The following is a 57,671-nucleotide window of genomic DNA, read 5'->3' as shown; positions in this document are numbered from 1 at the left end:
CGTGATTACATCGCCGACTGGTGCGCGCAGACTTTTGCGGAACTGGGCGCGGAGGGGCGCTGATGGCCGAATTCTCCTTCCATCACGGCGGCGTCTCGGTGCCGAGCCTCGACGAGGCCATCGACTGGTATGGCCGCGTTCTGGGCTTCGAAGTGGAGAAACGCTTCTACATCGCCCCGGCCAGGGCGCATACCGCGATGGTGCGCAAGGGGCCGCTGCGTTTCGAGCTGTTCGAAGTGGAGGGCGCCGCGCCCCTGCCGGAGGAACGCCGCTTTCCGCCCAGCGACCTCAAGACCCACGGCAACAAGCACGTGGCCTTCCGGGTGGAGGATCTGGAAGAATTCCTCGCCGAGATGGAGGGCAAGGCGGTGGACGCCGCGTTGGTCGTGCGTGAGGCTTTTGGCAAGGGCTGCTTCATCCGCGACTGCGCGGGCAACCTGATCGAGTTCGTCGAGGAGCCCGACGCATGATCCACGAGATCGCGACGATCACTATCGATCCCGCCCGTGCCGCAGGCTTCGAGGCGGCGGTAGCGGCGGCGAGGCCGCATTTCGAGGCGGCGCGGGGCTTCGTTTCGTTCGCACTGGAACGCTCGATCGAGAGCCCGGAACGCTACCGGCTCGTCGTCGGCTGGCAAAGCGTGGAGGCGCACATGGTCGACTTTCGCGGCTCCGACGGCTTCCAGGCGTGGCGTGAACTGGCCTCGCCGTTCTTCGTGGGCGCCGTGGCCGTGGAGCACACCATCAGGGTGAGCTGACCAAACGAGGGGAAAGGGATCGCGGGCGGGAGGCATTGTACTCCCACCCGCAAACTGCATCAGATCGCGTGCTCGTCGTCCTGCGTGATCTCGGCGAGCCTGCCGTTCACCGGCTGCTTGCCCGCCTTGGTCTTGCGGAACGGTTCGAAGCTGCTGCGGTCGGCGTCGAAGGTCATGTCCCAGGGAATGTCGTCGCCCCGGAAGATCGGCGGCGCATTGTTCGACCACAGCAGAGAGCCGAAGCGGAAGTCCCACGCACGCGGAATCCAGTTGTCGTCGAGGTAGTCGGTATCGGCATGATACTCGGCCTCGCCGGCATGGCCGGGCATGTCGCAGTAATAGTAGATGGCGCTGGAGATACGGTGGCGGGAGATGCCGCCCGAACTGTTCATCGTCTCGTTCTTCCAGCCCTTCTTATCCATGATGTTGGCGCCGAGCATGACTTCGTCGATGTCGTCCATGCCGAAGGCGATGTGCATGAACTTGAAGTGATCGGGCGCGATCGGCAGGTCGCAGTTCACCCAGAAGATCGAGTGATGCTCGTACGTCCCGCCCGCGCGTGAGAAGATGCCCACGCCCTTCGAATGATCGACGTAGCGGAAGCCGAAGTGCCGCTCGTAGAACTCGAAGCTGCCGACGTAGTCGGGCGAGAAGAACACGACATGGTTGATCGTCTTGGGGATCGCCTTGTGGCGCCAGATGCGGTGCTGGTTGAAGCGCGGATGGCTGGCGGGGGTGTTGACCGGGCTCGCCTCGCTGGTGAAGGTCTTCTTGGCCCAGACCCGCAGCGCGATCGGCTGGCCGTCGGGGCAGACGGCATGGACGGTGCCGTCCGCATCGCGCGTCACCGCGACTTCGCCGGCGAGGCTGGCGGCGATCCGCTCAAGGTTCTCCGCCGTATCGACGCCCCAGACGGTTTCCTTGAGGCCGTCGCCGGGGAACGGGTCGGGGGAGGGCAGGCGCGCGTCGCCGTGGCGCAGCAGCACCAGCGTGCTGCCGGACGCGAGGCGAAACACCGTTTCGTCGTCTCCGGCGGACTCCAGGGGCAGGCCGAAGTCGGTCCAGAAGCGGGTATGTTCGGCAATGTCCGCGACGCCGAAGACGACGCTTTCAACTCCCAAGATGCTCATCTTTTCATGATCCTGTGGCTGGCAATGTTCCCGTTGTGGGGCCGTTGGCGCCACGGGAAAATCGCAAGTTCTGGGATCGCACCTATCGAGCGCGCCGATGGTGCGGCGGGGTGGCCGGGACAGGAGCCACCCCGCCCGGGTGCCTCATCCGCCTTTGCGGAACAGCAGGGTCAGGAGCAACCAGATGGTCTTCGCATCGAGCAGCTTCAGCGCGGCACGGGCTTCGGCGGGGGTCACCTTGGCGACCATCGGCATGGCGCCGAAGATCTTGCCGCGAATGACGAGGTTGTCGCCGTCGCGCTCGAGCTTGCGCACCGCCATCAGTTCCTTGTCCTGAGCGTCGAGGATCTTCATCACCGGCGCCTTCTTCTTCGCGTCGCTCATCACACTGCTCATCACACTGGCCTCCCGCAGACCTTGTCGTATTCGATGTCGAGATCGTCCATCATCTGGATCGCGGTGGCCCGCCCGGCGCCGAAGACGCCGCCGCCCGGATGCATGAACGGCCCGACGAGGTAGAGCCCCTCGATCCCCGGTACCCGCAGCGAGCCGAGGTCCGGTGTCGGCCGGTGCGCGACCGACTGATAGAAGAACGGCGCGCAGCCGTGAATGTCACCCTTGAGGAAGCTTGTCGGGCTGTCGCGCTCGTGGTCGACCGGAGAGCGGATCAGGCGCCCGGTGATGTTGTCGTCGGTGAGGTTCGAGTAGAACTTGCGGTACTGGTTCAGCGCCTTGTCGGCGATCTCCTCCTTGCGCGCGTCCCACGATCCGGGGCCGTCCGGGTAGAGGTCGTAAGGCGCGAAGTTGACGCCATAGAACACGCCCGCGCCCTCGGGGGCGCGGCTGGGGTCGAAGATGGTGTTGTCGCCGCCCGCGATCAGCCGTTCGGACACTTCGCCGCGCCGCAGCTTGTCATACTCCAGGCACATGTCGCGCACGGTGTAGAAGTCCATCAGCTCGGTCATCATCGCATTGGTCTCGTTGCCGACCTTGAGCCTGAGCCGCTCCTTGAGGGTGAGATGCGTGAGGTTGATCGAGAAGGTGGACTGCGTCACCCGCTCGGCGCGCTGCAGCACCGGTTCGGGGGTCTCTGAGACGAACTTGCGCAGGACATGCGGGTGGATCGCGCCGATCACGCCATCGCGGGCGGTGAAGGTCTCGCCGTCGATCAGTTCGAGCCCGGTGGCCTTGCCGCCGGAGACGATCACCCGGCGCACTTCGGCGTTGCAGCGCACTTCGCCGCCGAAATGCTCGATCGCGCGGACGAGTGCATGGCTCAACTGGCCCGAGCCGCCCTTGGGCATCGAGCAGCCGTAGGCGTGGATGATCCCCGGCATCAGGAATGCGCCCATGCCGGTGCCCAGTTCGTCGGGCATCTGCAGGTTCTCGGTCACCATGCGCACGATGTGGATGCGCAGCAGGTCGCTTTCGAAGTACTGGTTCACCACGTCGAGCGCCGAACGCTGCATCACGTCGAGCAGGAAGCGGCCCTCGTCCGACTGGTCCATCATCGCCATGAAGGCGCCCATCGGGAACGGCGGGGCATAGAGCCCGGACATGAACATGGGCAGGGCCGCCATGCTCGCCTGCGCGAACTTGCGATAGGCTTCCGCATCCTTCGGAGAGAATGCGGCGATCTCCTCGCAGGTGCGGTCGAGGTCGCGCCACGAACGCACTATCGTGCCGTCTTCGAAGATCGAGGCGTGGGGCAGTTCGGGGTAGAAGTATTCCAGCCCGAACTTGCCGAGCAGGCCCAGTTCGTCCTCGCGCAGCATCGGATTGCCCTGGATCATGATATGCACGTTGGAGTGCTCGTCATGCCAGAAGCCGGGCTGGATCAGCTCGCGCGTGGAAACGCCGCCGCCGTAGTGTGGCTTGCGTTCGAGGACGAGCACCTTCTTGCCCGCCTTCGCCATGTAGGCCGCCGCGACGAGCCCGTTGTGGCCGGCGCCCATGACGACGATGTCGTAAGTGCTCATCAATGTTCTCCCGAGAAGAAGGCCCGGAACTGCGCGATTCCGGGAACGTGGCTGGCGCAGCCGCCATCGGCGACGAGCACCTGGCCGGTGATGTTGCGGGCGGCGTCCGAGGCGAGGAAGGCGGCGGCTTCGGCGATGTCCTCGGGCGCGCCGAGGGTGTCGCGCAGGGTCTCGCTCTCGACCGCGACGCGTAAAGGCGGCGGGAAGGCTTCGCGCAGCGCCCGGGTCATCGTCATGCCGGGCGCGATGGCGTTCGCGCGGATGCCGTGGATGCCGTGGCTCGCGGCGATGGCGCGGGTCATCTGGATCACAGCCGCCTTCGAGGAGGAGTAGGCCGCCTGGATCATGTGCCCCTGCAGCGCGAGGTTGCTGACGGTGTTGACGATGTTGCCGCGTGTCTCGCGCAAGTGCGGCAGGGCGGCGCGGCAGGCGATCATGGTGCCGCGCACGTTCACCGCATAGGTGCGATCCCATAGTGCGGTCTGCATGGTCTCGACGTCGTTGTCGGCGCGCGCGATGTCCGGCCCCAGCAGCGCGGCGTTGTTGTGCAGCACGTCGAGCCGGCCGAAGTGCGCGACCGTGTCGGCGATCATCGCCTCGATCGAGGCCTCGTCCTCGAGATCGAGCCGGACGGCGATGGCGTCCGGCAGTTCGTCGGCAAGGGCCTGCGCGGCCTCGAAGGCGATGTCCGCCACCGCGATCCGGGCACCGCGCGCGGCCATCAGGCGTGCCGTGGCGGAGCCTATGCCGCCTGCGCCGCCGGTGATGATGATGACTTTCCCGTCCAGTCGGGTGGCGTCGACAGCCATGCAATTCTCCCATCTCGAAGCCATTGGTTGACCTCGTCGTCGCCGGTCATAAAGTGCGGTGCGATGGTGAGAAGACGGCACTTTTTTGTACCCTTGGAAGGGGCGGCGCGATGAAGGACGGCGATGCGGACAGCGCTCGGGATCGTCCGCAGGAGCGGCCGGAGATCGTCGCGCTGGCGGCGGATATGGCGGTGCACGGCACCGATCGGGACGCGCCGGTGCGCAGCGTCATGGGATTGCTAGGCGACCGCTGGTCGACGCTCGTGCTGCTGGTGCTGGCGAGCGGCCCGTGCAGGCACGCGGCGCTGCGGCGGCTGCTGTCCGAGCTGTCGAGCGAGGGTGCGGTGTCGCAGCGCGTCCTGACGCTCAAGCTGCGCGCGCTGGAGCGTGATGGCTTCGTGGAGCGCACCGCGACTTGCGATGTGCCGCCGCGCGTCAGCTATGCCCTGAGCCCGCTGGGGCAAGACCTGGCGGGCAGGGCGCGCGGCATGATCGACTGGGTCAACGCCCACGAAACCGTGATCCTTGCCTCCCGCGCCGGTTTCGACGCGAGGGAGGCGGACTGACGTTCGCGCTTACTGGGCGTGGTTCATCCGGTACTCGGCTTCCAGCGTGTCACGCTCCAGCTGCGGCACGGCGAGGGGCACGACGTTGGCGGGCTTCTCGACCTTGCTGGATGCGATCGTCTGGAGCCGCTCGACCACCCAGCGCAAGGGGCGGTCGTTGGCGTTGGAGATGTGCCACTGCAGTGCCTCGCGGATCGGCGGGAAGTCGAACGGCACTTCGCGGATGACCAGCGGCATCGTCCTGACCACCTGCTCGGCAAGCCGCCGATGGATCGTCGCGATACGATTGGTGTTGATGACGAGGCCGGGCAGCGAAAGGAACGTCGGTGCGACGACTTCCACCCGGCGCTGCTGCTTCTGCCGCCGCACGAACCAGTCGTCGAAGGACGGGACGCGGGCCTTGCCGAAGCGGGCGGTGACGTGGCCGAGATCGAAATAGGCCTCGCGCGTCATCGTGCCCTGCATCGCCGGGTTCTGCTCCCAGCCGACGACGACGTAGTCGTCCTCGAAGAGGATCAGGCTCGGGTGGTCGGCTGAGATGGCGTAGTCGATCGTCAGCAGCAGATCGACGTAGCCGCGCTCCAGCGTGTCGATCGGGTGATCGTTCATCGGCTGGATCTCGAAGCGCATGTTCGGCGCCTCGCGCCCGATTTCCGCGAGCGCTTCGGCGAGCAGGACTTGCGTGGAGTAGTCGGAGGCCATGATCCGCACCTGCCGGTCGGAGGAGGCGGGATCGAAATCGGGGGCGATGGCGATCGTCGTGCGGATCTGTTCGAGCACCACGCGGACCGGCTCGATCAGTTCCTCGGCGCGGGCGGTGAGGATCATGTTGCGCCCCTTCACCACGAGGAGATCGTCGGCGAAGTATTCGCGCAGCCGCCCCAGCGCGCTCGAAGTCGCCGACTGCGACAGGCACAGCCGATCGGCTGCGAGCGAGACGCTCTTTTCGGTCAGCAGCGCGTCGAGCGCCACGAGCAGGTTGAGGTCAAGTCTCCCGAAACGCATCGCCATCTCCCGCGCCCTTCATGTTGCTTCGGCTATTCCAAAGTCGAGAGGGCGCTGGCGACGAGCGTAGCAGCGTCGCCGTCATGCGCAAAGCCCGCGCGTTCCGCCGCCGGGGTCGAAAGCGGCGGCTGGGCGGCAAAGGCGGCCTCCAGCGCGGCATCGGGCGCGTAGGTCACAAGTTGCGCGGACACGCCGCTCTGGCGCGCGAGTTCCTGCGCCAACGCGCCCATCGTCACGCATTGCGCCGGCAGCGTCACCGCGCGCGTGGGCGGCAGCAGCGCGGTATCCAGAGTGAGGGCATGGACGAAGTTGTCGGCGCAGCGCGCGACCGATTGCGCCCAGATGGTGCCTTCGGCGGACACCGGACAAGTAAAGGGCTCGCCCGCGCGCAGGACATGAAACAGGTCGGACATGAACGCGGACTTCATACCCGAAGGCCCCTTCGGCCGGGCCAGGATACCGGGCAGGCGCACAGTCACCCCGTCGATCAGGCCGCGATTGGAGAACATGGTGACGGCATGCTCCATCATCGCCTTGTGCCCGCCGTAGATCATCCGGGGCGACAACGGCGTCAGGTCGTCGACATGGTCCGGCAGCGGATCGCCGAACACCGCGATCGAACTGGCGTAGACGACGCGCAGTCCCGGAGACAACGCTGCGGCTTCCTCCAGCAGATCGTACATCGCATCGATATTGATACGGCGGGAGGCGGCTGGATCGGCCTCCGCCGCGCCGCCGGGGACGGTCGCCAGATGGACCAGCGCGTCGCAGCCGTCACCCAGCGCTTCGGCGCGGACGGCGGCGTCGCCGAAGTCCCCGCCGACCGCGCGGGCGCCCTCGGGAATGCCGCCCGCATGGCTATCGATGCCGACGACCTCGTGCCCGGCTTTGAGGAGGCGGCCCACGAGTTGACGGCCGACGAACCCGCCTGCTCCGGTGACGAGGACTTTCACGTAATCGATCCTTTCAGGATGAGAGAGTTCAGAAGCTGGCCGAGATACGCAGCCCGTAAGTGCGCGGCGCAGTGTAGCGGGCGATCGCGAAGCCGATCGGCGAGGACTGCGGCGTCGCCACCCGGCGCTTATTCTCGATGTTCTGGACGTAGACGCCGACCGACAGCCCGCCGTCCGACTGGCGCAGCGCCAGCCCGGCATCGGTCAGCCAGTAGGCACGGATCTTCTCGAAATCGAGATATTCGAAGGCGCCGTACTGCGAGGACCGCCATGAAGTGTTGACGTTGCCGACGAGTTCGAAGCTGTCGCTGACCGGCACGATCTGCTCGACGCCGAGGTTGATCGTCCACTTCGGCGAGAACAGCAGCGGACGGCCCGAGCAGTCGAACGCGAGGATCGGCGTCGTGCCGTCGCTCAGGGTGTCACCGGTCTGGCTGGAGGAGCAGTTGATGTTGTCGCGCGGGCTGGCGGTGACGAGGGTGAGCTGCTTGTACTCGGTGTCGAGATACTGGACCTTCGCCGACAGTGTCGTGTGGTGCAGGGGCTTTGCCATCAGGTCGATGTCGAAGCCCTTGATGTCCGCGCGCCCGGCGTTGTCGATCGTATTGATCAGCACGCTGTCGGGCGACACGGTGAAGTAGTTGATCTGCTGATCCTTGTACTTCCAGTAGAACGCTTCGAGGTTGAGCTGGATCTTGTTGTTGAGGAAGCGGTTCTTGGAGCCCACGGTGTAGGCGGTGATGAATTCGGGCTTGTAGCTCGGGTTGCCCTCCGAAAGCTGGAAGCCGCCGGCGCGGTATCCGGTCTCGATCGAGGCATAGAGCAGTGACTGCGGGGCGACGTCGAATTCGGCGCCGGCCTTCCAGGTGACCCGGCTGTAGCTGCCCGAATCGACGACCGGGTAGTAGGTCTTGAGCACCAGCCCGGTGCCGCTCAGCAAAGGGTAGACCTGATCGCTGGCTCCATCGGTGCTGCCGCTGGCGATGTAGCCGTTGGAGATCAGCCAGTTCACCGTATCGCCGGTCGAAGTGAAGTTCGGGAAGTTTGGAATGTTGCCCGGCGTCGCGCATCCGGCCGCGAAGGAGGCCGGGGGCGTCGTCGGCGGAATGCCGCCACAGAAGGCGATGAAGTTGTTGATCAGCCCGTCGATCGATTTCTTGTCGCGCGTGTAGCGCAGGCCGCCGGTGAGGCGGAACGTGTCGCTGAGGTTCGCGGTCAGCTGTCCGAACCCGGCCCAGCTATGCGTCTTGTGCGTGTAGTGCTGGATCGGCAGCACGAATTCCTGATTGTAGACGCCGACATTGCGAATCTTCTCGTCGAAGAAGAACCCGCCGATCACGTAGTCGAACATGCCCGCGGTGCCGGAGAGGCGGGTTTCGAGGCTGACCTGGCGGTCCTGCTCGTTGGTGTATGCGGTGTTGAAGGCGGGGCCGTAGAACAGGCTCTCGGCGTCCGACTTGCGATAGGCGGGCAGGATCGTCAGCGTGCCGATGCCGGTGTCGAGCGTGACCTCGGCATTGACGCCCCAATATGTGTTGTCGCTGTACTGCTGCTCGTTCATCGCGGTCAGGAACCCGAAGCCCGGCGCGCCGAGCTGGGTCTGGCGATAGGCGTTGGCGGCATCGGTGTTCATGCCCTCCGACGAATCGAGACCCGATGACGCGAAGGTGTAGCCATCCGCTCCCGGCGTGAACGCGCCGATGTAGCTGGCACCCGAGCCTACCCCGCCGACATGGGTATAGTCGCCGCCGAGGCGAATGCTCAGTTTGTCGGTCGGTTCGAACAGGAACTGCGCGCGAAGACCCGTGCGGTTGAGGTCGTCGCTGCCGTCGCGGTTGTAGCCGTCATGGTACTGGCGCGTGGCGGCGACGCGCAGGGCGGCGTTGTCGCCGATCGCGAGGTTGGCGAAGCCTTCCGCGCTGACCGCATCGTAATTGCCGGCTGACAGCGTGAAACCGCCATGGTTGGCGCCCAGTTCGGGCCGGTTGGGCAGGATGTTGACCGCGCCGCCCGTCGCGTTGCGCCCGTAAAGGATGCCTTGCGGTCCCTTGAGTACCTCCACGCGGGCGAGATCATAGAATGCTGCACCGAAGGCGCCCGCTGCACGGCCAAGGACGACGCCATCGTAGCTGGGGGTGACCGCCGGGTCGTTGTAGCTGGAATTGGTGACGTTGCCGACGCCGCGCAGGAAGATCGAGGTATTGGAGCCGCCGCCATTGGTCACGGTCAGCGCCGGTACTGCCTTGTTGAGCGCATCCGCCTCGGTGATGCCCTTCTGGATCAGATTGGCGCCGCCCACGGCGTCGATCGCGATCCCGGCGTTTTGCAGCGTCTCGGTGCGACGTTGCGCGGTGACAATGATGTCACCAAGGCCCGCATTGTCGGTTGCCTGCGTATCGGCGGCCTCTTGCGCCAAAGCGGGTGCGCCACAGGCCAGGCCAGAAAAGGCGAGGACGACGAGACTCGAGGATGTGATGAATTGTTTGCGCATGGCGCTGCCTCCCAAATTGCGTCTGTTCTTGGGGCCGGGCTAGCCAAGCGTGCAGGTTTGGTCACACCGATTGTATGGATGCTGAGCCATCCACACTTCGGATTTGTGCGGCAGCGCGGTCTCGTTAGGTCTTGCGGCATGACCAGGGAGAGCATCAGCAGCATCGCCACGGCGCTTGTCGTGGGCGGAGGGATCGGCGGCATGGCGACGGCCATCAGCCTTGCGGAGCGCGGCGTCAGGGTGGACCTGATCGACCTCGATCCGGAATGGCGGGTCTACGGCGCCGGCATAACCATCACCGGGCCGACCTTGCGCGCCTATCGGCGCCTTGGCCTGCTCGACGAGATCAAGCAGGCCGGGGCGATTACCAACAAGACCCGGCTGTTCCGCTTCGATGGCACGCACCTCCACGATCTGGAGGAGCCGGTCATCGAGGAAGGGCTTCCCGCGACCGGCGGCATCATGCGCCCGGTGCTGCACCGGATCATGCAGAACCGCGTCCGCGCGCTGGAAATTCCCGTCGGGCTCGGCCTGACGGTGACGGCGCTGGACGAGGTCGAGGGCGGCGTCGATGCGACGCTGTCGGATGGCAGCACGGGGCGCTACGACCTTGTCGTCGGCGCAGACAGCGTGGCCTCCGGCATCCGCGATCTGGCATTTCCGCACATGGGGCCGCCGCAACCGACGGGGCAGGGGTGCTGGCGCATCTCGATCCGCAAGCCGCCGGGGCTCGATGCGGGCGAATTCTTCCTCGGCCACGACAATCCCTCCGGTATCACGCCGTGCAGTCCCGACAACGTCTACATGTGGATGCTGACCCGGCATGAAGAGCGTGAAAGCTTCATGGACGATGAGGAACTTTTCACGACGCTGAAGGGCCTGCTCGCCGAATTCGGTGGGAGCGCCGGCTGGATTCGCGACAACATGACGCGAGATAACTGGATCAACTACCGTCCGCTCGCCGCGGCCCTGCAGCCTCGGCCCTGGAGCAATGGGCGGGTGGTGCTGGTGGGCGACGCGGTTCACGCGACGACCCCGCATCTCGCATCCGGCGCTGGCATGGCGGTGGAGAGTGGGCTGGTGCTGGCGGAGGAACTGGCCAGGGCGGATACCGTCGATGCTGCGCTGTCTGCCTATGAGAATCGCCGGTTCGAGCGTTGCCGCGACGTCATCGAAAGTAGCGTCGGGATTGGCCGTCTGCAACTGGAGCATCGCCCGCCCGAAGAGCACAAGGCCCTGCTCGAAGGCGCGCTGATGCGGCTCAACGAACCGTTCTGAAGGGAGCAACTACGCAGCCACCGTCCTTCCGGGCGGTGGCGTCTTGCAGGCTTAGCCTCGCCAAACCCGCTCGCCGCTCTCGAGCGTCAGGATACCGGGTGCGATGCGGGCGCTGCCGCGCACGATGAGTTCGCCGGGAAAGGTCTGTGTCCCTTCGAGCGCGGGCCGACCGGCGATGGCCTGCAGCAGCGCGGAGCAACCCGCGTCGACCATGTGATCGACAGGCTGCGCCAGCGTCGTCAGGGAAAACACCGGCCAGCGCGCGATCGCAACGTTGTCGAACCCGACCAGCGATATATCATGCCCGGGAACCATGCCGCGATCGCGCAGCGCATGAAGCGCGCCGAGTGTCATGTGATCGTTGACGCAAAACAGCGCATCGGGCGCAGCCGACTCGTCCAGCAGGGCGTGAGTTGCGGCGATGGCCCCCTCGAACGTGTATTTGCCAGAACGGACCTTTGGCGGCGGCAATCCGGCGGCGTACAACGCCTGGCGGAAGCTGGCGAGCCGGGTGATGCTGGCCGAACTCTGGGTGACACCCGTGATCACACCGAAACGTTCGTGCCCGGCTGCGACAAGATAGCGCGCGACGAGCGCGGCACCCGCGCTTTCGTCAGCTGAAATGCCCGGTGTCGCCCCGCTGGGGTCGATGTTGTTGAACATCAGGACAGGAACGTTCGCTTCCCGGCACTCGGCCGCGACCCGGCTGGCGAGGCTGGAAGACGCTAGAATCACGCCGTCGAGACCGTAGCCAAGCAGCTCGTCCAGCATCGGGTCGAGGTCCGCCTCGCCATGGGTGACGAACAGCAGCAGCCGGTAGCCGGACTGCGCGAAACGGTCGGAAAACTTCTCGATCACCTCAGGATAATACTGGTTGTCGAGGTGGGTGACGGCGATGCCGATCATGCGCGAACGCTGCGTTGTCAGCGAACGGGCGGTGTTGCTCGGCCGGTACTTGAGCCGCTGCGCTGCATCGAGAATGCGCAGGCGCGCCTCCTCCGACACCAGCCCGCCGGTGAAGGCACGGGACACGGCCGATTTCGAGACACCTGCCAACCGTGCAACGTCCGATCCAGTAGCGCGCGCCTTCAAAGTCCTGTCCCCCTTTGGCACCTCCATCGCATGCCTCGGCGCTCGCGATGCAACCGAAAAATGGATAGGAAGAGTTCTAGCGTTTCAATTGGACGAATGCCTCCGGCTCGCCCACGTTCCGCGCCAATATAAATGTGGGGAGAATGATCTGATGGCGCGCAGCACTTTTTTTGGCGTGTCGGTGGGAGCGGTTGCAGTGATGCTGGCAACGCTGCCCGGCGCAGCGTTCGGTCAGGCAACGGACGAGGAAGGCAACGGACGGATCAACGAGATCATCGTCACCGCCCAGAAACGCGAACAGACGATCCAGGATACGCCGCTGTCGGTCTCGGCGGTGAGCGGTGACGAAATCCAGCGCAAGGCCCAGGGCTCGCTCGATGCCGTGCTCAAGAATGTCGCCGGTGTCGAGGTGCAGGGGCTGGCGCAGGGCGCGCAGATCTACATTCGCGGCGTCGGCTCCTCGATCGATCCGACTTTCGCCGACCCGGCTATCGCGCTGATGGTGGACGGTGCCTACAACGGTCGCACGGAATCGGTGCAGAGCGCATCCTATGACATCTCGCGCGTCGAGGTGCTGCGCGGGCCGCAAGGCACGCTCTATGGTCGCAATGCCTCTGGCGGCATCGTCAACGTGATCACCCGCGATCCCTCGCTGACGGAAAGCCTGAGCGGATACTGGACGGCGCAGTTCGGCAACTACGATCACGTGCGGGGCGAAGGCGCGATCAACGTGCCGGTAAGCGACGCGGTCGCATTGCGCGTCGCCGGCTACCGGGAAAAGCGCGATGGCTTCGTGGACGACGGGTCGTACGATTCCGACAGCTGGGGCCTGCGTGGCAAGTTGCTGCTGGAGCCCACCGACTGGCTGCGCATAGTGCTCAAGGGCGACGTCTATCGCGCTCGCGGCAAGGGGGCCAACACGGTTCCGGTCGCAGGTTCCGCCGGCAACCTGACATTCCCGCCGCCGTACTTCTTCACCAACTTCGACCCGTCGATCACCGATGGTCCGCCGTTCACCGGCGGGGTGCCGATCCAGCGCTTCCCCAACGGCTGGGTGCAGGCCGATCCGGGCAATGCCTGGTCGAACGACGCAGAGCACGTACCCGGCTACATCCGGCGCAAGGCGGAGACGTTCTCCGCCCAGATCGACGCCGATCTCGGACCGGCCACGCTGACCCTGCTGCCAAGCTACTCGCGTTCGGCCAACACGCTGGTCAGCAGCTTCCTGTTCGGGTCGGTGCTGCCCTTCGTCGGCCCGACTTATACGATCGAAGGCAACGACAACTATTCCGACCAGACCACGGGTGCGACCTACAAGTCGATCGAAGTGCGGCTGGCTTCCAACGGCAAGGGGCCGCTGCAGTACGTTCTGGGCTTCTACTACCTGAAGTCCGATCCCAACGACTATGTGCTGGAAACCACCGGCGCGACCAATGACGGGCAGGCCTATACCCTCTCGAATACCTTCCAGCCGGGGGATACGATCGCGGGCTTCGGGCAGGTCACTTATGCACTGACCGATGCACTGCGGGTCACGGGTGGGCTGCGCGTCAGCCAGGACAAGATCGCACAGGGCTATTCCATCGCGATCGGCGGGACGGATGCGGGCACTTACGATTTCGCGCAGAAGCAAAGCTCGACGCAGTACAAGCTGGGCGTGGAATACGATCTGGCCGAGAAGTCGCTGCTCTATGCGCACTATTCGACCGGCTTCAAGCAGGGCGGCATCTCGCCGACATTTCCCCCGATCGCTTTCAAGCCGGAAACGCTCAAGGCGATCGAGATCGGCGTGAAGAACACGTTGTTCGACGATCACCTGCTCTTCAACGCGGCGGTTTTCCATTATGACTACAAGAATTACCAGTTCGGCGTCTTCCAGGAGCTGAACATCGCCGACCGTGCGGAGACGGCTAACTTCTCGGTCATTCGCAACGCCGGGCCGACCACGATCAAGGGCGCGGAAGCATCCGTTGAACTGGCGCCCTGGAAGAACGGTCGCTTCACCGCCTCAGTCACCTACCTCGACGCGAAGTACGGGGATGCGCTGCTGCCGAACAATCCGTTCGTGAACCAGGGCGAGGTGAACCTCAAGGGCGCGCAGATCCAGAATTCGCCGGACTGGTCGGGCAACATCGGGCTCGAGCAAGGCATCGAGATCGGCGGGGGGATGCTCACGCTGGGCGTCAATTCGCATCTGTCCACCGGCTACTACGTCACGCCGGAGCAGTATCTGCCGGGAGCCTATCAGAAGGGCTACACCCGCACCGATGCCAGCGTGCGCTACGAGATCGACGGCTTCACCATCAGCGCGAACGTCAAGAACATCGAGGACAAGGCTCAGACCACTTACGTCTTCCCGGCTTACCGGCGCTTCATCACCGCGCCGCGAACGGCGGTGCTGTCGGTCGGGTACAGGTTCTGAGACCGGCGAAGCAGCCGGATAGTCTGCAAGGGAGAAGATTACCGTGAACAGCACTCGTCTCTTCATCATGATCGGCATGGTCGCGCTGGCAGCCTGCGGGCAGCAGCACTCGATGGCGGAAGCCTCCACATCTGCGGATGACAGCGAAGCGCCCCCGCCGATGCAGGGCGATGCTGCGAAGAACCCCGACATGACCGAACTCGCCCGGCAGGTCGATGCCGACCACGATGGCCGAATGACGGAAGCGGAGTGGAAGGCGCAGGGCTTGCCCGAAACCTCGTTCAAGGGTTTCGAGAAGGGGCGCGGCTACGTCACGCTGGAAGATTACCAGAAGAACCCCGCACCTCCGGGGATCGATCTGAACGGTGATGGCAAGCTGACGATCGCTGAGTTCAAGGAATTCGACCGCCAGATGGCCGAGAAGATCAAGACCGCCGGCAAGACTGCGGGTGGCAACTGAACCATGACTTCAGGGACGAACGCCCTGCGACGCTTGTGGCACGTCACGGCATGCGGGCTGGCCTTTGCGCTGAGCGTACCGGCGGAGGCGCAATTCTTTCCGCCGGACGATCCGCCGCCGCGCCGGGATTGCCCGGACAGTCTTGCGGCCGATACGCTTGCCGATTGCCTGCTCGCCCAGATGACGCTGGCCGAAAAGGCCCGCTACGTTTCGGGCACCGGGTTTGAATCGAACGGTGTCGCGCGGCTGGGCATCGCGCCGTTCCGGATGAGTGATGGCCCCAAGGGCGTGCGCACCGATGGCTATCCCGCCACCACGGCATTTCCGGGCGGTGTGTCGCTGGCGGCGACCTGGAACCCCGCACTCGTCGCGCGGGCTTCGGCGGCGATGGGTGAGGAGGCGCGCGCACTGGGCGTGTCGGTGCTGCTCGGCCCGGGAATCAACATCCAGCGTTTTCCGCTGGGGGGGCGCAACTTCGAATACTATTCGGAGAATCCGCGCCTTTCGGGGGAAATCGGCACGGCCTGGGTGCGCGGTATCCAGGCGAAGCGCGTGGCGGCGACGCCCAAGCACTTCGCGGTCAACAATCAGGAGACAAATCGCTTCTGGAACAACTCGGTCGTGGACGAGCGCACCATGCGGGAGATCTATTTTCCGCAGTTCGAGCAGGTCGTCCGCGAGGCGCAGCCCTGGACCATCATGTCGTCCTACAACCGCATCAACGGCACTTTCGCGTCGCATGACCGCTGGCTGCTGACGGACGTTCTGCGCCGGGAATGGGGCTTCGACGGGGCCGTCATATCCGACTGGACGGCGCTGCACGACACGGCGGCGGGCATGAATGCGGGCATGGACCTCGAAATGCCCAATACCAAGTATTACGGCCCGTTGCTGGCCGACGCGGTGCAGGTCAAGGAAGTGGACCTCGCGACGCTCGACGAAAGCGTGCGCCGGCTGCTCCGTCTCCAGATGCGGACCGGGACGCTGCGCAAGGCGTTGGTGGCCGATCCTGCATCGCCGCTGCTCGGCAGCCAGGCCCATCTGGACCTCGCGCGTGCGGTTGCTGCGGAAAGCCTGGTGCTGCTGCGCAATGAGGGCGGATTGCTGCCGCTGCGCAAGGATGCGAAGATCGCGTTCATCGGCCCCAATGTCGATCCCACGACCTATCAGGGCGCCGGCAGCTCCGAGGTAACGGCGACCCGGCGCATCTCCGTGCGCGACGGCGTGGTTGCGCTGAGGGGAGAGCAGGGATCGACCTTCACTATCGGATCGGCCAACGACACCGATATTCCGGCTGCCAGCCCTTCGCAATTCGTCACGGCGGGTGGCGAGAGCGGACTGGTGCGGCGCTACTGGTCGAACGCGGCTTTCACAGGCGATCCGCTGGAAACCCGGCGCGACACGGTGCTGTTCGCGATCGGGCCCGAGAACCACGATCCCGCCAACGCGCTCAATCCCCGCGCGGTGAGCTGGGACGGCCGGTTCAGGGCGGTGCAGGCTGGCGAATACCGATTCAACTCGGTCGGATACGGCGCCGTCCGGTTGCTGATCAACGCGAAGGTGGTGCTCGACGGCAGCGAACGGTTCAAGTCCGCCCCGACGACGTTCTTCGGCAATGCCATGCCCGTCTTCGAAGGGCGCGTTGTGCTGGCTCCCGGCCTGCATGATTTCCGCTTCGAGCGCGTCCTTCCGGAAGCGGGAGGAACTGCGCCGGTCAATCTCTTCCGCTTCGGTGTGGAGCCGCCGGTCGGCACGATCGCGGCGGCTGCTCAGGCGGCACGCGAGGCCGATGTCGCGGTGGTCGTCGTCGGCCTGTCGCCGACCGCCGAGACCGAGGGTTCCGACCGCAAGGGGATCGCCCTTCCGGGCGAACAGGATGCTCTGGTCGAAGCCGTCGTCGCCGCCAACCCGCGCACGGTCGTCGTCGTCAATGCCGGCGGGCCGGTGCTGATGCCGTGGGCGGACAAGGTGCCTGCGATCATCGAGGCATGGTATCCGGGGCAGGAAGGCGGCTTCGCTGTTGCCGACGCTCTGTTCGGGCGGGTCAATCCGTCAGGAAAGCTGCCGGTCACGTTCCCGCTGCGGCTGGAGGACAGCCCCGCGTTCCCTTACGCTGCGAACGCCAGGACTGCGTTCTACGGGGACGGCGTCTTCGTCGGCTACCGAGGTTTCGACAAGCGGGCGATGCTGGTGCTGTTCCCGTTCGGTCACGGCCTGTCCTACACGACATTCGCCTTCGCTGACCTTGATGTTCCCGCCACCGCGCCGGTCGGCAATCCGGTTTCGGTTTCGTTCAAGGTCACGAACACGGGTGCGGTGCAGGGGGCTGAGGTGGCGCAGGTCTATGTGCGTCAGATCGCGCCGTCCGAACCGCGTCCGATCCGCGAACTCAAGGGCTTTCGCAGGTCCTGCTCGATCCGGGCAGGAGCACGAACGCGCGTCTCGAACTTACGCCGCGCGATTTCGCCTTCTGGGACGCCGTTGCACATGGCTGGCGGATCGAGCCGGGAGACTACGAGATCGAGGTGGGGAGTTCCTCTCGCGACGTCCGCCTCAAGGCGCGGCTCCGGCTGGAGGGCAACGTGGCTTTGCTTGGGTCTGACGACGCGGCCCTCTGGCGTAAGGAGGCGATGAAGTGATGCTCATGCGGCGCTGGCATCGCTGGCTTGCCTTGCCGGCGGGCGTCTTTCTCTTTCTCGTCGCGCTGACCGGTGTGTTGCTGCATCTCGACATGATGCGGCTGGGGCAGCACCCGCCGGGGCACGAGCCGAGCCGTCCAGTGCCGGTGCAGCCGATGCCCTCGGATGCGGAGCTGGGAAGGATGATTACGCGCATCGCCGATGCGGCGCGGCATCAACCGGGGCTGGGCACCAGGAACCTGCAGGTCGATCTGTCCGGTGATCGGATCACTCTGGTCGCCGGGACCGGGGGGCCTCCGGGGAGTCCGCAGATCAAGCTCGATGCCCGGACTGGCAGGGTGGTCATCGATCCTCCCCGTCCCGCGGATTTCCATTACATTCTGCAGGATCTGCACGCCGGGTACTTCTTCGGCTGGACCGGGCGGATCCTGAGTGTGCTGTGCGGGCTGTCGCTGATCGTCCTGTCCGTCACCGGACTGCAGATGTGGTGGGACATGCGCCGACGTCGCAGGAAACCTGCTCTTTTCTGGAAATGAGTCACAACCCCGATCACCCATGCGCGCAGGGGACGCGCCGAGAACAACTGAAAGGATTGGATATGAAGGCCCGTTATCTGCTGGCGGTCGGAACTGCCGCCGCTTTGTCGCTGACCACCGCCGCGCTTTCCGCCGAGACCGAGCCGCGCATGGACTTCGCGCCGCTCAAGTCCGATGCCGAAGTCGCTAAGGGCCGCCCCGAGCTGTCGCCCGGGCAGCGGGCCGCGGACACGATCGCCATCCAGAACCTGATGAGCCGTCACGAGTTCATGCATGCCGCAGGCCGCAACCTCGAGGAACTGGACAACTACTGGGTGCGCCGCGACGGCAAGTTCGCCGCCACCGCGACGTTCGGCAGCCCGGCCTGGGTCATGTACGGCCTCGATACGATCCGCAACGCCTATGGCCTCAACAGCCAGAAGGATGCGCAGACGGCCCAGGACAAGCTGGCCGCCATCGATCCCAAGGTGACTCCCGATCCCAAGTTCTTCGGAGCCGGCGCGGAATGGGTCATGCACACTTCGACGACGCCGGTGATCGAGATCTCCGGTGACGGCAAGACGGCGCAGGGCGCATGGTATTCGCCGGGCACGGGCGTGATGCCGGTCTATGAGAACGGCAAGATCCACCTCCAGGCGATGCTGTTCTTCGAGAAGTACGGCGGTGATTTCGTGAAGGAGAACGGCGTCTGGAAGATCTGGCACCTGCAGATGGCCTATGACTTCGTGCCCAACCTGCCGGAATCGATGCTGGAGCAGGCCAATGCGCAGTTGGGCGATCTGGCGCTGGGTCGTCCGCTGAAGGCGCTTGGCGGTGAGGCGGGTGAGCGGGCCGGCTTCCCTGAAGGCTTCCGCAAGCCGCTCTACAGCTATCCGGCGTATAGCCCGCAGCGCGCCGCGGTCATCTGGCCTAACCTGCCGCGTCCCTACTACACCTTCAGCGAGACCTTCAACAACTGCAACTGCGAGCAGCAGGTACCGCAGTTCTGAACTGGTGGGGCGCAGGGGTCCCGCCCGGTCGATAGCTGCCTTGCGGCAATATCGATTGGACTTGTTCCCGCCGCGCCCCTCCATTTCCAGTGCGGACCCGCGCGGGTCCGATGAGTATCAGCGCGGGCTATGACCGGCGAAAGGGAGAAGAATGTCTCGACACCATGAGGCCGGGTTCATGACCGGCATATCGCTGCTGCTGCCGATCACGCTCACGACGATGGCGGTGGTGCTGCTCACCCCGATCATCCCGAACCTGATGGCGCAGTTCGAAGGCGTGCCCAATCATGAATACTGGGTGCCGATGATCCTCACGTTCCCCTCGCTGTGCGTGGCGCTGCTGTGCCCGTTCGCGGGGATGCTGGGGGACTACTTCGGCCGTCGTCGCCTGCTGCTGGCCTCGTTCCTGCTCTATGCGGTGGTTGGCGTGGCGCCGGTGTTCCTGAGCGACCTGACCCACATCCTCATCTCGCGCGTCGGCGTGGGCATTGCCGAGGCGCTGATCTACGTCCTCTCGACGACGATGATCGCCGACTATTACAAGGGCGCTTCGCGCGACAAGTGGCTGGCGGCGCAGACCGCGTTCGCCTCGATGTCGGCGCTGCTGTTCTTCAACCTTGGCGGGATCATGGGCGAAAGCGGCTGGCGTACGCCGTTCTGGGCCTATGCCTCGGCGCTGGTAATGTTCGCGCTGGTCTGGAAGTTCACCTGGGAGCCGGCCGGCGAAACCCGTCCTGACGACGAGGCGAACCATGCGCCGCACAACAGTTCGTGGGCGGGTTTTCCCTGGGCGACGATGGCGATGATCGTGGCGATCACTGTCTACGGTTCGGTGTTCTTCTACACCGTGCAGATCCAGGCACCCAGCGGCCTTGCCGAACTGGGCCTGACGAGCCCGGCCGAGCGCGGCTTCCTCACCTCGATCGCTTCGATCGGCGTGCCGCTGGGGACGTTCATTTACTCGCGCATCGGTTCGAAGTGGCCGGTCGGTCGCCTGCTACTGGTCGAATTCGCGCTGCTGTCATTCGGCTTCATGCTGATGGCCAAGGCGGGCACGGTCGTGGGCTTCCTGGCCGGATGCTTCGTCAACCAGATCGGTGCGGGCCTGCTGCTGCCGACGCTGCTGGTGTGGTCGATGTCGATCCTGTCGTTCGAGATCCGCGGGCGCGGCACCGGCTTCTGGCAGTCGGCCTTCGCCTTTGGCCAGTTCCTCTCGCCGGTCGTCGTCACGTTCGCGGGGCAGAAGACGGGCGGATTGCTGGGCGCCTTCATGGTGCTGTCCATAGCTGCACTGGGCGGTGTGGTCATTGCCCTGATCGCCTCGCGCCGCAACGGTGCAGGGCCGGACCGGCGGGCGGTGGCTCATGGGTGATCGCCTCCAGGGGCGCGTCGCCGTCGTGACCGGCGCGGCCAACGGCATCGGCGCGGGCTGCGCGCGCATCTTCCGGCAGGAAGGCGCCACTGTCATCGGCATCGACCGCGAAGGGGCAGACTACGCCTGCGATCTCACCGACGAGGCGGCGACGCAGGCGCTGTTCCGCTGCATCGGCGAGGAACATGGCCGCATCGACGTCCTGCTCAATGCCGCCGCCTTCGCGGTCTTCGCATGGATCGAGGACCTGAGCTACGCCGACTGGAGGCGTACGCTGACGGGTGAACTCGACATCGTGTTCCTTCCCACGCGCGCGGCCTGGCCCTGGCTGAAGGCGAGCGGATCGGCGAGCATCGTCAATTTCGCCTCGGCCAATGCCCGTCATGCGCTGGAGGGGTCGCCGGCCCTGGCGCATTGCGCCGGCAAGGGCGGGGTGCAGGCGATGACCCGGCAGCTGGCGATGGAGGGCGCGCCGCACGGCATTCGTGCGAACACGATCGCGCCCGGCTTCATCCTCACCGCCGCGACCCGTCGGCATATCGAATCCGATCCGGGTTTCGAGCGTCAGGTGCTCGCCAAGAACATGCTCAAGCGGCTCGGCGAGCCGGAGGACATCGCCTGGTGCGCCACATGGCTCGCCAGCGGCGAGGCGCGCTACGTGACCGGAGCGGACATAGCGGTGGATGCCGGCGCCACCGCCTGGTGAAGTGAATGCACAGGTTCCCCGCAGCGGGAACGGCAGGGGCCGGGCGGCCCTGGTGGGGCGTCTGTTCTTGGCCTCCACCGCCAGCGTCGCCCGATCCCTGTTCGGCTGTTCCGGGCAGGCGCGCAGCGGCTTTCTGATCCGGCTGGCTCGATAGGTTCGCTCCCGATTATTCGATTTGTTCTGCGCCGTGCTCCCGTCCTAGCCTCCAGGGTAACGAAGCCGCCACAAGGCGGTAAACATGGAGGGGAAGATGAGGAGCAGGCGCATTGCGCTTATGCTGACGACGGTTCTTTGCGCGCATCCGGCCTATGCCCAGGATGCGACGGATGACCGGAAGGCGCCGTCAGCGAACATACCGGAAATCATCGTCACGGCAGACAAGTTCGCCAAATCGATTCAGGATACACCGATCGCCGTCAGCGTCGTCCAAGGCGACCGGATCGCGGAGAACGGATCGACGAAGATCGACGATGTGCTCAAGAACGAGGCGGCGGTGACGGTGCAGGGCGCGGCGCGCGGCTTCATCGTATCCATCCGTGGCCTTGGCCTGTCGTTGCCGCCACAGATGGGGCAGGGCGCGGTATCCACCAACTATGACGGTGCCTATTCGAGCCGCGCCGAGAACGGCTCGGTCGGCTTTTACGACCTTGCCCGCGTCGAAGTGCTGCGTGGTCCGCAAAGTACGCTTTACGGCCGCAACTCGGTGGGCGGCGTCGTGAACGTCATCTCCAAGGATCCGCAGATCGGCGTGACCGAGGGATACCTGTCGGGTGAGGTCGGCAATTACTCGCTGTTCCACGGCGAAGGTGCGATCAACGTGCCGCTCGGCAAGACGCTGGCGCTGCGCGTTGCCGGGGCGGGCATCACCCGCGACGGCTACATGTCGAACGGGCATGACGACAACAAGTCCTATGCCGGCCGTGCGAAGCTGCTGTGGGAGCCTGGTGACGCGGTGCGCGTCATGCTCGGTATCGAGCATACCGCATTGCGCGGACAGGGGCCGGGGGCGGTGCCGATCGCCAACATCCTTGCCGGCAATCGCGACACGACGGACGTGTCGGTTGGCTTCCAGCGCATAAACTACTGGAAATACTGGGCCGACATCTCAGCGGACATCGGACCGGGCACCCTGCGCCTGATCCCCTCGTATCAGCGGACGTCCGGGGTATCGCTCGGCGCATTCGGCGGCTCGCTCGGCTATGCCTTCGATCCCAAGCTGACCCGGCAGGAACAGGTCGAGGTCCGCTATTCCTCACAGGCCGGATCGCCGGTGGAATGGAACCTTGGGTTCTATCACTACAAGAACCACAATGTGCAGCAGACGATCTCTGGCGCCTGTCAGGATACCGAGGGGAATTACGTGATCCCTGCGCCCGGCTACAATTCGGTGCCCGATGGCCTTCCGCCCGGCCCTGCCCCGGCGGGAGGCTGCATCGCGGCCGATCTTGCACCAGCGGAATCCTACGAGGCCGAAATCCGCAATTCGCAGACCGACGGCATCTTCGGGCAAGTCACCATACCGTTTGGCAGCCGTCTGCGCGCGATCGCGGGCCTGCGCTATACCTGGGAGAAGATCACCGGGGCCAACGACGACAGCACCAACTACACCGGCCCGATCGCGACCATCAAGGACAAGCACTTCGACTACCGCCTCGGTCTGGAAGCGGACATTGCCAGCACGACCAAGGCCTACGCAACCGTTGCCAGCGGCTATCGCCAGGGCGGCTACGGCTTCGGCCTCGTACCGTTCGAACCGGAGAAGATGACCTCCTACGAAGTAGGTCTGAAGAACCGCTTCGAGGGTGGCAACATGCAACTGAACCTCACCGGATTCTATTATGACTACAAGAGCTTCCAGCTGACCATCGCCAACTTCGCGGTAAGTCCCGCGCAGCTCTATGTGCCGACTATGCCGGCGCGGGAGTATGGCGTGGAGGCGGAAACGCAGATCGCCGTGGGTTCTCGTGGGCGCTTCAACGGCTCGGTTACGTGGCTGGACTCCCGGCTCGATGGCATCGACGGCTTCTATGTCGGCCTGCCGTTCCCGAACAGCCCGACCTGGTCGGTCAAGCTGGGCTACGAGCAGGGCTTCGACCTTGGCGGTGTTGTGCTCACCCCGCGCGGCGACCTGCGCTTCGCGTCTAGTTCGATCGTCTACCCCGAAGACCACGCGATCAACGACCGCGATCCATCGGCGCAGAACGACTGGGTCTCGGGCGACATTTCGATCAGGGCCGAGTTCGGCGGGGCCTTCTCGCTCGTCGCCTACGTCAAGAACGTCAACGATGCGATGATCAAGCAGTCGCACTTCTTCGGCTACGCCCAGCTTGCCGCTCCGCGCACTTACGGAATGACTGCCACGTATCGCTTCTGATCCCGGCGCGCACGGGCCGCGCGTCCAGCGCCGAGCCGTGCGCTGCCCTGTCATGTTCGGGAGAAGTCCATGTCCTCGAAGTACCTCAAGTATGCGGCTTGTCTTGCCGTCTCGATCCCGGCGATCGCTGCCGCCCAGCCTGCCCCGCCTCCGGGCGGCCCGCCCGGTGGAATGCCCGCGATGCCGTCGATGGCGGAGACAAAGTATGATGCGACCGTCGAGATCGTCGACGGGCGCCTCGTCCCGTCCACCGTAGCGGTTCAGGCGGCCTCCCTTTCCGGATCCGCCGCGAAGGGCCTGCGGATCCTTTCCAGCAAGGAAGGCGTCAATGCGCTGATCGTGCGCGGCCCGGCCAGCGACTTCACGCTGACCGATCCCGCGATCGTGCTTTCCGGAGCCGGGACCAACGATTTCCTTGGCACCGGAGCGGGTATCCTCGTGCGAGACAAGGCCAGGTTCACGCTTCGCGGCGGCAGCGTCGAGACGTCCGCGCGGATTTCTCCCGCACTCGTCGCGGCCGAGGGGGCGACGGTAAAGGTTCACGATGCCCGCCTTGTCGCGAACGGTGGTCCGCTGCCGCCGGGCTACGTGCCGCGCATCGGGCCGGGGATGATGCAGCCGCCCGCGCCACTCGGCCTCGAGGGCACGGCGCGCGCGGTGCTGGCGATGAGCAATTCGCGCACATACCTCTACAATACGCGGATCGAGGCGCAGGGCTGGGGTGCGCTTTCCACCGATGCCACCGGCGGCGATCTCTACCTCGAGGCGAACGACTGCACGGTGCTGGTCACCGGCAAGGGTTATGGTGCCTATGCCGATTTCGGGGCCCATGTCGTCCTCAATCGCACCAGCGTGGACGTGGGGAGCGATCTCGGGATTATCGCGGGCAAGGCCCGGATCGATCTCAACACGGTCAGGGGCAAGGCCGGACGCAGCGGCGTGATGATCCATTCGGTCATGGCCTTCGATCCGGCCGAGACAGCTGACCTTACCGTCACCGACAGCACGATCGAGACACAGGGGCCGGTCCTGCTGGTCAAGAGCGCCAATGCGAACATCACCGTCACCGGAGGCGCGCTGAAGAGCGCATCGGGCGTGCTCATGGACGTGCGACGCAACGACGATCCCAATGCGACGAAGACCGGCGGCAAGCCTGTCCCCGGTGTGACCCTGACGCTGAAGAGCGCGAAGCTCACCGGCGATGTTCTCGACAGCGATCCCGATCGCGCGACGACGCTGGTCCTCGACGGTGCGAGCCTGGAGGGCTCCTTGCGAGACGTGGTGCTGAAGGCGGATGCGACCGGACATTGGCGTGCGCGGAGCGACAGCACTGTCTTCCTCGCGCCCGGGACACCGCTTTCGGTCATCGACGCGCCCGCCGGGGTGACCGTCACCGTCACCGGCGGCACAAACGGTCGCGGCACGGTGCTGCCGAGCGGCGGCAAGCTGACTTTCTCCCGATGATCCCTTCCACTGAGGAGCGAATCCGATGAAATTTCCCGCCTTGCTGTTGCTCGCCTGCACCGCGCTTTCCGCGCCTGCGTGGGCGCAGGATGCCTCCGGCATCATCTCTGGCACACAGACGTCCAGCACTCTCGATATTGCTTCGGGCGCATTGCCGAAGGCACCCGACGGCAAGCTGCTCACGCTTACGGTCGATGGCGTGGAGACCCCGCTTGCACCCGGTCGCTATCGTGGCGACGTCGCGCTGACCGTGACGGATGACATTCCGGTGCAGTATCACGAATTGCCCCTGCATCACTTCCGCACGGCCCTTTACGTCGAGCACGGCGCGCCGGTCTGGTCGAAATCGGTCAGGGCGGCGCTCGGGGGCGGTACGGTCGCGGCAGGGCGCGCGGAGAACCTCCTGATCCGTTCGATGGGCGAAAGGTTCAACGGTGTGCTGGTCACGGGCACCGGAGACTATGTGCTCGACCGTCCGGTGATCGACATGGTCGGCAATGGCGGCAACGATTTCGCAGGGTTCGGTGCGGCTATCATGGCCACGGGCAAGGCCCAGCTCACGCTCGATCGGCCGGTCATCCGCACGCGCGGTGCGATCCGCACCGCGCTGTTCGTCGGCGGCGACGCGGTGGTCCACGTCAACGGCGCCGAGATCGAGACGTTCAACGGCACCCTTCCGGCCGATTACAAGTTTACCGTCGATGTCGGCCGCATGATGGAAGTGCCCTGGATGCTCGGGCTGGCGGGCAACGTTCGGTCCAGCAATCTTGTCGATCGCGGTACGCTCTACATCACGGATTCGCACATACGCTCCGAAGGCTGGGGCGCTCTGTCGACAGACGACAACCAGCATGTGCGCATGTTCGTGAAGAACTCGCTGATCGAGCTGACCGAAGGTGGGTACGGCACCTATTCCATCGGCGATTCCGTCAACGTGTTCGAGAATTCGATCATCCGCTCGCCCGACATCGGCGGCATCATGGCGGCGCAGGGATCGCTGACACTGACCGACCGCACGCTGGTAGAGGCCGGTACATACGGAGTGATGATGCACTCAGGTGCCGGTGGCGGCACGCTGACCATCGACAAGGGCACGCAACTACGGGCGGGGCGTGCGGCGATCGAGGTCAAGGGTATCGGCACGACCATCAAGGTCGATGGCGCCACCATCACCAGCGGCAATCGCGTAATTCTTCAGGCCATGGAGAATGACGATCCCTTCCTCCAGGCCCTGATGCGCGGCGAGATTCCGGAGGGGATGGGAGCGCCTCCTCCGGGCATGGGTGCAGACGGCGGCGCCGCTGACAAGAAGGGGCCGACACCGAACCCTGCCGTTGTCGCGACATTCAGCAACGTCGATCTCGAAGGCGACTTCTGGAACGGCCGAATGGCGCAGGGCGGCATGGAACTGACGTTCGATAATGCGCGGGTAAGCGGCAGGATCTCTACCTCGACCACCGCCCCTGCCACGGGCAAGGCCCCCGTCCGCGCAACCTATCGCGAGATCGGTGACGTCACCAACACCGCAGTTCCGGCAAGCAAGCCGAACGCCATGGTCGTCCGGCTGGGAGGGGCAACGCGATGGACGGTTACGGGGACCAGCTGTCTCAGCAGTCTGACGATTGCGCCCGGCGCAAGCATCGAAGGGAGCGCCGGGGCGGTCGTAATGACCGTCAACGGCAGGCAGCGTCCGATCCGGCCCGGCACTTACACCGGGCGCGTGACGCTGTCCGTGCAATAGTCCCGAACTCCGCTTCGCGTGGCGATCCGGCGAGCAATCGCGGGCCGGTCGCCGCGCGTTGCATGCTTACCCGACTTTGACTGGCCGCGTGCTGCCGCGCACCACGAGGGCGCCCTCCGCGATGATCTGTTCGTGGCTGTCGGGCTCGGCCCTGAGCGCCTGGATCAGGCGCAGCGTTTCGGCGACCATGAACGGCGCGGGCTGGGAGTAGCTCGTCAGCGCGAAACCCGGCCACGCGGCCATGGGCACGTCGTCGAAGCCGGCGATGGAGATGTCCCGCCCCACGTCGAGCCCGAATTCGTGGCGTGCGACGGTGATCGCGGCAAGAGCCATCGTATCGTTGGCGCAGAAGATCGCGTCGGGCGGGTCGACCCGATGGAGCAGCCGCCGCGTGGCCGCCATGCTTTCCTCGGCAGTGTAGTGACCGCATTCGAACAGCGGCGTGTCGGCACCGCGCTCGGCAAGGAGGTCGAAGAAGCCCGCCTGCCGCTCGGCGCTGGTCGAGGATTCCGGTGTCCCGGCAATGAAGGCCAGCCGCTGGTGGCCTCCTGCCAGCAAGTGCGCCGCGATTGTGCGAGCGCCGCGCAGGTTGTCTCCCACCACGAAGGAGGCATCGCTCGCAGTGGTTCGCCGGTTGTAGTGGATTACCGGAACCTGCGCGCGGCGGCATTGTTCGGCCAGTCGCGACGACGGGCTCACCGATAGCAGCACGAGTGCATCGAGGCGGTAATGAAGGACGTCGTGGATCGATGGCTCAGGCGGTTCGGCTTGCCGTGCCGGAAACAGCATCATCTGCAGCCCGGCGCCATCAAGCGCGGCGGACAGCAGTTGCAGCGTCTGGACGAAGAACGGGTTGGCCAGGTCGCCGACACCGATGCCGATGATGTTCGAGCGTCCGTGCATCAGCGAACGTGCGAGTGGATTGGGCCGGTAGCCCAGCTTCTCGGCAGCGGCGACGATCCGCTGGCGCGTCGGTGCCGCGATGCTGGCCCCCGGCGTGAACGCGCGGGAGACCGCCGACTGCGATACGCCCGCTTCTCGAGCGACGTCGAAGGCGGTCACGGCTTCCTTGGGGCTGGGCATGGCACCTGCTTAGGCGTGGGGCATGGCCTTGGTCAACGTCGCTTCATTGTCCGGTTGATGCGGACAGGGATCGATATTGTGCATATATATGCATCTTTTAAATTCAGATATACAGGAGATGAAATCGTTCATTGATAAATTGAAATGCAAACTATGACTATGTATGCAATCAGTTCCGGGGCTTGATGAGTCCTATGGTTAGGGGGTGAAGAGACCCTCGGACGGGAGTTGAACGAATGGCGATCTATCTTAAGCGTGGTGCGACTGCACAGGCCAAGGCCGATGCCGACCGGAAGGTCCGTGACATTGTCGAGGCGGCGCTGGCCGACATCGAGGCCCGCGGCGACGTGGCCGTGCGCGAGATGAGCAACAAGTTCGATGGTTGGGATCGTGAAGACTACCGCCTGAGTCAGGCAGAGATCGATGCCTGCGTCGAATCGCTCGCTCCGCAAGAACGCAAGGACATCGAGTTCGCGCAGGCCCAGGTCCGCAATTTCGCGCAAATCCAGCGCGACAGCATGAAGGACGTCGAGGTCGAGACCCTGCCCGGTGTCGTGCTCGGTCACAAGAACCTGCCACTCAATTCCGCAGGCTGCTACGTGCCGGGCGGCAAGTACCCGCTGCTGGCCAGTGCGCACATGTCGGTCATCACCGCGAAAGTCGCCGGCGTGAAGCGTGTCATCACTTGCGCGCCGCCGTTCCAGGGCAAGCCTGCACGCGCGATCGTGGCCGCGCAGGCGATGGCAGGCGCTGACGCGATCTATGCGCTGGGTGGAATCCAGGCGGTTGGCGCGATGGCGCTGGGTACAGGGACGATCGACCCAGTCGATATCCTCGTCGGCCCGGGCAACGCCTTCGTGGCCGAAGCCAAGCGCCAGCTCTACGGCCGCGTCGGCATCGATCTCTTCGCCGGCCCCACCGAGACCCTCGTGATCGCCGACGAGATCGGGTGCGATGGTGAAATGGCGGCGACCGACCTGCTCGGCCAGGCCGAACATGGCCCCGACAGCCCGGCGGTGCTCATCACCAATTCCGAGAAGCTGGCGCGCGAAACGATGCAATGGGTCGAGCGGCTTCTGGAAATCCTGCCCACCGCCGATTACGCGCGCAAGGCCTGGGAGACTTTCGGCGAAGTTATCGTCTGCGAAAGCTACGAGGAAATGGTGCGCGTCGCCGACGAGATCGCATCGGAGCACGTCCAGGTCATGACCGCCGATCCGGACTACTTCCTCGACAACATGACCAACTACGGAGCGCTGTTCCTGGGCAATCGTACCAATGTCAGCTTCGGGGACAAGGTGATCGGCACCAATCACACGCTGCCGACGAAGAAGGCGGCGCGCTATACTGGTGGTCTGTGGGTGGGCAAGTTCATCAAGACCTGCACGTATCAACGAGTAACCACCGACGAGGCGTCAGCACTTATCGGCGAGTACTGCAGCCGCCTTTGCGCACTTGAGGGCTTCGCCGGGCATGGTGAGCAGGCTAACATCCGCGTACGCCGCTTTGGCGGGCGCAACGTGCCGTATGCCGGGCAGGCCGAGCCGACGCCTGAAACGGCAGCCTGAACAGGCAAGAACGGGGTGGACAGGGCGGCGTGGGCCGTCTCTGTTCGCCTTGCGTGCTGTAAACGTGCTGATTTCAAGATAAAAGGACGATGCGATGACCCTGCCCAAGACTCCCAGCCTGCGCCTTGATGGGCGCCGTGCCGTCGTCACCGGGGCGGGCAGGGGTATCGGCCTCGCCGCCGCGGCGGCGCTGGCGGAGGCCGGGGCGGAAGTCACCCTCGTTGCTCGTACCGGGGCTGAGATCGAGGCGGCAGCGGCCGAGATCGTGGAGCAGGGAGGCAAGGCGTTTGCCGCTACGCTCGATGTCTCCGACCTCGATGCCGTGGCAGCCTTCTTCGAAGCGCGCGAAGCATTCCACATACTCGTCAACAATGCCGGCACCAATCGCCCCATGCCGCTCTGGGATGTTACCGAGGATGATTACGACGCGGTGCTCGACCTCAATGTGAAGAGTGCCTTCTTCGTGGCTCAGGCCTGTGCCAAGCGCCTTATCACGACGGGCGAGGGCGGAAGCCTGATACACATGGGCTCGCAGATGGGCCACGTCGGCGGGCCGAACCGCTCGCTCTACTGCGCCAGCAAGTGGGCAATGGAAGGCATGAGCAAGGCTATGGCGCTGGACCTTGCTGGCCACGGGATCCGTTCCAACACGATCGCGCCGACTTTCATCGAGACACCGCTGACCCGGCCGTTTTTTGAGGACGCGGCGTTCAAGGCCAGTGTCCTTGCCAAGATCAAGCTGGGGCGCCTTGGCACGGTCGAGGATCTCATGGGTGCAATTCTGTTCCTCGCCTCGGATGCCTCGTTGCTGATGACAGGGACCAGCATGCTTGTAGATGGAGGGTGGACCGCCGATTGATGGGACATTCTGCTCGGTCCGGTTCAGAGCGCACAGCTCACGAAAGCAGACGCTCCGGGCATACAGCTTCCAGCAGTCCTTTGGCGGCAATGCGCCAAATAGCCGCCGTTCGTCACCCCGAGCCTTTGCTGCCTCAGCGGACGTCCCCCGGACGAATAATCATGACTCGATGCTGTCGTGTTATGATTCGGTCCCGCATCGCCAGTGACGGTACAGGGCGCCGGTGCCGGCGAGGTATCGGAGAGTGGGCCTCGCCAGAGGATGACCGTGAAGCGGGGAGCGCTTTCTTCTGGCTAAATGAACATCTGCTCCGGTAAGCACTCGAAAGGAGAACCGACCGACCGTGACTGCCGAAACCGACACTCTTGTAAAACCCGACATGACGGCGGTGCTGGAGCGCACTCATGTCAGCAAGGATCTCCACGGCTTCCTGCTTCCGACGCTTGAGGCGGTGTCAAACGCCATGCACGGGATCGAGACGCGCTTCGGCGAAGATGCTCGCAAACACGGCACGATTGAGATCGCTATATCCGGCATCAACGATCCGCGGCACCTCATGATCTCGGTTACCGACAACGGCATCGGTCTCGATGATAGCAATTACACCTCTTTCAAGACACCATTCTCCGGCCACAAGCTCCGCCAGAACGGTCGTGGTTTTGGCCGTTTCATCGCCTTCAAAGTCTTCAATCGCATCCTCTATTCGAGCCGCTTTGAAGCGCTGCCAGTGCCGGATAAACGCACCTTTCGCTTCGACATTCATCAGAAGAACGAGCTCATCTATCACGATGGGGAACCTGATTTCGCCCATCTCGGCCTCCGCGTCGACTACGACGAGCCTCGTCCGGAATGGCACGAATTGATCGCGACGCTCGATCAGAGCGACATTGCTGATCACATTGGCAGCCATTTTCTACCGCACTTCCTCTACCGCTGGCTGCCTGAGATCACCATCCGGTTCGATGGCGCCGCGCCGAGTAGCATCACAGCACACTTCAAGAACGTGTTCGTCCAGTCAGACGCCGGCTCATTTGACGTCCAGATCGATGGCAAAGCGGAGCGCATCGACTATTCGCTGACAAAGGTTCCGCGAACCCGGTCCTTTAAAAACCACAGTCTGCTGTTCGCTGCCGGCGATCGCATCGTGGGCAATCCGCGCGACCTCACCAATCTGCTCGGTCAGCCGGCTTTCTTCGACGACAATAACCAAGCCTACATCGTGATCGCCGTCGTTCGGTCGAGTGCATTCGAGACCCGCCTCAATGATGCACGGACCGGCATAAACATTACCCCCGCTGCCGTTGAAGAGATCGTTAGCGCGGTCGGCGATATCATCCAGAAGACTGAGAACAGCCAAATCGCGAAAATTAAAGCGACGCAATCCCGGGATCTGGAAGGCGCGCTTCAAGAGAATCCGATCCTACGCATTGGTCTCAAAGGCCAATCCATCTCGTCCTACGTGGCGGGGAAGCCCAATAACTGGAAAGCTCAGGACTTCGTCTCGAACCTGGCTATCGAGCGCTACCGTGTCTCGCGAGACCTATCTAAAGCGATCACCAGCGCGGCGAACAATCCTGACGACTACATGGCCAATATCAAGGACATCGTCGACAAAATCGACGCGTCGAACAAGGAAGCGCTCGCTGAATATGTCGTTCACCGCAAAAAGGTGATCGAACTTATCGAAGCCGCCCGCAAGTACGGCACGACCGGTACGCATGCGCCCGAGGACACGATCCACGATCTTGTCTTTCATCGGTTCTCTGACAGCGTCGATACCGACTATTTCGAGCACAATCTCTGGCTAATCGACGATGCCTTGGCGTTCCTCCCGTACATCTCAAGTGACCGGGCGATGCACGGCAAGGGCCGCAAGAAGGGAGACAAGATCGCTGACCTCGCCTTCTTCGACGATGCCTTGTCCTTGGAGACAACGACGGTACCACGATCACGATCGTTGAGTTCAAGCGGCCAAGCCGCGACGATTATCGGTTTGGAGACGTGAAGCACGATCCGGTCATGCAGGTCATTGAGACACTCAAGGGCGCCACGGCGACGGGTGGAATCGCAAAGACGGATGGTTCGCATTTTGCCTTTCGGGGCGTGGTTCGTCGCTTCGGCTACATCGTCGCCGACCTAAAGCCATCGCTTGAGACCGTCCTGCGGAACCACGATTTCAAGAACGATTGGAATCCTGACATCTACGTCCGTTATCGCGACAACGAGCAGATCTTCATCCAGGCGATGGGGTACGACACACTTATCGCGCACGCCAAAAAGCGCAATCAGGCCTTTTTCAGCGTCTTGTTCGGCGAATAGCGCTTCGGGGCGTGTTGCTTGCAACTCTGGCAGGAATGGTCCCGTCAAACAGAGAACGGCGATGGTATGGGACAATCCCGTCACTACCAGTGGCCTCAACCAACGACAGCTTCCGTCAGTATCAGTCATTCGCCGCTCAGTCATACCGACGGCCGATTATGAGCAAGGCTGGCCTATTGACGGCGGAAAGTTTTTCGGAGGCCAATTGTGGCGGGTGCCCTCAATGCCCGTGTCGCACTCTACCTCGCGCCCGGCGGTGGATGGAACGCGTCCGAGATCGACAACGCCATGCGCGGCTGAGACCGCGCTGGCAGCTAGAGCGTTCCGCGCCGGCTAAGAGCCGAGGGACGGACGTTGCCGCAAACACTTCGCACCAAAACCGGACACAGTTCGCACCTGATATGTTCACATCGACTTTGGCGCCGACGTCAGCCATGCTAATTCTTTGATCTCGGCCTCGTTTCACAGGACTTAAACGAACTTGCGGCAACTCATCGCGGATATCAGAAACCGGTTCAGCCGCCCACCAACGTCAGCCGACGCACCATCCCAGTTCGTCAACCTCGCGCCGACCGATACGGCGGACGAAGCCGGCGTCTATGCCAAGGCGCTGAAAGCCGCGATAAAAGATCCAAAGGTCTCAAACATCGCGCTGACCGGACCCTATGGGTCGGGCAAGAGCAGCATCATCCAATCGTTCCTGAAGCAGAACGAAATCTCCGCGCTGCAGATCTCGCTCGCGGCGTTCCTGCCCGAAGCGATCAAAGCCGGGCCGGATCACAAAGCCGGGGCGGATCAGGCCGCCCCCGATCGAAAGGTGAGCAAGCAAGAGATCGAGCGCAGCATCCTCCAGCAGATGCTCTATGGGGCAGACGCGAACAAGCTTCCCTTCTCGCGCTTCAAGCGGATCCGGTCGCCGGGCCGGCTATCGGCGCTGCTCTCGCTCTATGCCATGATCGGCGTCGCGTCGGTCTGGCACCTCTTTCAGAAGCGTGACGACATCATCAATGGGGCGTATTTCGTGCCATTGGCGAAAAGCAACTGGCAGCACTTTGTCTGGTTCGCGGTGGGCGCCTCCTTTGTCTGGGTGCTGCTCCACCAAGTCTACAAGGCCAGCTTCGGGATATCGCTGAAGAGCATCTCCCTCAAGGATATCGAGATCACGCCAGCTGCGATCGCGCATGAATCGATACTTAACCGCCATCTCGACGAGATTATTTATTTCTTCCAATCGACGAAGTACGATCTCGTCATCATCGAAGATCTGGACAGATTTGACGATTCCGAAATCTTCGTCACCCTGAGAGAGATCAACAAACTCATCAACGAAAATGCCGGTGTGAAGCGTACGATACGCTTTCTCTATGCGCTGCGCGACGACATGTTCATCAACACCGATCGCACCAAATTCTTCGAATTCATCATCCCCGTTATTCCGATCATCAACAGTTCGAATTCGATCGACAAGATGCTGGAGCAGGGCAAGCGCCTAGCTCTGGATGACCGGCTCGATCGGCAGTTCCTGCGAGAGGTGTCGCGCTATCTCAATGATTTGAGGCTCATCCAGAACATCTTCAACGAGTATGCCATTTACGCCGCCAATCTAGAAACTGACGGTGATAATGATCTGAATGCGACCAAGCTTCTCGCCGTCCTCATCTACAAAAACGTCTTTCCTAAAGATTTCGAAGCGCTGCATCGCGGCAGCGGCAATCTCGCACAGATTCTCGACCGTCACGACGAATTCATCGCGCATGGTGAGGCGGGCTATAGAGCCCAGATCGAGCACCTGGAAGACGAGATCGACGTCGCGGAGCGACAGATCCCCTCCGATGTTCTGGAATTGCGCCGGATTTACGCGATGGCGCTCATTGAGAAGACGCCGTCTTACATATCGCAAATCATGGTGAACGGACAGAATTGGGTCCAGATCTCCTCGATCGCCACGATCGATACGTTTGATCAACTCATCAAGAGTTCGAATGCCTCTTTAAGGTCGCCACAAGGTCATCAGGCTCAGCTCAATCCTTCGATGATTGCGGCGGAGGTTGATCCGTCGCGAACCTATCAGGAACGCAAGAAGGAGATTGAGCAGAGGGCAGTTGAATTCAGGAATACCACCGCCAAGAAGCTCCGCGCCTTGCGTGCGAAAAGCGCGAGCCTGCGCGCCGCCAAATTCAACGAGATCATTCGGCTCAACACCGACGGGCTAGACGAACTCTTCAGCGCCTTCGGCAACAGAAGCGAACTCGCGCGCTTCCTTGTCCTCGAAGGGCATCTCGACGACACATATTATCAATACACGTCGCTATTCCATGCGGGCCGCCTGTCTCCGAATGACAACAAATATCTGATCAAGATCCGTGGCTTCATCACGCCGGAACCAGGCTTCCCGATCGATAACCCTCGAGAAGTCATAGCCGCGATGCGCGATGAGGACTTCCGGCAGAGCTACGTACTCAACGTCAAAATTGTCGATTGCCTGCTCTCTGATCCGACATCCTATGGATCTCAAGTCGATGCCATGTTTGGCTATCTAGCATCCGAATTCGAAACGATTGATGCGTTCTTCACGAGCTATTACGCTTCCGGAACGCAGGTGCCCACATTTGTTGCCGGCATGGTCCGGTCATGGCCTGGCTTCATCCCCGCGACCCTCGCCAACCCCAGGCATCTGTCCCACCTCGCGCAGCTGATCGCGCATTTACCGCTCGCCACACTCGAGGCGTTGCCGGGAAAATACGCCGAACTTTCGGAATTCCTCGCGGTCAATCTTGCCGAGATACTGGCGATGGGCGTCGGCTGCGAACCGTCGAGGCTGGAAGCGCTGGGCTTCGAATTGGAAAGCCTGCGCAGCGTCGATGGCTTCCCCGGCATCGCGCGCTCACTGTTCGAGGCAGGCCGTTATGCGCTCACCATCGACAATCTCGACTACGCCTTTGAGGCCGTCCTGGGCGAGGGCGACATGCAGTCCCTGCACACGCGGCATTATACCACCATCTCCCAGATCGCGAACGCCCCGCTTACTGCCAGGATCGAGCGTGAATTCGCGGGCCATCTGAAGCTCGTCCTGCTGGGCCTCCCCGAAAATCGGCAAGAAAGCACCGCCACCATCCTCGCTCTCCTCGCGCGAGACGACGCAGATTTCGACGATCTGGTCGCCTTTCTCCGGACGCAGTCGGGCGTTATCCCCATTTTGGCGGATGTGCCGGCGCGCTTCCAAAGCCCGGCGTTCCAACTGGGCCGGATCGCGCCGTCCTGGGAGAACGTCCGGGCTTTCCTCTCCAGCGAGGCATTCGATGCCGAGAGCCTCACCACTTTTCTCAATATGGACGCGCCGCAAGCGACGCTTTCGGCCGAACCAATGCCCCAAGACGAAGGCGCGCCGTCGCTCCATCGTTTCCTTATCGAGAATGATGGACTGACCGAGGCGGCCTATCGGAATTACGTTCGAGTCTTGCCGGAAGGCTTTTCGCGATTCCCGGAGAGCGTGGACGCCGCCAAGCTGCGGATCTTGATCGAAGAGGGAAGAGTCGCCTTTTCGGGTGAAGCGCTGGATTTCCTCAGCGCCCATGATGACCTTCGGCTTGCCTTCGCGACCAGAAACATCGAGTCATTCCTGGAGACGCAGGCCAGTCTTTCGATCGACGACGATTTCCGCGAAGCCCTGCTTGGCAGCCCGATCAGTGACGAGCACAAGGTGACGGTCATTCGATCGATGGATCTTGCTCAGCTCTCTGGACTTGCGACACGGGCGCGCATCGTGGGCGCTATACTTGAAAGAACCGGAGCCGACCTGCCCGGGCTCAGCGCGGGCCCCGCGCGCGCTATCATCTTGGCCACGCGACCGATCGAGGTGCAGGTCAGATTGTTCAATCGCTACCAGTCACTTCTAAGCGACGACGACGTCCGCGAGATTCTGGCCGAGCTCCCCAGGCCCTTTTCCGAGATCAAGCGAGGCTATGGAATTCCGCTGCTCGAAAACACGCAGACCAACGCTGCGCTCGCAGCCTGGCTCGTTTCGCGTAAAATCATCTCGTCTGTAGGCAAAGGCTGGTTCGGCGAAATTCGCATCAATCTTTTCCGGCGCGACGCCGAAGAATAACCGCTTCCCAAGCTTCAAGCGATTGTGGGGCGCCTAGCTGCGGATTCGGTTTCTCGTGGCAACCGGCAGGTTTCAGTATGAGCGGTCATCCCCTCCCGGCCGCTGAACGTCGTAAGTTGGTCGCGTGCCGCCGAAGGGGAAAGCAAAGGTTGCTCCCCCCTTTCATGAGCCTATGGCTTCGCGGCGACCGGAAGGCGAAATGGTGCGCCAAGACGATTGAACGCGTTCATCGCCGCGATCGCCAGCGTGAGATCGACCAAATCCTTTTCAGCAAAAGCGGCGGCCGCAGCCGCATATGCTTTGTCCGAAGCATGGGTCGTGCTGATGTTGGTCACTTCCTCGGCCCAGGCCAGCGCTGCTCGATACTGGTCGGAAAACAGGTGCGGCACCTCCGCCCAGACAGAGACAAGCGCGACCTTGTCGATCGCCATGGTCTTGAGCAGGTCACGAGTGTGCATATCGATGCAATGGGCGCACCCGTTAATTTGCGACACCCTCAGGAACACCAGATGGATCAGCTCTTCGGGAAGATCCGTAGCCTTGGTCACATAATGATGGACTCCGAACAGGGCCCTGGCGCCTCCGGGGGCGATTTCCGACCAGTTCAAACGCTTCATATCGGTCATGCTTGCTTTCCTAGTCACCCGCGCCGGGCATCGGCGCTCGCTGACGTGACGAGGTAGGCCGGCACATCGTGACATCATGGCGCCGATATTTTTCGTTCCCGCTGTCGTCCCATGTCACACCGGTGGCGGCCATCTCGTCATGCAGGCAGACACTTGCATCGGAGACATGGACATGAAGATTGTTATCATCGGCGGCACCGGGCTGATCGGCAGGCCCCTCGTTGGACTGCTTCGGGCCGCAGGCCATGAGGTCGTCGCCGCTTCACCGAGCACCGGCATCAATGCGCTGACCGGCGCCGGCCTGGCACAAGCGCTGGCGGATGCCGCCGTCGTGGTCGATGTCAGCAATGCCCCCTCGTTCGAGGACGAGGCCGCGCTCGCTTTCTTCCGCGGCACGACAACCAACTTGCTGGAAGCAGCACGCAATGCAGGCGTGCACCACGTTGTCGCGCTTTCGGTGGTGGGGACCGATCGCCTTCAAGCATCGGGTTATTTTCGCGCTAAGCTGGCGCAAGAGCAACTGATCGCCGGCGGTGGCGTCCCTTACACAATCGTGCGCGCCACGCAGTTCTTCGAGTTCCTGTCCACCATCGCGGACGGCTATACGCGGGGCGACGCCGTGTACCTGCCAGCGATCGCGCTCCAGCCGGTCGCGGCAGCCGATGTCTCGGCGCTGCTTACCCCAATAGCCACAGCTACCCCGGCCGGTGGCATCATCGAACTGGCAGGACCGGAGCGCGCACCGCTGGCCGAGTTTACCACCAACTGGCTCGGCACCCGCGACGATCCGCGCCGGATCATCATCACGGACGAACGCGACTATTTCGGCGCGCCTGCCGACGACCGGACGCTGGTCCCGGGCGAAAATCCACGGATTGCGCCCACGCGCTTCGATGAGTGGCTTGCCGCTCAGTCGCAGGAGAGTGCGGCATGAGCCGGAACCTTCCGCTCGCACTGGCCACAGTGCTCGGTCTCGCGTCCGCCGCGAACGGCCTCTTTATGCTGATCTCACCAGCAAACTGGTACTTTGCGGTGCCCGGCGTCACCACCACCGGTCCGTTCAACCAGCATTTCATCCGTGACATCGGTTTGATTTTCCTGCTCGTAGCGATCGCGATGCTCATTGGTGTCGCGCGACCGGCGTCGCGCGTTCCTCTTTGGTCCGCGGCCGCCCTCTGGCTTGTCGGCCACGGGTTGTTCCATCTCTGGGAGGTAGCGGTCGGCATATGTGGGACAGGTGCGCTGTCCCAGGATTTTCCTGCTGTGACCTTACCGGCTATATTGACGACCGCTCTTGCCCTCTGGGCCTGGCGCGATGACGCGCGCAGTAGCCAAGCATTGTCGATGGGGGACACTCGTGCGGCACGGTGATGAACGTCTCGCCGATTTCGAAGCTGAGCGGCCGAGGCTGTTGCGTCTCGGCTATCGGATGCTTGGCTCTCTCAGCGAGGCGGAAGATATCCTGCAGGAAGCGTGGCTGCGTTGGGCGGCAACGGCCCAGAGCGTTGACACGCCGGCGGCCTATCTGACCCGCATTGTCACCCGCTTATGCCTCGATCAGCTCAAGTCCGCCCGGGTGCGCCGGGAGACCTATGTCGGTGCCTGGCTGCCTGAACCCTTGATGGGTGCTACTGAGGAAGAGGAGACGATCGCCGAGGACGTGACGCTCACACTGATGCTTGCAATGGAGCGCTTGTCCCCTCTGGAGCGTGCCGCCTTCCTGCTTCACGACGTGTTCGACATGGCGCTCCCCGATGTCGCGATGACATTAGGACGCGAGCCCGCCGCTGTCCGGCAGCTTGCCTCACGCGCACGCAGGCACGTACAGCATGCGCGACCGCGTTTCACCGTGGAGGCAACCGAGGCCGATCGGATCGCGCGCGCGTTCTTCGCCGCCGCCCGCGACGGTGATGCTGCCGCACTGTCTGCGCTGCTGGCGCGCGATGTCGAGATACATTCCGATGGCGGCGGTAAGGTGATCGCCTTCCGCAATGTGGTGCGCGGGATCGAGCGAGCGCTTCGCTTGTTCGCTGGGTTGCGTCGGAAGTATACGTCAGTACCGACGCTACTGCGCACCGCGACGATCAACGGTCTGCCCGGCTATATCAGCATCGATCGTGGCGACGTGCTCCAGACCACCGCGCTGGACCTGCGCGATGGGCGCATCGCGGGGATCTATATAGTTCGTAATCCCGACAAGCTCCGTCATCTTGTGGCAGCTTTCGGCAGGGACGGTCATCCACAGCACGGCCACTGAAGGTCGTGAATTGGTCGCGACCTGCCGGTTAGCGGACGGACCGCACCTAGGAACGGAAAATTGGCGGCTGAATGTCTTAGAAGGGTCGGCATCAACCTGCAGCGCCATCAAGCGCATTACCTCATGAAACGCAGTTCCCGTCGGAGCAAGCGCCGCGTCTCCGGTAACTTATAAAGCCAGATAAAGGCTACTGCTTCCTAAATTTCATATTCGAGGTGCCACGCTTTGGCTCTGGGAGTGTGTCCCTTTAATTGATCGTGCGACCCGCGATTTGTCATTTCGTCATGAAGCTTCTTCACGATGTCGCTCCCGGTGCGGGTCAGCAGGCCGGGGATGAAACCGTGGACTATTGCTGCCAACCCCGCCTTGAGCATCAGCACGCCGAAGCGGTTGGCAACGTACCAGTGTTCGCCGTAGGTTTCGTGGACCGAGCCGGGATGGTCGACAAACAGTTTGTTGAACACGTGTTGCTCCTGGAATGAGACCGTTGGCAGAATGACGATATACCGCGCGTGTCGGCCGCGGATCAATGACCGACGAGGAATGTCTGGCCCGTTTCAATACCCTCGATCGAGCGGAGATAGGCTCCGGCGACCTGTGAGGCGGGGACTGGCTGATGGCCGGGCAGCAGGTTCGTGCCGATCTTGTCGATCGATTCCTGCACGATGGTGGGGCTTATCGCATTGATGCGGCGATCGCGGCCAAGTTCGGCTGCGGCGCCTATGACGAAAGCCTCGATGCCGCCATCCACAATGCTTGCGCCTATCCCCCCAAACCATGGCATCCGAGACATGATGCCCGAGATCAGCGTGAACGACCCGCCCTCGCGCACGAAGGGCAGCCCTTGCAGGACGATGTCGATCTGCGATGAGAGCTTGCCACGGATTGCCTCATCCACATGCGCGCGGGTGATCTGGTGCAAAGGCAGCAAGGGAACCATGCCCACGGTACAGGCGACGGCGTCGATTTCTCCGACTTGCGCATAGGCGGCCGCGATCGAGGCGCTGTCCGTAATGTCGATGCGCAAGTCGCCTTCATCGTAGTCGGCGCTCACCACGTCATGACCGCGTGCCAGCAGCATCTTCAGGACCGCACTGCCGACGGTGCCCGATGTGCCGATCAGGAAGACGCTCTTTTTAGGGATGTTCATGCCTCGTCTCCTGAAGATCCGAACCAGCGAGTGACTGAAGCGCTTTCGATGGCGGAGAGCAGGACGGCGTCATAGTCGGCTTCGTCGATCTCGACGTTCTTCTGTGCGATGTCGCGCCGGGCGATGCGCCAGCCATCGGCAGTCAGCACGGCCTGGTCGGAATAAAGCGCATTGCCGCGGATGCGGCGCAAGCGGCCGGGTGTGTCGGTGGGATGGAGGGTGATGTAGATCACCTCGCTCACCACGTGGGCGCTTCGACCGTCATTCTCGAACCGATAGAGCGTGTTGCCGATGAGGTGCTGGCCGGAGATGCGGGTCTTGTTGAATTCCTGCAGGAAGCGGCCGAAATCGGCGGCGCTGCGGCTTTCCATCGGCATGCCGGGAAAGTGGATCGCGGCGTCAGGGGTGAAGATGTCGTCGTAAAGGCTCCACTCGTCCTGGTCCTGCGCCTGCCCGTAGCGGGTCAGCAGATCCTGGATTTCGGCGCGGGCGATCAGTTCTTGGTCGGTTATCCGGGGCATCGTCAATGTCCTGAGTGGAGCAGCCAGCGGGTGGCGAGGGTGGAGCGCACGGCGTCGGCGACGGGCATTTCGAATGGCAGGGTCGCGCCATCGGCGGCCTTGCGCACGATGGTGTGCCGCACGATGCGCCACTCGCCGTCGCGGTGTCGGAATTCGTCGATGTAGAGCCCCGGCGTCACTTCGCGCGATGCACCGCCGCCGGGTGCGTCCTCCAGCGTGGTGGCGAGGAACTCGGTGACGGTGCGGGCACGGTCGCCGTCGATCTCGGCCTGCATGTTGCCGAGGAGATGCTGGCCGGACAGGCGCAGGGTATCGAACGTGCCCGCCAACATTTCGCGAAAGGCGACGAAGCCGAGCGTGCCCTCCATGTAGCCGGGCACGTGCACTTGGGCGTCCGGGTGGAAGGCGCCGTCGTAGAGCGGCCAGCATCGCTGGTCCACGCCCTGTGCGTAGCGGGTAAGACAGTCCAGCAGTTCGGCCCGGTCACGCAGTGTCTGCCACGTCAGCCTCACGCGGCGACCTCGGGCGCTATTTCGGCGGCGGCGAGGAGGCTGGTGTCCTCCAGCGGCTCGGTGATCGTCAGGAACTGGCCGACGTGGCGCGGGGTCACCACTTCCGAGAGGGCGAAGGCAGCGAGATCCTGATAGGTGACGCGTGAGGAGCGATCGAGCTCGATCCGGGTGTAGACCTCGTGCGGGCGGCCCAGCTCGCCTTCGTAGATCGAAGGGTTGCGGATCACCGTCCAGTCCACCGGCGCGTCGCTGGCGGCGATGAATTCCTCGGTATGGTCCTTGTCGAGCACGCGGTTCTTCACGAGATCGCGCAGCCAGGTGACGTAGGGCGAGCCATCGTTGCTGCCGCCGGCGCCATGCGTGCTCATCAGTACGATGCGCCGCTTGCCGTGGCGGGGGAGGGCGTCGAACAGCAGGCGGGTGGAGACGAGACAGACATCGACCGAGGCGGAATCGTCGATCTCGGCGCGGCTCGTGCCAGAGGCCGGGATGCCCAGGCTGCAGATCACCGCGTCGTTCTCGGCGGCGAGCTTTTCGATGATCGCCGGGTCGCGGGCGTCGCCGACGACGACTTCGAGGTTTTCGCCACGGACGGGCAGTCCTTCCGGACGGCGGACGAGGGCGGCTACATGGTGTCCGGCGGCCAGCGCCTGTTCGACGATGACCTGGCCGGTGCGTCCGGTGGCGCCAAGGACAGCGATTTTCATGACATGCTCCTATCGGGGGAAACGAGGAAAGGGGTGAGCGCCGCCACGAGAGCGGCGGGGGCCTGGCCGGGCAGTGCCGCCGTGTCGCAAGCGCCGGACAGTGCGGCGTTGGCGCGATACTTGCGGTCGAGGGGAAACGGGGCGCGGAGACTGCCCGGAGCGTCATCGACGCGCAGGCGGCGCGCAGTTCCGGCGGCATGGATCGTCACGGCGGCGGGATAGCTGCGGTTCGGGGCCAGAGGGGAGAGGTCTGACGATTCCACCAGCGTCACCGTGCGCCCGGCGGCGAGGATCGCGGCGTCGCCGCGTCCGTGCGGCAGGAAGTGCTCCGGCAGTACGGCGCCTTTCGCCAGCAGGCAGCCGATTGCGAACGGGAAGCTGAACTGTGCATGGTCGGCAGAAGCAGGTGGCAGGAAGTCGAGCGCGGCAAGCCCCGGCATCACCTCGACCTCGATGCGCTCGACGTGGTCGCCGCTCCAGCCTTCCTGCGCGAGTATCGCCTCGACTGCGGCGAGTGCGCCATGGATGGCGCGGCAGCAGGGCCAGGGCTTGGCGTAGATGTTCAGGATGTGCCAGCTTTCGCCCAGCCCGGAAGCGAACGTGTCCGCAGCCTGCGGTGTGTCGAACGGAGGGGTGTCGAACGGACTGGGCGTGATGCCGAGGAAAGGCTCGCCGCCGCCACCGAAGCCTGCCTCGGCCAGCAGGGCGGCGGTCACGGCGCTGGAGGCGGCCTGCCCGACGGCTTCCTTGACCATCGGCAGTTGCAAGCTGGCGAAAGGGCCGTGGGCGGCGGCGATGCGTATCGCGCGTGCTATCGTGTCCGCCGAGCCGCCTCGGTAGCGGGCTACCGCAGCCGCCGCTCCCAGCACCGATGCCGCGCCGGTGCAGCGATAGGAGCCGCCGCTGAGCTGCGGCATCAGCAGGTAGCCCGCGCGGATCGCGATTTCGTAACCGACGACGAGCGCGGCCAGCAGGTCTTCGCGGCTTTCGCTCCCGCGTGACGCGGCGAGCAGCGCGGGCAGCACCGTCGAGCCGGGGTGGATGCCGCCGCCTTCGTAATGCCCGTCGTCGTGGTCGAAAGCCGATGCGGCAATGGCCCACGCGAAGGCGCACATTGCGGCGGACGAGCCTTCCGAGCCGCCCAGATCCAGCACCATCGCCCGGCGGGCTGCTGCGAACGCCTCGCTGCGGGTGCCTGCGAGCAGGCAGCCTAGCGTATCCTTGAGCGCGGATTCTGCGCGATCGCGCACGGGAAGCGGCAATGCGCTCCAGCGGACCGATGCGGCGAAGGAGGCGGCGGCTTCGGCGCTCACGACCGGGGCTCCCAGCGGCGCGCCTCGCGCCGGAGTTTCGACGCCAACCCCGCCAGCGCATAGAGGGCGACGGCGCAAAGCGCGGCAAGCATGGTGATGGCGGCGGGCAAGGGCGTGATCGCCGCCTTGAGGTCTTCCCACAAGCGCAGCGCCAGCGGCATCGCATCCGACGAGGCGAGGAACAGGCCTGCGCTGATGTCGTCCACCGCGAGCAGGAAGGCAAACACGAAAGCGCTGGCGAAAGCGGTCGCGAGCAGCGGCATCGTCACCGTTCGGGCGGTGGTGACCGGTCCGGCGCCCAGCGTGGCGGCGGCGCGGGCGAGTTGCGGGTCGAGGCGGCGCGCGGCGGCGCCAACCAGCAGGAAACCGTAAGGCAGGCCCGTCACCGCATAGACCGCGACGAACAGCACCGAGGGCTCGATGCCGCTCCAGCGCAGCGCGACAAGGTAGAGCGCTGCCGTCACCGTGATTGGCGAGACCACCAGCGGCGCGGCGACGGCCAGCGTCACCAGCCTTGCGCGCGCGTCGCCGAGGCGCAGCGCAGCGAGCGCGGCCATGGCTCCGGCAAGGCTGCCGATGGCGGCCGATGTGATGGCAATGCGCAAGGTGAAGGCTGCCGAGCCGAGCAGGTCGGGGTCGCCGAGGAAGGTTTCCATCCAGCGCAGCGAGAAGCTGCGCGGCGGAAAGCGCAAATAGAAGTCGTCGCTCACCGAAAGCGGGACGAGGATGACGAGCGGCACCAGCAGCAGCGCCAGCACGAAAGCGAAGATCGCACCGACCGGCACCCAGCGCCACGGCGAGACCGCGCGGGCGAGCGGTTCCAGCGCATGCATCACGCGGGCGGAGATGCGTCCTGCGTCTGCCCGTCCGGCGTAGCGGCGCAGCAAGGCCGCAAGACCGCAGGAGAGCAGGACCAGCGCGACCATGACCACGATCCGCGCCGAGGCACCGGCATCGTCGCCCAGCGTGTTGATGCGCACTTCCAGTTCCTGCGACAGCAGGTAGCTGTCGGGCGCGCCGAGGAGCGTCGGGATCGCGTAGAAGCCGAGGCAGCTGAGGAACACCAGCGCACAGCTCACGCCGATGCCTGGCACGGCAAGCGGGAGGACGGTGGTGAACCACGCCGTCACCGGGTCTGCGCCGAGGCTGCGCGCTGCGCGCGGCACGCGCAGGTCGATGCCCTGCATCACCCCGTAGAGCGGCAGGATGAACAGCGGCAGCGCCACCTGCACGCTGGCGAGCAGCATCGCACCATCGGTGAAGGCCAGCTTGACCGGATGCGCCCAGCCCAGCGCATGCAGCGCCGAATTGACGAGCCCGCGCGAGCCCAGGATCGCCAGCCAGGCATAGCTGCGGATCAGCGTGCCGATGGTGAACGACAGGCCCATGGCCACCAGCATCGTCCGGCGTGCCCATGCGGGGCAGCGCACCAGCGCATAGGCCGTCGGTGTTCCCAGCAGCAGGCAGGCCAGCGTCACCAGTGCGGCAAAGCGCAGGGTGTCGCCCAGCACGCTGCGAAAGGCGCTGTCGAGAATGCCGGAATAGGCCGAAAGATCGAAAGTCCCTGCCGACGCCACCGAGCGGTACAGCGATAGCGCGAAGGGCGCGAACAGCAGGCCGAGGCTGATTGCCAGCGCGGGAAGGCAGGCCAGCCAAGCCAGCGTGCGATTGCGGGCGAGGGCGCTCATTTGCCGACCACCTCGGTCTCCCAGAGCTTCACGCTGAGCGCGACGTTGGTGATGCCGGGGCGGTCTTCCTTCGCCCACCATTCGTCGTCCTGCATGATCTGCCGCGTCAGGTTCTGCGGTGCGGTGGGCAGGTGCGCGGTGCGCCCCGGTGGCAGCAGGACGAAGGCGCGCTGGTTGGCGGGGCTGTAGCCGATCAGCGAGGCGAAATGCGCCTGCCGGTCGGGCCTGAGCGCGAAGGCCATGAAGCGCAGGGCATTGGCGTGGTTCGGCGCGCCGCGCGGGATCGCCCAGTAGCCGCCCTGCAGAATGCCCTGGTTCCAGGTGTAGAGCGAACCGGCGTCGCGCGCTTCGGGCGTGTCCACCGGGCCGTTCCAGATATTGCCGATGACGACGTTCTGCTCGTTGAGCATCTGCAGCGCATCGCCGCTCGACAGCCAGTAGCGCGCGACGGAAGGGCGCAGGCGGCGCAGGGCGCGGATCGCGCGGTCCCAGTCGAGGGGATAGAGGCGCTCCGGCGATACGCCGTCGGCCAGCAGGGCGATCTCGAAGGTTGCCGCCATCTGCCCCATCAGGCCCGAGCCGAGCATGCGTTCGCCGGGATGACGGGCGGTGTCCCACATCGCGGCCCAGCCTGCTGGCTCGCGGCCGGGGAACAGTTCCTGACGATAGGCCAGCACGGTGGAGGCGTAGAACGAGGGCAGCGCGTGCTTGCGGGGCTTGCGCGGGCCGAGTGCGGCGATGTCCTGCGGATCGAACCCGCGCAGGTCCACAGGCGCGAGCAGGCCGTCGCGTTCGAAACGCGGGAGTTCGGCCCCGGAAATGTCGGCGACGTCGATCACCGGGCGGCCCTGTTCGATGCTGGTGCGCAGCTTGCCCGGCATGACGAAGGGCACGGTGCGCACGCGGATGCCAGTTTCCTCCTCGAACGGCTTGTAGAAGGCGCGGCGCTGGGCGCGGCCCCAGAAGCTGCCGCCGTCGCACAGAATTACTTCGGGGCCCTTGCGCGAAGTGGCGCAAGCCGTGGTTGCCGCCGATAGCCCGAAGGCCAGCGCGCCGCGCCGGTTCAGGATGACGCTCATCGCGCGCTCGCTGGATAAGCGCAGGCTGCGCCGGGCGCGATGGTGACGCCGACCGCCGTTCCCGGCACCGGCATGGCGGCGGTGATCGGCTGCACGGCATGAAGCTGCGCGCCGGAGCAAAGCCGGATTTGCACCGTGCGGTGCGTGCCCGCAAACAGCGCGGTCAGCACGGTGCCGCCCAGCGCACCATCGCGCGGTTCATGGAGCGCGACGTCCTCAGGCCGCACGACCAGATCGACGGCCATTCCCGGCCGCGGCGGTGGGGAGGGCCAGCGGGCATCCAACGTGACCTCGCCAAGGCGGACCGCGCCGCCTTCTCCGACCATGGCGCCGAGGCGGTTGGCGCCCGCCCACAGGAACTGCGCGGCGAAGGCGCTGGCGGGATGGGCGTAGATGTCCTCCACCGCGCCGACCTGTTCGAGCCTGCCCTGGTTCATGATGGCGATGCGGTTGGCCAGTGCCAGCGCCTCGCGTTGGTCGTGGGTGACGTAGATGACGGTGGCGCGCGTTTCCTGCAGCAGCAGCTTGAGTTCGACCTGCAACTGTTCGCGCAGCGCCCGGTCGAGCGCGCCCATCGGCTCGTCCATCAGCAGCACGGCGGGCTCGGCGGCAAGGGCGCGGGCTATGGCGACGCGCTGTTGCTGGCCGCCCGACAGCGTCTGGATGCGACGGTCGGCGAAGCCCTCCAGCCGCACCGAGGCCAGCAGGCGATCGACCCGCTCGCGGATCTCGCCGCGCGCGGCGCGCCTCCGCACCAGCGGATAGGCGATGTTCTCGGCGACGGTCAGGTGCGGGAACAGGGCATAGTGCTGGAACACCATGCCGATCTCGCGCCGGTGGACTGGCAGCGCCACCACGCTGCGCCCGTCGATCAGGATATCGCCCGCGTCGGGCTGCTCGAACCCCGCCACGAGGTTCAGCAGCGTCGACTTGCCGGAGCCGCTGGGGCCGAGCAGGGCGATGCGCTCGCCCGGCTCGATGTCCAGCGATACCCGGTCGAGCACCGGTGAACCGCCGAAGCTCTTGCTCACCCGGGTGATGGCGAGCGGGGCGATGGAGGCCGTTTCGGGGCGGGCCTGCCTGGAAAGGATCACGTCAGTCGGTTCCTGTGCATGATGGAAAGTCCGCCCCCGATGCGCATGGTCAGAAGTTGACCGATGCGCCGACCTGGAACTGCACCTTGGGCTTGGGGGCCACGTAGATGCGGTCGCTGAGCGAGAAGCCGAACTCGTTGTAGACCGAGCCCGGATACCAGATGCCGCCGGCCCACAAGTTGAGGTTGTTCTTCTCGGGCAACACCCAGCGCACCTTGCCGGACACGCGGTTATAGGTGCCGGCGCTGTAGGCGCCGAGCGAGTCCAGCTTCTGCGGCCCGAAGAACTCGTGGTCCAGATCGACGCGGATGCTCTCGCCCGAGGTGCCGGGCAAGCGGTAGTCCACGCGCGCACCGTAAGCCGCCAGCCACTTGGCGACGTAGGGCACGTAGCCGCCATCTGCGAGGCGCGCCTTGACCGCCGAGTAGTTGCCGGTCAGCTTGAGGTCCACGGCCTCGCTCTGGATCAGCTCCAGCGAGGTTTCGAGGTCGAGGCCCTTGCGGCGCGAGGTGCCGAGGTTGACGTATGTATAGCCGACCTGGCCCACTTCGTTGGAGTTGACCGTCTTGTAGAAGTTCGCCTGGAAGTGCAGGCGGCGGTTCCACGGATCCCAGGCGATGCCCGCCTCCTTGCTCGACAGGTGCGAGACGTTGAGGTCGGGGTTCGTGGTCAGCTCCGAGAAGGCGCTGGGCGAACGCGGGCTCTCGCCGTAGTTGACGTAGACCGTAATGTCCGGGACCGGGTTGATCGCGGCGCCAACCTTGGGGCTGAAGCGGCCGGTCTTAGTCTTGAACGGGGCATCGTAATAGGCGTTCTCGGTCGCGTCGTAGTCCTGATTGTCGACGTCGAACGCGAAGTGGTCGTAGCGGCCGCCGGCGGTGATCTTCAGCCAGTCCACCGGCTTCAGCTGGAGCGAGGCATAGACCGACTTGGTCGTCTCGCGCACGTGCTCGCGCTGGTAGAAGTAGGCGTCGAGCGGATCGAGGCCGGTGATCTCCTCGCCGTTCTCGGAGGGCAGTTCGGTCAGTCGCGCATTGGTGTGCTGGATGCTCACGCCGCCCAGCACCAGCGCGTCGATGCCCGCGACCTCGAAGCGGCGATGCGCCTCGACGCTGGCCGAGTAGTTCCAGCGCGCGTCGCGGCGGTAGTACTGCGGATAGGGATACGTCGTGGACGTGCGGGTCAGCGCGCTGTGACCGGCGCTGGCGGTCGCTTCGAGCCCCTGATTGTAATCACCGACGAGGTAGTTGGCGATCGCGGTGTAGGTCTGCGCCGAGCCGTGATCGCTGTCGCTGATCGCGTCCTTCGCGCTGATCGCGCCGTCCTTGATGAGGCCCAGGTCGATGTAGCCGGGCTGTTCGAACTTGTTGTTGTAGGTCTCGACGCCCAGCGTGAAGCGGCCGCCGGCCAGCGGGGTCGCGAACTTGGTGAAGGTCTTCAGCAGCTTGCCGCCGCTGCGGTCGCGGTAGCCGTCGCTGCGCTGCCCGTCGACGATGGTGTAGAGGCTGGTGTCGTTCCACTGGTGGCCGATGCTGGCGACGGCGCGGACGAAGCCGTAGGAACCGCCGGTGATCGAGAGGCTGTTCGGGATGAAGTCCCGCGTCGTCGCCACGACCGAGCCGGCCTGCGCGAAGTTGCCGCCGTAGCGGGTGTCGAACGGGCCGCGCACGATCGTGAACTGGTTGATGGTCTCCGGGATCAGCGGGTTGAGATCGACGTAGCCGTTGACGCTGATGTGCGATGCCGCGTTGCGCTGCACGCCGTCCTGATAATAGGCGAGATAGGCGGAATCGTAGCCGTTGGACCAGCCGCGCATGGTGATGCCCTGCGTTTCGCCGACCTGGCCGTAGTCCGAAACCTGCACGCCGTTGCTGCCGCGCAGGAGGTCGCCCGCCGTCGTCACCAGCTTGTTGGAGATGTCGTCCTGGGTGATGACGGTGACCGAGGCCGGGTTGGCCGCCGGGGTGTTCGAAAGTACCAGCGGCGCACCGTGGCCGCGCTTGGCGGCGGTGACGATGATGGTGTTGTCTTCGGGTCGGGCGTCCTTGGCGGTTTGCTGGTATTCGCCGGTAGCCTCCTGCGCAGCGGCGGGCAGGGCGATGACGGACAGCGCGGTGGCGCCCAGCAGGGTCGCAAGGTGACGGGAACGGAGGATGTGCGCGGGCGAATGCCCACCGGTCAGGGTGTTCATGAGCTTTCCTTTCGAGTGTGACGGCCGCGAGAAGGCATTGCCCGACGGCTTCAGTCGGGCAGGAGCGGGGCGCGCATAAGCGGCTCGCGGTTGGGCTTGTTCTATGAGAAGCCTGTCACCTCGTGGCGTCCAGTTCTGGTCTTGTCGTGTGGACGAGAAATGCCGGGTTACCGGGAGTCGTCCTGCTCCAGGTCGGCGATGTAGTCTCCGATGATGTCGGGATCGATCAGGGCGTGGCGGCGCATCAGCATCCGGGCGGCCTCGCCGTCACGTGCTTCGAACGCGGCGATCAATCGGTGGTGATCGTCGAGGTCGGCGCGCATCTGCCCCGGGTACGTCAGGCAATAGCGGAAGTAGCGCGCCAGGTGGATCACGGAGCGCTCCAGCGCTTCGATCAGGTAGCTGTTGCGCGATGCCGCGATGATGGTGGCGTGGAAGGAGGACGCCGTGGCAGCATAGCCGGCAACGTCGTCCGCCAGAAGGTGGTCTTCCAACTGCGCGCACAGGTCACGCAGCGTTTCCAGTTCGTCCGGCCGCAGCCGCCGCGCCGCGAAACGGGCGGAAGAGGCAGCCAGTTCGGCCGAGAAGTCCATGAGGTCCAGCGTCTGGCGCAAGTCCAGCCGCGGGACGATGGCGCCAAGGCGCGGGGTCTTGTGCAGCAGGCCCGCCGCGACCAGCTGCGAAACCGCTTCCCGCACCGGCGTGCGCGAGGTTCCGAAGATCTCGGCGATCTCCACTTCCTCGATCCGCTGGCCGGGCACGAGCAGGCCCTGAGAGATGCGCGCCTCGATACCCGACCGGACGAAGTCCGCCTGGGAAGTCTTGAGAGCGCGTTCGGTCAATGGCCTGCCTTTCGAGCGGTGAGTGTGATACGCTGATACTCAACCAAATCAGTTGAGTAAAGAATCATGTATGCAAATTTGTCTTTCGTGCATGCAAGATGGAATTTGTCTCAAACCGTGCCCGCCTGCAAGCGGATGTTTCACGCAGTTCCACGAGATAGGTTTTGGCAGGCGCGCCGTGTCTCTTTCGGATCGAGGTTACGCGATTGACCCTGAGGTGGCGGCGTCATAGCCCTTCACGACCGAACGATGGAGATCATGCCCATGACGGCCAGGACGACCGAGGAAATGAGCGCCCTGCTCGACGAACTTCTGGCTGAACGGGAAGTGCTGCGGCTGCTGGCACGCTATGCCAACCTCGTCGATTACGGGGACGCCAGCGCCTGTGCGCTGCTGTTCACCGAAGACGGTTATTTCGAACTGCAGGGCGGCGCGCGAAACCGTATCTCCCCCAATGCGCCGTTTCCCTATCCTAAGGATTACTTGCTTGGATGTGGTGGCCGCCCCACCGAAAAGGGCTTCCGCTTCGAAGGGTATGAGGGAGTGCACGGGTTCATGGCGGGGCTCGCGCGGGAACGGCTGCGTCTGCATGCGGTGCTGCAGCCGGTCGTGAGGCTGGGTGACGGCGAGGCCTGGGTCGAAAGCCAGATGATCGCCTTAGGCAAGGATGCCGAACAGGACCACAGGCTGCTCGCCTTCGGGCGCTACTTCGATCATCTCATTCGTGTCGATGATGGAGCTTGGCGTTTCAAATCCCGTTTGTGCGAGCTCTGAAAACTTTTGCGACGCTCGGTCGCATTTCTAGTTTTAACTTTGGACGGAATTCAATCCCGCCCCATGTGAATAGCCCGTTTCAGATTTAAGCAGCTCGGAAAGCGGCCCTTCCGCACCTGGGAACAGAAAATCGCTGGCTGAATGTCTTGGAAGGGTCGCGAGTCGCCAATACCATCGTTCGCGCCTCAAAATCGCCATCCTGCCAACGGATGTTCGCTCATTCAACGCGTTGTCCCTCGGCCTCGATTTTGGCGCTTTTGAGCACTCGGCGAACATTCAAATGGAACGCCAAACGCGCGATCGGCTCCCAGTAGGCGATCGGGTCGATGCGCAGCACGGTGTGGGCCTGCAGCGTCAGCCTCGTGCCACCGTTGCGCAGGGGCGAGAGCAGGTACCTCGTATCACCGGCCACGACATACCCGGTCAGATGCGGCGTGTTGAGGTGACGATAAGGGCTCATCTCTTCCATCGCCGGTGGTTGGGAAAGGACAGTGAAGGCCAGCACCCGACCGGGTTTCCATTCGGTCACACGCTCCACCGCGGTCCCGGTCGAAAATACGCCGAGGCGCGTGGCGCCGACGCCTTCGCCCTTGAGACTGCTGCGGACCGGGTAGGCCAGCCCCGCAAGTCCAGGGAGGCCGGGTGACAGGCCAATGGGTGCTTCGCTGATGACCGCCTGCCACACCGCGTTTGGTGCAGCGGCGATGTCGATGCTCTCGACCGTGTCGATGGGCGTTGCGGGAGGCATGCTCGCTTCAAGCGCGAACAAGGCCGGAAGTACGGCGACGGACATCAGCGGTCTGTTGCCCTCATGCCCGAACATTGCGATGGCGCGGCCGAAGGCACCGCCGAGCGCCGCGGCGACCAGACCGAGAGGCGCGACCAAGGCGATGCACATGAAGCCCTCCAGCGCGAACATGAGCAAGGCGAGCCCGCCCAAAGCGCCGGCAGCGAGAACATGCGCCATGGTCCGCGCCCCGGTCTGTGGGGCCCGACGGTTCACGATATAGCCAGTCGTCATTCCGACCACGAAGGGCGTCGCAACGAAAAGGCCCCAGCCATAAGCGCCAAGCGTCAACGCCGAGATCAGCACGGCCACGACGATGATCGCCACGCCCGCCAGCACGCCCTGCAGAACATCGGCCAGATCCACCGCGTCGCCTCGCTCCCCCTTCGGCTCACCTTGCCGGCGCGGCATTGCGCCTAGCAACATGACGACGGCGATCTGGAGCACGGGAAAGATGGCGAACAAGCTCAGCTTATAGCCGCGCCCGGACCAGTTCGCGCGGCGAAACGAAAGAGCCGCCAAGGCCCAGGCGATGACGAAACCCAGTGCGAATACCGTCGCGGCCTGCGTGGCCGTCACTCCTGGCATTCGTGCAAGACTGCGCAGCGGCAGGAGCCAGAACCATGCATCGGCCTGTAGTGCCACGCCCCGCCAGCGATAGCAGAGCGCAACCATGAGGTTCTGCGACAGCAGGAGCAACGGCGCGGCCAGGACATAGACCAGCGGCGAGACACGCCCCTCGAAGGAAAGCAGTTTGCGCATGGCTCAGGCCCTCGCCGCTTGGGAGAACCGGCCTTCGGTCCGGTCATACGCCGCTGCCGGCCGCAGTTCCTTGCGCGGCGCCATGGTCTCGGGCGTGACCACGTCCCAGGCTAGCCCGAGCTTCTCCAGCATCGTGATCACTCGATAGCCCCAGTCGCTTTGCCCCGGGTAGAGCCCGATCCGCGCCGACCCAGGGAAAGCATGGTGATTGTTGTGCCAAGCCTCGCCCATGGTCGGGATCGCAGCCCAGGGAACGTCGTGAGCCTGTACGCCCGCGGTTTCCACCAGCCACGACTGCGGCCCGCGCCGATGCGCGAGGTGGCCGACGAACCAGTGGCCGGTCACGCACACACTCACTCGGACGCACACGCCCCATATCACCCAGGGCAAACCTCCGGCGAGATACAGGGCCATGCCGACCGGAACCTGTTGCACCATCCAGGTCTGCTCCAGAAAGCGGTAGAAGCGGTCCTTCCCGGCCCGCCCGAGATCGAACGCTGGAGGATCCGCCAGTTCGAGCCGACAATGGAGTTGCCACCAGGCGTCGATCAGCATCGGCCGCCGATGCGCGAGATAGTCGTGACAGCCGCTCTGCCGCTGCGCCCAGTCCCTCAGGTCATGCGTGCGGATCATCCAGAACGGCCCGCTCATGCCGACCAGCGTGCCGATCCACACCAGCGCTCGCTCCAGCCAGAGCGGGCACGCGAAACTGCGATGGATCACAAGACGATGGAAGCCGATGCTATGCCCCAGTAGAAGCGATGCCCCTGTCAGCACTAGGAACACGCCCAAGGCAGACCAACTGGCGAAGACCGGGGCCAGCACGAGAGAGATCACCAACATGATCGCGTTCCAGGTCGAATGGACCGGATCCCATCGGACCTTGCCCTCGACCGGGCTGCAGCCGGCGACTTCGATCAGACTGTTCACCGTCGTTTCGGCGGGCGCGGATGGGGATCGACTGGAGAACACGTCGGGCATTGCAACCTCCGAGGTAATTAGTTCATTGCTTAATTACTCGAAGGCCCTTGTCAAGTGATTAGCTCATTCCTTAATTAAGCCTCATGCAGAAAGTGTTCGAAGCCCTGGCCTCCACCCCGCGTCGCAAAATCCTTGCGTACCTGAGCCATGCCGAACTCAGCGCCGGTGATATCGCCTCGCGCTTCGAGATGTCGAAGCCTGCGGTGTCCCAGCATCTGGCCGTGCTGGAGAATGCCGGACTGGTGAGCAGCGAAAAGCGGGGGCAGTTTGTGTTCTACAAGCTTGTCCCGGACAATCTGCTCAACACGCTCAACACTTATGCCCAGGAAGTATGTCCGGTTTCTCGTCCGCTGAAGGCCGAGAGTGCCAAAATCGCTGCAAAAAAGGCGATCGAACTTGACGACGTAGGAAAGCGCGACGGACAGGAATCCGATGCGAATTGACGTTTGCCCGTCTTGAAATCTGCCTGTTTAAGTGCACGTAGCAGACTCGAGGCCGGGCGCTGGTCCACCCCGGTAATCATCCAGCAGCAGCTTAAGCGCGAATTGGCGTCCCCGGCGTGGGGCACGAATGACCCTACGTTGTTGATAGCTGCTGAAATAGCGGACCGTCTGCACCTGAGGAGCTAAAACCGGCGGCCGAGCGACCGGAATGGGTCGTATCGGGAGACGTGTTCTTTTGCGCTCGGTAGCCATTCAATTTCTCCGCGAAGTCGTATGGAGAGAACCGAGCGATCACATAATCCGATCAGCATGTTCTGCGTTGGGTATCCAGCAAGTCTCCCGCCGCCCGAAAATCCTATACCGATTGCGCGCTACCCATCGATACGCTGGATCGCGCAGCCAGCGCGGCACCAGCAACACCAGCCCGGCAATGCGCCATGGCCACCCAAGGCCGGTGTAAATCGACAACACTGCATCGCTGTCCCGCAGTACTCTGTCGCCATCGATTACCAGGATGGTATCCGGGTCATTGGGATCGACACCATGGCGACGGAACAATTCCGCGCCGACCTCGCCCTGCATCGCCGCAAGGCGATAACGGCGGGCCTTGTCATGGGTCAGAATGAACTGTGCGTTGGCCGAACAAAGCACACATTCTCCGTCGAACAGGATGATGGGCTGCGCTTCAGGCATCGCGGCGCTCCATGCTGCCGGTGTAGTGGATGATGGGGCCCAGCAGCGGCAGACTGACCGGAACATCGAAAACGTATCGCCCATCCTGCTCCCGTTCCGTGGCACGGCAGCGCGGGCGAAGCCAGGATGGGAGCGACAGGCCCAGAAAACGAAAGGCCACCAGATCGAGCACTATCTGGCCGCCGCCGTACGACACCCGGAAGATATTGGTGGCTAAGCCCATCCTTTCCACCATCAAACCGTCCCTGACGGTAAGGTCGCTGCGGTAACTGCGCCCGGCAAAAGTACGCCGCCATCTTTCGCCGTGCGCCAGTCGCTCGAACACGACGGAAACCGGAACCCCGTGCCCTTGGGCCGGCAATTTCATCATCCGGCACAGCAGCCGGGCGATGGGATTGCGGCTGAGCGTCACATGCGCCAGCCCTTCCCAGTGTTGCCTATCATCGGCGTCGTGCGCGGCGCGAAGCACCGGCGGCAACGCATCCATGGCGCCTGGCAGGAGGCGCCGGAATAGCGGCGGGTTCAAAATGCGATCTCCGGTTTGGCAACCATCAGCCAGTAGATGATGAGGACGCCGATGAAAGCTGGCCAGCCAAGTCTGAACCACCAGCATGACAGGCGGAAATAGCGCGGCGGCAGGGCCTCTCCATCCGGCGTCCTGTCGGCGATGCGGCGCATCTCCACCTGAATGAACACGACCGGCACCCAGCAGGCACCCACCAGCACATAGAGCAGCATTGCTGCCACCAGCCAACCGCTGCTCAGCGGGAAGCCGGCGATCTGCGCCAGCCATACGCCCGTCACCGGCTGGACGATGACGGCAGGCGTCGTGAACAGCCAGTCGGCAAGCACGACATTGCGGTTCACCACGCGGCGAGCGGCGAGCGATCCGGCACGGTTCGCCATCCATCCGTGAAAGGCCGTGCCCAGCCCCGTTCCGAACAGCAGCGTGGAACTGAGGATATGGATCAGCTTGAGAAACAGGTATTCATCCACGGCGCATCTCCAATGCATGCACGGCGAAGGAAAGGCCCAGAACGGCCAGGTTTTTGACGAGCGGGCCGAACGGGTCCGCCCAGAGCTCCGGGGCGACCGCGCTGAGGATCGTCGTGTAGCCGCCCATCAGCATCACCCCCGCAAGGGCGCCGCCGCGCCGTCTTGCCAGAATGGCCAGGCCCACGGCGACGTCGGCCAGCGATCCGACCCAGAGCGCGCCCATCGCCGCTGTCCCCGCAAGCCCAAGCCGCGCCAGCATGGCATCGGTGCTGCCGGCAGGTGCCAGCCCCAGCGAGACCAGCCCGCCGGCAAGCCAGACCAAGGCCAGCAGCCATCGCATGACGGGGATCATCGGCGACAGCCGGCTCATCGCCAGATCAGCCGAGGTCGAGGGATGCAGCGCCAGCACCTGTTCGAGCGGACGAGGCATGATTGCCGTCGCCTCGACCAGCGGAGCAAGCGGTGCGGTATTCCCGGCCGCCAGCATGGCCAGGCTCTCTGGCGAGGCAGGCCCTATTCCCACACGGGTAACGAGGACCAGAAGCCAGCGCGGGATCGGCAGTACCGGCATCCGCCCCATCCCCAGCCAGCGCCTCATTACGGCGGTCAGTTCGTCGGTGGACATCGCATCGGGACCGACGACGTCGAGGCGAGCGCACAGAGCCCTCGGTGCCCGGAGCAGGTGCACCACGATTTCCACCAGGTCGTCGACATGGATCGGCTGCACCTGCCAGTCACCGCCGCCCAGGCGCGGCCTCACCGGCAAGGCCGCCAGTGCAGCGAACAACACAGTGCTGGCGCCGCCTCGCCCCAGAACCAGCGAGGGCCTCAGAACCGCCCAGCCCATGGTCGTTCCATCGGCGCAGAGGCGGGCAAGGTGATCGTCCGCCGCACGCTTGCTGCGATGGTACGGTGTCGTCCCGGTCTCGTCAGCGCCGAGTGCGGAAATCTGGATCACTCGGCCGACACCCGCCGCGCGGGCGCCATCGAACAGGGCGATAGCGCCGTGCTGATGGACCCTGGCGTAATCGGCTCCGGCGCCGATGATACCGGCACAGTTGACCACGGCATCTATGCCGCGCAGCCGCTGCGCCCAATCGCCGGCCCCGTCGCGCGTTAGATTGCAGGGCACGATCTCCGCGCCGGGCAGGAGGCGCGACAGAGCATTGGGATCGCGCCCGGCAGCGGCGACCTGTAGGCCTTCGCCTGCAAGCCGCGCCACCACGTGCCGCCCGATGAAGCCGCCTGCGCCTACGACAAGCACACGCATCATGGCCTCCTTACGCTTCATGGCCAGCGCGGGGCGTGCGGCTCCATACCGCATAGCCCATGCCGACAAGCGCCAGGAGAATGCCGAACAGCGCGCTCGTCATCGTTCCCTGCACAAGGTCGGTCGGGTCTGTCGCGACCGGATGGAGCGAGACGAGCAGCAGCGGCGTGGCCATCATCATCACCACCGTCCACACACTCCAGAACCGCGAGCGTTGCTCGGTGCCGCACAGCTCGGACAGGAGGATGAGCAGCGGCCGCCACAGGGCGACGACAGCCAGCGTCGCGA

General features: G+C 64.3%; 52 protein-coding genes and 1 pseudogene (1 of these 53 running past the window's edge). 25 read left to right on the top strand and 28 right to left on the bottom strand.

The window, feature by feature from the left end; all coding sequences use genetic code 11:
- The 3 genes in view from QRN25_RS09250 to QRN25_RS09240 are tightly spaced (each overlapping or abutting the next) and all read left to right on the top strand, a layout consistent with a single transcriptional unit that may run on beyond the window.
- Positions 1-63, top strand: partial view of an alpha/beta hydrolase gene (locus QRN25_RS09250; RefSeq protein WP_285019006.1) — the 3' end only. 1,101 nt of this gene lie to the left of the window's left edge; only the last 63 of its 1,164 coding nucleotides appear in the window; the start codon falls outside the window, past its left edge; its stop codon occupies positions 61-63.
- Positions 63-470 (top strand): VOC family protein, encoded by a 408-nt coding sequence (locus tag QRN25_RS09245; RefSeq protein WP_285019004.1) that lies wholly within the window; start codon positions 63-65, stop codon positions 468-470. Before QRN25_RS09250 ends, QRN25_RS09245 begins: the two co-directional genes overlap by 1 nt.
- Positions 467-757, top strand: coding sequence for an antibiotic biosynthesis monooxygenase family protein (locus QRN25_RS09240; RefSeq protein ID WP_285019002.1), 291 nt, complete (start codon positions 467-469; stop codon positions 755-757). Before QRN25_RS09245 ends, QRN25_RS09240 begins: the two co-directional genes overlap by 4 nt.
- Before the next feature lie 59 nt (positions 758-816).
- Here the strand turns inward: QRN25_RS09240 and QRN25_RS09235 are convergent, their stop codons facing one another.
- The 4 genes from QRN25_RS09235 to QRN25_RS09220 form a co-directional block, all read right to left on the bottom strand.
- Positions 817-1,887 carry a VOC family protein gene (locus tag QRN25_RS09235; protein ID WP_285019000.1) on the bottom strand — a complete coding sequence of 357 codons (1,071 nt, stop codon included), beginning with the start codon at positions 1,885-1,887 and terminating at the stop codon, positions 817-819.
- A gap of 144 nt (positions 1,888-2,031) precedes the next feature.
- Positions 2,032-2,283: a hypothetical protein gene (locus QRN25_RS09230; RefSeq protein WP_285018998.1), complete on the bottom strand. Its 252-nt coding sequence runs from the start codon at positions 2,281-2,283 to the stop codon at positions 2,032-2,034.
- Positions 2,283-3,866 carry a phytoene desaturase family protein gene (locus tag QRN25_RS09225; RefSeq protein ID WP_285018997.1) on the bottom strand — a complete coding sequence of 528 codons (1,584 nt, stop codon included), beginning with the start codon at positions 3,864-3,866 and terminating at the stop codon, positions 2,283-2,285. The genes QRN25_RS09230 and QRN25_RS09225 overlap by 1 nt, the downstream gene beginning before the upstream one ends.
- Complete coding sequence (locus QRN25_RS09220) at positions 3,866-4,675, bottom strand: SDR family NAD(P)-dependent oxidoreductase (protein WP_285018996.1); 810 nt, start codon at positions 4,673-4,675, stop codon at positions 3,866-3,868. The genes QRN25_RS09225 and QRN25_RS09220 overlap by 1 nt, the downstream gene beginning before the upstream one ends.
- Positions 4,676-4,785: 110 nt before the next feature.
- On the opposite strand from QRN25_RS09220, the gene QRN25_RS09215 reads away from it, so the two are divergent.
- A complete protein-coding gene (locus QRN25_RS09215) occupies positions 4,786-5,241 on the top strand; it encodes a winged helix-turn-helix transcriptional regulator (protein ID WP_285018994.1) in 456 nt (151 codons plus the stop codon).
- A 9-nt stretch (positions 5,242-5,250) separates the two neighbouring features.
- Here QRN25_RS09215 and QRN25_RS09210 read toward each other — a convergent pair whose 3' ends face one another.
- The 3 genes from QRN25_RS09210 to QRN25_RS09200 are packed head-to-tail and all read right to left on the bottom strand — an operon-like array spanning position 5,251 to position 9,690.
- Positions 5,251-6,246 carry a LysR family transcriptional regulator gene (locus QRN25_RS09210; protein WP_285018992.1) on the bottom strand — a complete coding sequence of 332 codons (996 nt, stop codon included), beginning with the start codon at positions 6,244-6,246 and terminating at the stop codon, positions 5,251-5,253.
- Positions 6,247-6,278: 32 nt separating this feature from the next.
- A complete protein-coding gene (locus QRN25_RS09205) occupies positions 6,279-7,199 on the bottom strand; it encodes an NAD-dependent epimerase/dehydratase family protein (RefSeq protein ID WP_285018990.1) in 921 nt (306 codons plus the stop codon).
- Between the two features lie 28 nt (positions 7,200-7,227).
- Complete coding sequence (locus QRN25_RS09200; RefSeq protein WP_285018987.1) at positions 7,228-9,690, bottom strand: TonB-dependent receptor; 2,463 nt, start codon at positions 9,688-9,690, stop codon at positions 7,228-7,230.
- 138 nt (positions 9,691-9,828) lie between these two features.
- On the opposite strand from QRN25_RS09200, the gene QRN25_RS09195 reads away from it, so the two are divergent.
- Entirely contained in the window at positions 9,829-10,968 is a 1,140-nt protein-coding gene (locus QRN25_RS09195; protein WP_285018984.1) for an FAD-dependent monooxygenase, read from the top strand.
- A gap of 51 nt (positions 10,969-11,019) precedes the next feature.
- Here QRN25_RS09195 and QRN25_RS09190 read toward each other — a convergent pair whose 3' ends face one another.
- A complete protein-coding gene (locus tag QRN25_RS09190) occupies positions 11,020-12,087 on the bottom strand; it encodes a LacI family DNA-binding transcriptional regulator (protein WP_285018981.1) in 1,068 nt (355 codons plus the stop codon).
- 124 nt (positions 12,088-12,211) lie between these two features.
- Between QRN25_RS09190 and QRN25_RS09185 the strand changes: the two genes are divergently transcribed.
- The 10 genes and pseudogenes from QRN25_RS09185 to QRN25_RS09140 all read left to right on the top strand — a co-directional run bounded on the left by QRN25_RS09185 (position 12,212) and on the right by QRN25_RS09140 (position 26,763).
- A complete protein-coding gene (locus QRN25_RS09185; RefSeq protein ID WP_285018978.1) occupies positions 12,212-14,482 on the top strand; it encodes a TonB-dependent receptor in 2,271 nt (756 codons plus the stop codon).
- 43 nt (positions 14,483-14,525) lie between these two features.
- A complete protein-coding gene (locus tag QRN25_RS09180; protein WP_285018976.1) occupies positions 14,526-14,942 on the top strand; it encodes an EF-hand domain-containing protein in 417 nt (138 codons plus the stop codon).
- Positions 14,943-14,945: 3 nt separating this feature from the next.
- Positions 14,946-17,581: pseudogene (locus QRN25_RS09175) on the top strand (glycoside hydrolase family 3 C-terminal domain-containing protein).
- Positions 17,581-18,117 (top strand): PepSY domain-containing protein, encoded by a 537-nt coding sequence (locus tag QRN25_RS09170; RefSeq protein ID WP_285018971.1) that lies wholly within the window; start codon positions 17,581-17,583, stop codon positions 18,115-18,117. The pseudogene QRN25_RS09175 and the gene QRN25_RS09170 overlap by 1 nt, the downstream one beginning before the upstream one ends.
- A 62-nt stretch (positions 18,118-18,179) precedes the next feature.
- Positions 18,180-19,106, top strand: a complete 927-nt coding sequence (locus QRN25_RS09165; RefSeq protein ID WP_285018969.1) for a nuclear transport factor 2 family protein — start codon at positions 18,180-18,182, stop codon at positions 19,104-19,106.
- A gap of 178 nt (positions 19,107-19,284) precedes the next feature.
- Positions 19,285-20,478, top strand: a complete 1,194-nt coding sequence (locus QRN25_RS09160; RefSeq protein ID WP_285018967.1) for an MFS transporter — start codon at positions 19,285-19,287, stop codon at positions 20,476-20,478.
- Positions 20,471-21,184 carry an SDR family NAD(P)-dependent oxidoreductase gene (locus QRN25_RS09155; RefSeq protein WP_285018964.1) on the top strand — a complete coding sequence of 238 codons (714 nt, stop codon included), beginning with the start codon at positions 20,471-20,473 and terminating at the stop codon, positions 21,182-21,184. The genes QRN25_RS09160 and QRN25_RS09155 overlap by 8 nt, the downstream gene beginning before the upstream one ends.
- A 250-nt stretch (positions 21,185-21,434) precedes the next feature.
- Positions 21,435-23,558 carry a TonB-dependent receptor gene (locus QRN25_RS09150; RefSeq protein ID WP_285018962.1) on the top strand — a complete coding sequence of 708 codons (2,124 nt, stop codon included), beginning with the start codon at positions 21,435-21,437 and terminating at the stop codon, positions 23,556-23,558.
- A gap of 69 nt (positions 23,559-23,627) precedes the next feature.
- Positions 23,628-25,022 (top strand): hypothetical protein, encoded by a 1,395-nt coding sequence (locus QRN25_RS09145; RefSeq protein WP_285018960.1) that lies wholly within the window; start codon positions 23,628-23,630, stop codon positions 25,020-25,022.
- Positions 25,023-25,047: 25 nt separating this feature from the next.
- Positions 25,048-26,763 (top strand): hypothetical protein, encoded by a 1,716-nt coding sequence (locus QRN25_RS09140; protein ID WP_285018957.1) that lies wholly within the window; start codon positions 25,048-25,050, stop codon positions 26,761-26,763.
- Positions 26,764-26,829: 66 nt separating this feature from the next.
- Here QRN25_RS09140 and QRN25_RS09135 read toward each other — a convergent pair whose 3' ends face one another.
- Positions 26,830-27,846 carry a LacI family DNA-binding transcriptional regulator gene (locus QRN25_RS09135; RefSeq protein ID WP_285018954.1) on the bottom strand — a complete coding sequence of 339 codons (1,017 nt, stop codon included), beginning with the start codon at positions 27,844-27,846 and terminating at the stop codon, positions 26,830-26,832.
- Positions 27,847-28,082: 236 nt separating this feature from the next.
- On the opposite strand from QRN25_RS09135, the gene hisD reads away from it, so the two are divergent.
- The 5 genes from hisD to QRN25_RS09110 all read left to right on the top strand — a co-directional run bounded on the left by hisD (position 28,083) and on the right by QRN25_RS09110 (position 36,697).
- The gene (gene hisD / locus QRN25_RS09130) at positions 28,083-29,414 is read left to right on the top strand and encodes a histidinol dehydrogenase (RefSeq protein WP_285018952.1); all 1,332 of its coding nucleotides are present in this window, start codon (positions 28,083-28,085) and stop codon (positions 29,412-29,414) included.
- 94 nt (positions 29,415-29,508) lie between these two features.
- A complete protein-coding gene (locus QRN25_RS09125; RefSeq protein WP_285018949.1) occupies positions 29,509-30,273 on the top strand; it encodes an SDR family NAD(P)-dependent oxidoreductase in 765 nt (254 codons plus the stop codon).
- Positions 30,274-30,616: 343 nt separating this feature from the next.
- The gene (locus QRN25_RS09120; RefSeq protein ID WP_285018947.1) at positions 30,617-32,278 is read left to right on the top strand and encodes an ATP-binding protein; all 1,662 of its coding nucleotides are present in this window, start codon (positions 30,617-30,619) and stop codon (positions 32,276-32,278) included.
- Positions 32,275-32,592 (top strand): hypothetical protein, encoded by a 318-nt coding sequence (locus tag QRN25_RS09115; protein WP_285018946.1) that lies wholly within the window; start codon positions 32,275-32,277, stop codon positions 32,590-32,592. The genes QRN25_RS09120 and QRN25_RS09115 overlap by 4 nt, the downstream gene beginning before the upstream one ends.
- 481 nt (positions 32,593-33,073) lie before the next feature.
- Entirely contained in the window at positions 33,074-36,697 is a 3,624-nt protein-coding gene (locus QRN25_RS09110) for a YobI family P-loop NTPase (protein WP_285018943.1), read from the top strand.
- Between the two features lie 170 nt (positions 36,698-36,867).
- On the opposite strand, the gene QRN25_RS09105 is transcribed toward QRN25_RS09110, so the two are convergent.
- Positions 36,868-37,323, bottom strand: coding sequence for a carboxymuconolactone decarboxylase family protein (locus QRN25_RS09105; protein ID WP_285018940.1), 456 nt, complete (start codon positions 37,321-37,323; stop codon positions 36,868-36,870).
- Between the two features lie 172 nt (positions 37,324-37,495).
- On the opposite strand from QRN25_RS09105, the gene QRN25_RS09100 reads away from it, so the two are divergent.
- The 3 genes from QRN25_RS09100 to sigJ are packed head-to-tail and all read left to right on the top strand — an operon-like array spanning position 37,496 to position 39,580.
- Complete coding sequence (locus QRN25_RS09100) at positions 37,496-38,257, top strand: SDR family oxidoreductase (RefSeq protein WP_285018938.1); 762 nt, start codon at positions 37,496-37,498, stop codon at positions 38,255-38,257.
- Positions 38,254-38,694 carry a hypothetical protein gene (locus QRN25_RS09095; RefSeq protein ID WP_285018935.1) on the top strand — a complete coding sequence of 147 codons (441 nt, stop codon included), beginning with the start codon at positions 38,254-38,256 and terminating at the stop codon, positions 38,692-38,694. The genes QRN25_RS09100 and QRN25_RS09095 overlap by 4 nt, the downstream gene beginning before the upstream one ends.
- Entirely contained in the window at positions 38,681-39,580 is a 900-nt protein-coding gene (sigJ, locus tag QRN25_RS09090) for an RNA polymerase sigma factor SigJ (protein ID WP_285018933.1), read from the top strand. The genes QRN25_RS09095 and sigJ overlap by 14 nt, the downstream gene beginning before the upstream one ends.
- A gap of 197 nt (positions 39,581-39,777) precedes the next feature.
- Here sigJ and QRN25_RS09085 read toward each other — a convergent pair whose 3' ends face one another.
- The 11 genes from QRN25_RS09085 to QRN25_RS09035 form a co-directional block, all read right to left on the bottom strand.
- The gene (locus tag QRN25_RS09085; RefSeq protein ID WP_285018931.1) at positions 39,778-40,044 is read right to left on the bottom strand and encodes a DUF6356 family protein; all 267 of its coding nucleotides are present in this window, start codon (positions 40,042-40,044) and stop codon (positions 39,778-39,780) included.
- A 62-nt stretch (positions 40,045-40,106) separates the two neighbouring features.
- The gene (locus QRN25_RS09080) at positions 40,107-40,730 is read right to left on the bottom strand and encodes a short chain dehydrogenase (RefSeq protein WP_285018930.1); all 624 of its coding nucleotides are present in this window, start codon (positions 40,728-40,730) and stop codon (positions 40,107-40,109) included.
- The gene (locus QRN25_RS09075) at positions 40,727-41,251 is read right to left on the bottom strand and encodes a nuclear transport factor 2 family protein (protein WP_285018927.1); all 525 of its coding nucleotides are present in this window, start codon (positions 41,249-41,251) and stop codon (positions 40,727-40,729) included. Before QRN25_RS09075 ends, QRN25_RS09080 begins: the two co-directional genes overlap by 4 nt.
- Before the next feature lie 2 nt (positions 41,252-41,253).
- The gene (locus QRN25_RS09070; RefSeq protein WP_285018924.1) at positions 41,254-41,763 is read right to left on the bottom strand and encodes a nuclear transport factor 2 family protein; all 510 of its coding nucleotides are present in this window, start codon (positions 41,761-41,763) and stop codon (positions 41,254-41,256) included.
- Positions 41,760-42,470, bottom strand: coding sequence for an NAD(P)-dependent oxidoreductase (locus QRN25_RS09065; protein ID WP_285018922.1), 711 nt, complete (start codon positions 42,468-42,470; stop codon positions 41,760-41,762). Before QRN25_RS09065 ends, QRN25_RS09070 begins: the two co-directional genes overlap by 4 nt.
- Entirely contained in the window at positions 42,467-43,783 is a 1,317-nt protein-coding gene (locus QRN25_RS09060; RefSeq protein WP_285018919.1) for an MmgE/PrpD family protein, read from the bottom strand. Before QRN25_RS09060 ends, QRN25_RS09065 begins: the two co-directional genes overlap by 4 nt.
- On the bottom strand, positions 43,780-45,471 hold the full coding sequence (locus QRN25_RS09055; protein ID WP_285018917.1) for an ABC transporter permease subunit: 1,692 nt from the start codon (positions 45,469-45,471) through the stop codon (positions 43,780-43,782). Before QRN25_RS09055 ends, QRN25_RS09060 begins: the two co-directional genes overlap by 4 nt.
- On the bottom strand, positions 45,468-46,550 hold the full coding sequence (locus QRN25_RS09050) for an extracellular solute-binding protein (RefSeq protein ID WP_285018914.1): 1,083 nt from the start codon (positions 46,548-46,550) through the stop codon (positions 45,468-45,470). Before QRN25_RS09050 ends, QRN25_RS09055 begins: the two co-directional genes overlap by 4 nt.
- The gene (locus tag QRN25_RS09045; protein WP_285018912.1) at positions 46,547-47,644 is read right to left on the bottom strand and encodes an ABC transporter ATP-binding protein; all 1,098 of its coding nucleotides are present in this window, start codon (positions 47,642-47,644) and stop codon (positions 46,547-46,549) included. Before QRN25_RS09045 ends, QRN25_RS09050 begins: the two co-directional genes overlap by 4 nt.
- A 49-nt stretch (positions 47,645-47,693) precedes the next feature.
- Positions 47,694-49,835, bottom strand: coding sequence for a TonB-dependent receptor (locus QRN25_RS09040; RefSeq protein ID WP_285018910.1), 2,142 nt, complete (start codon positions 49,833-49,835; stop codon positions 47,694-47,696).
- Between the two features lie 167 nt (positions 49,836-50,002).
- Complete coding sequence (locus QRN25_RS09035; RefSeq protein ID WP_285018908.1) at positions 50,003-50,677, bottom strand: GntR family transcriptional regulator; 675 nt, start codon at positions 50,675-50,677, stop codon at positions 50,003-50,005.
- A gap of 264 nt (positions 50,678-50,941) precedes the next feature.
- On the opposite strand from QRN25_RS09035, the gene QRN25_RS09030 reads away from it, so the two are divergent.
- Positions 50,942-51,451, top strand: a complete 510-nt coding sequence (locus QRN25_RS09030) for a nuclear transport factor 2 family protein (RefSeq protein ID WP_285018905.1) — start codon at positions 50,942-50,944, stop codon at positions 51,449-51,451.
- Between the two features lie 217 nt (positions 51,452-51,668).
- On the opposite strand, the gene QRN25_RS09025 is transcribed toward QRN25_RS09030, so the two are convergent.
- Positions 51,669-53,000, bottom strand: coding sequence for an SRPBCC family protein (locus QRN25_RS09025; RefSeq protein ID WP_285018902.1), 1,332 nt, complete (start codon positions 52,998-53,000; stop codon positions 51,669-51,671).
- A 3-nt stretch (positions 53,001-53,003) separates the two neighbouring features.
- On the bottom strand, positions 53,004-53,981 hold the full coding sequence (locus QRN25_RS09020; RefSeq protein WP_285018900.1) for an acyl-CoA desaturase: 978 nt from the start codon (positions 53,979-53,981) through the stop codon (positions 53,004-53,006).
- Positions 53,982-54,064: 83 nt separating this feature from the next.
- On the opposite strand from QRN25_RS09020, the gene QRN25_RS09015 reads away from it, so the two are divergent.
- Positions 54,065-54,424 (top strand): metalloregulator ArsR/SmtB family transcription factor, encoded by a 360-nt coding sequence (locus QRN25_RS09015; RefSeq protein ID WP_285018898.1) that lies wholly within the window; start codon positions 54,065-54,067, stop codon positions 54,422-54,424.
- Between the two features lie 291 nt (positions 54,425-54,715).
- Here QRN25_RS09015 and QRN25_RS09010 read toward each other — a convergent pair whose 3' ends face one another.
- The 5 genes from QRN25_RS09010 to QRN25_RS08990 form a co-directional block, all read right to left on the bottom strand.
- Positions 54,716-55,117, bottom strand: a complete 402-nt coding sequence (locus QRN25_RS09010; protein ID WP_285018895.1) for a thiol-disulfide oxidoreductase DCC family protein — start codon at positions 55,115-55,117, stop codon at positions 54,716-54,718.
- Complete coding sequence (locus QRN25_RS09005; protein ID WP_285018893.1) at positions 55,110-55,643, bottom strand: DUF4166 domain-containing protein; 534 nt, start codon at positions 55,641-55,643, stop codon at positions 55,110-55,112. The genes QRN25_RS09010 and QRN25_RS09005 overlap by 8 nt, the downstream gene beginning before the upstream one ends.
- Positions 55,640-56,113 (bottom strand): DUF2269 family protein, encoded by a 474-nt coding sequence (locus QRN25_RS09000; protein WP_285018891.1) that lies wholly within the window; start codon positions 56,111-56,113, stop codon positions 55,640-55,642. The genes QRN25_RS09005 and QRN25_RS09000 overlap by 4 nt, the downstream gene beginning before the upstream one ends.
- Entirely contained in the window at positions 56,106-57,383 is a 1,278-nt protein-coding gene (locus tag QRN25_RS08995) for an SDR family oxidoreductase (RefSeq protein WP_285018889.1), read from the bottom strand. The genes QRN25_RS09000 and QRN25_RS08995 overlap by 8 nt, the downstream gene beginning before the upstream one ends.
- 10 nt (positions 57,384-57,393) lie before the next feature.
- The coding region (locus QRN25_RS08990; RefSeq protein WP_285018888.1) for a hypothetical protein at positions 57,394-57,671 on the bottom strand (278 nt) is incomplete at its 5' end.

Origin of the sequence: Novosphingobium sp. fls2-241-R2A-195 (genome assembly GCF_030209485.1) — a bacterium.
Lineage (GTDB): Bacteria > Pseudomonadota > Alphaproteobacteria > Sphingomonadales > Sphingomonadaceae > Novosphingobium > Novosphingobium resinovorum.
The sequence above is the reverse complement of the archived record's forward strand: the minus strand, read 5'-3'. Positions and strand labels throughout refer to the sequence as shown.

Coding starts and splice junctions, on each gene's coding strand:
- QRN25_RS09030 (WP_285018905.1), top strand. CDS start 50,942: ATGACGGCCAGGACGACCGAGGAAATGAGCGCCCTGCTCGACGAACTT.
- QRN25_RS09065 (WP_285018922.1), bottom strand. CDS start 42,470: ATGAAAATCGCTGTCCTTGGCGCCACCGGACGCACCGGCCAGGTCATC.
- QRN25_RS09150 (WP_285018962.1), top strand. CDS start 21,435: ATGAGGAGCAGGCGCATTGCGCTTATGCTGACGACGGTTCTTTGCGCG.
- QRN25_RS09210 (WP_285018992.1), bottom strand. CDS start 6,246: ATGCGTTTCGGGAGACTTGACCTCAACCTGCTCGTGGCGCTCGACGCG.
- QRN25_RS09185 (WP_285018978.1), top strand. CDS start 12,212: ATGGCGCGCAGCACTTTTTTTGGCGTGTCGGTGGGAGCGGTTGCAGTG.
- QRN25_RS09025 (WP_285018902.1), bottom strand. CDS start 53,000: ATGCGCAAACTGCTTTCCTTCGAGGGGCGTGTCTCGCCGCTGGTCTAT.
- QRN25_RS08995 (WP_285018889.1), bottom strand. CDS start 57,383: ATGCGTGTGCTTGTCGTAGGCGCAGGCGGCTTCATCGGGCGGCACGTG.
- QRN25_RS09145 (WP_285018960.1), top strand. CDS start 23,628: ATGTCCTCGAAGTACCTCAAGTATGCGGCTTGTCTTGCCGTCTCGATC.
- QRN25_RS09165 (WP_285018969.1), top strand. CDS start 18,180: ATGAAGGCCCGTTATCTGCTGGCGGTCGGAACTGCCGCCGCTTTGTCG.
- QRN25_RS09080 (WP_285018930.1), bottom strand. CDS start 40,730: ATGAACATCCCTAAAAAGAGCGTCTTCCTGATCGGCACATCGGGCACC.
- QRN25_RS09010 (WP_285018895.1), bottom strand. CDS start 55,117: ATGCCTGAAGCGCAGCCCATCATCCTGTTCGACGGAGAATGTGTGCTT.
- QRN25_RS09125 (WP_285018949.1), top strand. CDS start 29,509: ATGACCCTGCCCAAGACTCCCAGCCTGCGCCTTGATGGGCGCCGTGCC.
- QRN25_RS09200 (WP_285018987.1), bottom strand. CDS start 9,690: ATGCGCAAACAATTCATCACATCCTCGAGTCTCGTCGTCCTCGCCTTT.
- QRN25_RS09220 (WP_285018996.1), bottom strand. CDS start 4,675: ATGGCTGTCGACGCCACCCGACTGGACGGGAAAGTCATCATCATCACC.
- QRN25_RS09245 (WP_285019004.1), top strand. CDS start 63: ATGGCCGAATTCTCCTTCCATCACGGCGGCGTCTCGGTGCCGAGCCTC.
- QRN25_RS09020 (WP_285018900.1), bottom strand. CDS start 53,981: ATGCCCGACGTGTTCTCCAGTCGATCCCCATCCGCGCCCGCCGAAACG.
- QRN25_RS09100 (WP_285018938.1), top strand. CDS start 37,496: ATGAAGATTGTTATCATCGGCGGCACCGGGCTGATCGGCAGGCCCCTC.
- hisD (WP_285018952.1), top strand. CDS start 28,083: ATGGCGATCTATCTTAAGCGTGGTGCGACTGCACAGGCCAAGGCCGAT.
- QRN25_RS09075 (WP_285018927.1), bottom strand. CDS start 41,251: ATGCCCCGGATAACCGACCAAGAACTGATCGCCCGCGCCGAAATCCAG.
- QRN25_RS09160 (WP_285018967.1), top strand. CDS start 19,285: ATGACCGGCATATCGCTGCTGCTGCCGATCACGCTCACGACGATGGCG.
- QRN25_RS09095 (WP_285018935.1), top strand. CDS start 38,254: ATGAGCCGGAACCTTCCGCTCGCACTGGCCACAGTGCTCGGTCTCGCG.
- QRN25_RS09055 (WP_285018917.1), bottom strand. CDS start 45,471: ATGAGCGCCCTCGCCCGCAATCGCACGCTGGCTTGGCTGGCCTGCCTT.
- QRN25_RS09215 (WP_285018994.1), top strand. CDS start 4,786: ATGAAGGACGGCGATGCGGACAGCGCTCGGGATCGTCCGCAGGAGCGG.
- QRN25_RS09155 (WP_285018964.1), top strand. CDS start 20,471: ATGGGTGATCGCCTCCAGGGGCGCGTCGCCGTCGTGACCGGCGCGGCC.
- QRN25_RS09050 (WP_285018914.1), bottom strand. CDS start 46,550: ATGAGCGTCATCCTGAACCGGCGCGGCGCGCTGGCCTTCGGGCTATCG.
- QRN25_RS09135 (WP_285018954.1), bottom strand. CDS start 27,846: ATGCCCAGCCCCAAGGAAGCCGTGACCGCCTTCGACGTCGCTCGAGAA.
- QRN25_RS09040 (WP_285018910.1), bottom strand. CDS start 49,835: ATGAACACCCTGACCGGTGGGCATTCGCCCGCGCACATCCTCCGTTCC.
- QRN25_RS09190 (WP_285018981.1), bottom strand. CDS start 12,087: ATGGAGGTGCCAAAGGGGGACAGGACTTTGAAGGCGCGCGCTACTGGA.
- QRN25_RS09235 (WP_285019000.1), bottom strand. CDS start 1,887: ATGAGCATCTTGGGAGTTGAAAGCGTCGTCTTCGGCGTCGCGGACATT.
- QRN25_RS09240 (WP_285019002.1), top strand. CDS start 467: ATGATCCACGAGATCGCGACGATCACTATCGATCCCGCCCGTGCCGCA.
- QRN25_RS09230 (WP_285018998.1), bottom strand. CDS start 2,283: ATGAGCAGTGTGATGAGCGACGCGAAGAAGAAGGCGCCGGTGATGAAG.
- QRN25_RS09015 (WP_285018898.1), top strand. CDS start 54,065: ATGCAGAAAGTGTTCGAAGCCCTGGCCTCCACCCCGCGTCGCAAAATC.
- QRN25_RS09140 (WP_285018957.1), top strand. CDS start 25,048: ATGAAATTTCCCGCCTTGCTGTTGCTCGCCTGCACCGCGCTTTCCGCG.
- QRN25_RS09195 (WP_285018984.1), top strand. CDS start 9,829: ATGACCAGGGAGAGCATCAGCAGCATCGCCACGGCGCTTGTCGTGGGC.
- QRN25_RS09105 (WP_285018940.1), bottom strand. CDS start 37,323: ATGACCGATATGAAGCGTTTGAACTGGTCGGAAATCGCCCCCGGAGGC.
- QRN25_RS09170 (WP_285018971.1), top strand. CDS start 17,581: ATGCTCATGCGGCGCTGGCATCGCTGGCTTGCCTTGCCGGCGGGCGTC.
- QRN25_RS09225 (WP_285018997.1), bottom strand. CDS start 3,866: ATGAGCACTTACGACATCGTCGTCATGGGCGCCGGCCACAACGGGCTC.